We start from the raw sequence: 56,054 nt of genomic DNA on the forward strand, positions 1-56,054 counted from the left end.
TCCAGTTGTTCTTCGGTCAGGCCGACGCAGATTTTGCCGCCAATGATGGCGATGGTGGCCGGCACGGCGCCCGCATCCCGGATGATCTGCTCAACTTCACGCGCGGTCTGCACGTTCTGCGGGTAAGGCATGCCATGCGAAATGATGGTCGATTCCAGTGCGACGATCGGCTTGCCGGTGGCGCGGGCGTTGGCAACTTCAGGGGAAAAGGACAGGAATTGGTGCATGATTTACTCCTCGATATGCGCGGTGGCGAGCAGGTCGGCGCTCAGCTCGGGCGACACGGTGTGCGGGCTGGCGAGCGTGATGGAGGCGGCTTTCAGTCCGCGTTCGCAAGCCAGGGTCAGGTTTTCGGGGTCTTGCAGCAGCGACCAGCAGACGGCGGCCGAGAAGGCATCGCCGGCGCCGGTGACGTCGATCACCTTGGCGTCGTGCGCCGGCAGCCAGTGCAGCGCATTGCCCAGCGTGTGATAGACGCCGCTGGCGCCGCAGGTGACGATGATGTCGCGTACGCCGTCAGCTTGCAGCTCGTGGCAGGCTGCCTGCACGTCGGCTTCGGTCGGCAGGGCGCGGCCGGAGCGGGTTTCCAGTTCACCGCGATTCAGGATCAGCAGCGACAGGCCATGAAGGTTTTTCGGCAGGCGCGCCATTTTCGGCTGCGATACGGCGACTACTACCAGCGGCACGCCGGATACGCGGGCATCCGCCATCAGCATGGCGACCGATTCGACCGGCAGGTTCAGGTCCGCCACCACCATGCCGGCGGCATTGCGCTGCGGCTGGCGGCTGGCCACCCAGCCTGGGGTGAGCTGGTCGAAGATGGCCATGTCGGCCAGCGCGACCACCATCTCGCCGGAAGCATCCAGCACGGCGGTGTAGGTGCCGCTGCCAATGCCGTTGACCTGCAGGCTGCCTTCCATGCCGATGCCGAAGGCTTCCGCCTGGGCGCGCAGGGCGCGGCCGGAGGAATCGTCGCCGAGGGCGGTCAGCAGGGAGCAGGGCAGGCCGAGCTGGGCCAGGTTGGCGGCGATATTTCGTGCCACACCGCCAAAACTTTCCTCGGCGCAAGCTGGGTTGGAGGTGGCCATTTGCAATGGGGCGTGCGGTCGCAGCTTGCGGTCGAGGCAGGCGGCCCCGATACACAGCACAGTGCGCTCGTTGCGCAACACATAGGCCCGGCCCAGCAGCTTGCGCTCGCGGATCAGGCTGGCGATATGGCCGGCTACGGCGGAGCGCGACAGGGCGAGCTGCTCCGCCAGCTCTTGCTGGGAAATAAAGGGGTTGGCACGAATCAGCTCGTAAAGCTGTTCCTTGCGGGAGAGATCGGTCACGAAAAGCTCGCTATAAACATTTGTTTGCGATGCTAAACATTTGTCCGTTCCATGTCAAACGGAAGCTGCTCCTATAATAAACCCATATTTATAGCGCTTGCGTATAAATGGCAAAGAAAAATGGTATTTGCCATACATATAGACGATGATGCATAGTGTCGTGGTACGTTCAAAGGGCCTGTTCTGGCCAGCTCACCTAAAGATATAAAAACGAGGAACTCCATGTCTTCCAATACCCCATTCCAGGCAGCCGCCATCATCCGTGCTCGCATGCCGGCCAATTTCCAGCCACGCGTTGCAATGATCCTGGGCTCCGGCCTGGGCGTGCTGGCCGAACAGATGACCGATGCAGTGTCGATTTCCTTCGATGAACTGCCAGGTTTCCCGATCTCCACCGTGCATGGCCACGCGGGCCAGCTTGTACTGGGCACGCTGGCTGGCGTGCAGGTTGTCTGCCTGAAGGGCCGCGGCCACTTCTACGAAGGCTACGGCCCTGCGGTGATGACTTCCGCCGTGCGCACCATCAAGCTGCTGGGCTGCGAGATGCTGTTTGTGACCAATGCGGCGGGCTCGCTGCGCACCGAGGTGGACGCTGGTTCGCTGGTGGCGCTGAACGACCATATCAACTTCCTGCCTGGGACTCCGATGGTTGGCCCGAACGACGAGCGTTTCGGCCCACGCTTCTTCTCGATGGCCAATGCTTACGATGCTGACCTGCGCAAGCTGCTGCAGTCGACCGCTGCGGACAAGTCGATCACCCTGCATGAAGGCGTGTACATCGCGTACCCTGGCCCGAACTTTGAAACCCCTGCGGAAATCCGTGCGTTCAAGACGCTGGGTGCGGATGTTGTCGGCATGTCGGTGGTGCCGGAAGTGGTGTCGGCGCGTCACTGCGGGCTGAAGGTGGTTGGCGTTTCTGTTGTTACCAACCTGGCTGAAGGGCTGTCGCCGTTCCCGCTGTCGCACGAGCAGACGCTGAAGTATGCGGCTGTGGGCGCGGAATCGCTGATCAAGCTGATTCTGGCGTTCCTGGAGAATGTGGCCAAGGCTCCAAAGGCCTGAAACCGGTAACCCGGTGTCTGACCCGCAGGGTCAGACACCTTGGCCCGCGGCCGCCGCGTATCGGGTGTCTGACCCTGCGGGTCAGACACCGCTTTGATGGTTTTGAATAGAGAGGCAAAAATGTCCCGCGCCTTCATCCTGTTGTTAGACTCCTTCGGCCTCGGCGCAACGCCAGACGCTTCCAAGTACGGCGACCAGGCCTGCAACACCTTCGGCCACATCGCCAAATGGGCAGCCAACGAAGGCAAGCCAATGTCCCTGCCAACCATGGAAGGCCTCGGCCTGGCCGCCGCCGCGCATACCGCGTCGGGCGAGTGGGCTGCCGGTTTCACCAAGCGCGACGGTTTCACCGGCGCCTACGGCGCGGCACGCGAGCAATCCACCGGCAAGGACACCCAGTCCGGCCACTGGGAAATCGCCGGCGTGCCGGTGCTGTTCGACTGGGGCTACTTCCCGAAGGAAGTGCCGTCCTTCCCAAAAGAGCTGACCGACAAGCTGCAGGAACTGACCGGCGTGCCGGGCTTCCTGGGCAACTGCCACGCCTCCGGCACCACCATCATCAACGAGCTGGGCGACGAACATGTGGCGACCGGCAAGCCTATCCTGTACACCTCGGCCGACTCCGTGCTGCAGATCGCATGTCACGAAGAGCACTTCGGCCTGGAGCGCCTGTACGATATGTGCGAGAAGGCTTATGAGCTGGTCAAGCCGTACAACATCGGCCGCATCATCGCCCGTCCATTCGTAGGCGCCAACGGCGACTACAAGCGCACCGCCAACCGCCACGATTACGCCGTGCCGCCAAGCGCGCCAACTCTGCTGGACCACGTGAAGAATGAAGGCGGCGAGGTGATCGCACTGGGCAAGATCAGCGACATCTACGCCGCGCAAGGCGTGAGCCGCGTGTTGAAGGGCCCAGACAACATGGCGCTGTTCGACAAGCTGCTGGAAGCAGAGGCGGAGGCGGGCGACAAGTCGCTGACCTTCGTCAACTTCGTCGACTTCGACATGCACTTCGGCCACCGCCGCGATGTTGCCGGCTATTCGAACGCGCTGCATGAGCTGGATGCGCGCCTGCCGGAATTCATCTCCCGCTTGAAGGATGGCGACCTGTGCGTGATCACCGCCGACCACGGCTGCGATCCGACCGCGCCTGGCTCCGACCATACCCGTGAACATATTCCTGTGCTGTTCTTCGGCCCGAACGTGAAGCCACAATCGCTCGGCATTTCCGAGACCTTCTCCGACATCGGCCAGACCATCGCGCATCACCTGGGCGTGAAACCTCTTTCCAACGGAACCAACCTGCTATGACCATCATTGAAAACTTCAAGCGCAACGAGGCCATCGGCCTCGACCTGGGCTGGCTGAATCACATCCACGTGAACAAGGCCGCCGCGGACCGCCGCGCCGCATCGCTGGCGAACCGCCGCACCGTGAAGAAAGAGTACCAGGCCGCCTGGCTGGTGAAGGCGATCGAACTGATCGACCTGACCACGCTGGCCGGCGACGACACCCCGGGCCGAGTTGAGCGCCTGTGCATGAAAGCCATGCGCCCGCTGCGCCAGGACCTGGTGGAAGCGCTGGGCCTGCAGGAACGCAAGATCATGACCGGCGCCGTCTGCGTGTACCACGAAATGATCCAGCACGCCGACGCAGTGCTGAAAGGCCGCCTGCCAATCGCTGCGGTATCGACCGGCTTCCCGGCCGGCCTGACCAGCATGGAAACCAAGGTGCGCGAAGTTGAACTGTCGGTCACCGCCGGCGCCAAAGAGATCGACATCGTCATCACCCGCCAGCACGTCCTGACCGGCAATTGGCAAGCGCTGTACGATGAAATGCTGGCTTACCGCAAAGCTTGCGGCGAAGCCCACGTGAAGGCCATCCTGGCTACCGGCGACCTGGTGACGCTGGAAAACGTGGCGAAGGCATCGTGGGTCTGCATGATGGCAGGCGCGGACTTCATCAAGACCTCGACCGGCAAAGAAGGCGTCAACGCCACCATCCCTGTGTCGCTGGTGATGGTGCGCGCGATCCGCGAATACTACGAGCGCACTGGCTTCAAGGTGGGCTACAAGCCGGCAGGCGGCGTGGGCACCGCCAAGGCAGCGTTGCAATACATGACCGTGATGAAGGAGGAACTGGGCAATGAATGGCTGGAGCCGCACCTGTTCCGTATCGGTGCTTCGTCCCTGCTGACCGACATCGAGCGCCAGCTGGAGCACCATGTGACCGGCGCCTACTCCGCCGCCCATCGCCACGCGCAACCATAAGAAGACACCGCCATGCCAACTATTAACGAGATCCTCAACACCATGGACTACGGCCCTGCACCAGAAAGCCAGAAAGAAGCGCAAGCGTGGCTGGAGCAGCGCTCCCGCAAGTTCGGCCTGTTTATCGACAACCAGTGGACCGAGCCGGGCGAAACCTTCGCTTGCTACAACCCGGCCGATGGCTCGCAACTGGCTGAACTGACCCAGGCTACCGCGGTCGACGTAGCACGTGCAGTTACTGCAGCACGCAAGGCGCTGCCGGGCTGGCAGGCACTGGGCGGCCATGGCCGCGCCAAGGTCATGTACGCGATCGCACGCCTGATGCAAAAGCATGCGCGCCTGTTCGCCGTGCTGGAAACCCTGGACAACGGTAAGACCATCCGCGAAACGCGCGACGCCGACCTGCCGCTGGTGGCCCGTCACTTCTACTACCACGCCGGCTGGGCGCAATTGCTGGACGAAGAATTCCCGGGCCATCGCGCCGTAGGCGTGGTCGGCCAGATCGTGCCTTGGAACTTCCCGCTGCTGATGCTGGCATGGAAAATCGCTCCTGCGCTGGCCGCCGGCAACACCATCGTCTTCAAGCCGGCTGAATTCACGCCGCTGACCGCGATGCTGTTCGCGGACATCTGCCAGCAAGCTGGCGTGCCTGCCGGTGTCGTGAACATCGTGACCGGCGACGGCCGCACCGGCGAAGCCATCGTCGGCCACCAGGGCATCGACAAGCTGGCCTTCACCGGCTCCACCGAAGTTGGCCGCCTCATCCGCGAAGCCACCGCCGGCACCGGCAAGAAGCTGTCCCTGGAGTTGGGCGGCAAGTCGCCGTTCATCGTCTTCGAAGACGCCGACCTGGACGCTGCGGTGGAAGGCCTGGTCGATTCGATCTGGTTCAACCAAGGCCAGGTCTGCTGCGCCGGTTCCCGCCTGCTGGTGCAGGAATCCGTGCAGGACCGCTTCCTGAAAAAACTGAAAGCGCGCATGGACAACCTGCGCCTGGGTTCCCCGCTGGACAAGTCGATGGACATCGGCGCCCTGGTCGACCCGATCCAGCGTCAGCGCATCGCCGGCCTGGTGGATTCCGCCCGTGCCGAAGGCTGCGAGGTGTACCAGCCGGCCGGCTGCGAACTGCCTGCCACCGGCTCGTGGTTCCCGCCAACCCTGATCACCGGCGCTTCCACTTCCGCCGCCGTGGCGCAAGCTGAAATCTTTGGCCCGGTGCTGGTGGCGATGAGCTTCCGTACTCCAGCCGAAGCTGTGCAACTGGCCAACAACACCGTGTATGGCCTGGCTTCCTGCGTGTGGACCGAGAACATCTCGCTGGCGCTGGACATGGCGCCGCAGATCAAGGCCGGCGTGGTGTGGATCAACACCGCCAACCAGTTCGACGCTGCGTGCGGCTTCGGCGGCTACAAGGAATCCGGCTACGGCCGTGAAGGCGGCCGCGAAGGCATGTTCGAATACCTGGTGCCTGTGTCGGAAGATGCACGTCCGGCCGCGCCTTCGTTCAAGAAGCCTGCCAAGCCTGAAACCGAGTTCACGCCATCGGCCGATCCATTTGCTGTGGATCGCACCGCCAAGCTGTACATCGGCGGCAAGCAGGCCCGCCCTGACGGCGCCTACTCGCGCGCCATCCACGGCGCCGACGGCAAGTTCCTGGGCGAAGTGGGCGAGGGTAACCGCAAGGACATCCGCAACGCCGTTGAAGCGGCGCACAAGGCAACCGGCTGGACCAAGGCTACTGCGCATAACCGCGCGCAAGTGCTGTACTACATCGCTGAAAACCTGGCTGCTCGTGGCGCTGAATTCGCAGAGCGTATCGCTGCGCAGACCGGCACCAAGAACGCCGAGAAGGAAGTGCAGGCTTCCATCGAGCGCCTGTTCTACTGGGCTGCCTGGGCCGACAAGTACGACGGCCTGGCACACCAGCCGCCTATGCACGGCATCACCGTGGCGCTGAACGAAGCGATCGGCGTGATCGGCATCGTGTGCCCGAACGAGAATCCGCTGCTGGGCTTTATTTCGCTGGTGGCTCCGGCTATCGCTGTTGGCAACCGTGTGGTGGCTGTGCCGTCCGAGGCGTATCCGCTGTCGGCGACCGATTTGTACCAAGTGTTCGATACTTCGGACCTGCCGGGCGGCGTGGTGAATATCGTGACCGGTTCGGCGGATGAACTGGCGCGCACGCTGGCGTCGCACGCGGACGTGGATGCTGTCTGGCGTCACGACGGGTCTGCTGCTGGTTGCGCGGAAGTGGAGAAGCTTTCGGCAGGTTCGCTGAAGCGTACCTGGACTGGCGGCGCGAAGGGCCGTGACTGGTTCTCGACCGCGCAGGCTGGCGGGCGCGTGGTGTTGGCGCATGCTTCGCAAGTGAAAAACATCTGGATTCCTTACGGCGTTTAAAACCGGTAAACCGGTGTCAGACCCATAGGGTCTGACACCGATACGCGGCAGCCGCTGGCCTGGTGTCTGACCCTGCGGGTCGGACACCGGGTTACCGGTTTGGAAGTAAAAAGAAAGAGATAAAAAAAATGTTCCTCCCCCAGGAAATCATCCGTAAAAAACGCGACGGCGGTGTGCTGAGCAAGGAAGAAATCCAATTCTTCGTCAAAGGCATCACCGACAACAGCGTCAGCGAAGGCCAGATCGCCGCGCTGGCGATGGCCGTCTTCTTCAACGACATGACCATGGACGAGCGCGTGGCGTTCACCCTGGCCATGCGCGATTCCGGCGAAGTGCTGGACTGGAAATCCCTGAACCTGCCAGGTCCGGTGATGGACAAGCATTCCACCGGCGGCGTTGGCGACGTCGTGTCCCTGATGCTCGGCCCGATGATCGCGGCCTGCGGCGGCTTCGTTCCAATGATCTCGGGCCGCGGCCTGGGCCACACCGGCGGCACGCTGGACAAGTTCGATTCCATCCCTGGCTACTCCACCGTCCCGACCAACGACAAGTTCCGCGAAGTGGTGAAGGACGTCGGCGTGGCCATCATCGGCCAGACCTCGTCGCTGGCGCCGTCGGACAAGCGTTTCTATTCGATCCGCGACGTCACCGCGACCGTGGAATCGGTGGCGATGATCACTGGCTCAATCCTGTCGAAGAAGCTGGCGGCAGGCCTGGACGTGCTGGCGATGGACGTGAAAGTCGGCTCCGGCGCCTTCATGCCTTCCTACGAGAAGTCGGTCGAATTGGCCGAATCCATCGTCAAGGTGGGCAATGGCGCGGGCACGCTGACCTCGGCCTTGCTGACCGATATGAATGAATCGCTGTCTCCATGGGCCGGCAATGCGCTGGAAGTACGCGGCGCAATCGACTACCTGACCGGCAAATTCCGTCCGGCGCGACTGCATGAGGTCACGATGTCGCTGTGCGCAGAGATGCTGGTGCTGGGCAAGCTGGCCGCCAACGAAGCCGATGCCCGCGCCAGGTTGCAGCATGCGCTGGATTCCGGCGAAGCGGCCGAGCGCTTCTCGCGCATGGTCAAGGCGCTGGGCGGCCCGGCCGACCTGGTGGAGAACATGGACAAGCACCTGGAAATGGCGCCAATCGTGGTGCCCGTGCCGGCGCCGCGTGCGGGTTACGCTGCTTCGACCGTTTGCCGCGATATCGGGCTGGCGGTGGTGTCCCTGGGTGGCGGCCGTCGCCGTCCGACCGATGCGATCGACTTTGCCGTGGGGCTGACCGACCTGGCCGAACTGGGGCAGCCGCTGCAAGTGGGCCAGCCTATGGCCATGGTGCACGCGCGCACGCAAGCTGCTGCTGAACAGGCGGTGCGTGAAGTGCAGGCGGCATACACGATTGCGGATGCGGCGCCGGCGGCGAATCCGATCGTTTATCGCACGATCCGCCCTTAAACCGGAAAAGCAGTGCCTGACGCGTGCCTGGTGTCTGACCCTGCGGGTCAGACACCGGTTTACCGGTTTGGAGAATAAATGAACAACGAAACACTGATCGAAGAGGCCAAGGCAGCACGCCTGAAAGCCTACACGCCGTACTCCAACTTCAAGGTCGGCGCAGCGCTGCTGACGAAAGACGGCAAGATCTTCCACGGCTGCAACGTGGAAAACGCCAGCTACGGCCTGTGCAACTGCGCCGAGCGTACTGCCTTCTTCAGCGCAGTCGCGCAAGGCTACCAGCCGGGCGATTTCGACAAGCTGGCAGTCGTCGGCGAAACGGACAATCCGATCGCTCCATGCGGCGCCTGCCGCCAGGTTACGCTCGAACTGGGCGGCAATCAGTTGCCGGTCGTGCTGGCCAACCTGAAAGGCGACGTCCGCGAAACCACTGCCGCCGAGCTGCTTCCGGAAGCCTTTGGCGGCTGGGACTTGAAGAAGTAAGCAAGCGTGAAGAAGGCCATCGACGTCCAGACAGCGGTCGCCATCGCGGCATCCGAAGCTATTGCGGCAAAGACCCAGGGCACCTTTGGCGTGGGCGGCGTGATGCTCGACGCCAGCGGTACTGTGCTCAAGGCGCTGCATAACAACGTCATCAAGCATGGCCTGATCTACGACCCGACCGCGCACAGTGAGCGCCAGCTGATCGACTGGTACTTCGCCGAACGTGCCAAAGGCCACGAGCTGCCGCCGCCCGAAGAAATCACCATCGTGACTTCGCTCGACCCGTGCTGCATGTGCACGGGCGCCATCCTGGCGGCCGGTTTCAATGTCGTCGTCGCAGCGCCTGACAGCAAGGCCGGCATCAACTACAACGGTTCCGCCTTCTATCCCTCGCTGCCGGTTGCTTTGCGCCCGCAGGCCGAGCGGACTTTCGCCTATCCGGCCGTGCTGGGCACCTCGTCGTATGCACGGCGCGGGGCAGGGGCTACGCCGAAACCTTTCTTCATCGGCAAAACCATCGCCGAACCGACGCAAGCCTTATGCTCGCTGGTGTTCGAGGCGACCTCGGCCAATGTGATGGATTTGTTCAACATCGATCCGCCGCAAGCGGAGCTGAAAGATCCGGCCACGCTGCCGGAAGACCATTTCATCGTGCGTGCCCTGAAGCGCGCGTTCCCCGATGCCCTGACTTACCGCTGCGAGCCGCGCACGCCGGATGCGGGCTTGGCGCCCTATCTGCAGCAAGCCATGGCGCGCGACAAGGCGCAAGGCGGCAAGGGTGATGCGGTGGCGCTGCTGGATTCCTTCGGCAACTTGCTGTTATGCAGCCACGGCCGCCTCCAGACCTCCACCATCCGTACCGCTTTCATGGAATGCACGCGGGCTTACGCGCAACTGCGCTACAAGCTGATGGAAGGCGCCGACGCGGTGATGCAAGCCGAAGTCCGGCACTACCTGGGCCACCCGAAAGACGGCACTTTCGTGTTTGCAGTCGGGCCGGATGAAAGTGCGTTGAGCTTCATGGGGCTGGGCGCTTACGGATCGACGATGGAAGGCGCGCTGCCGCACAACAACCCGGTCCAGTTCCAGTACGTGCGCCCGGCGATGCCGGAACAGGCGCTGCACGAATTGTGCAGCCACCTGCCTCCGCTCTACCGTAGCCTGATCAAGATCCGCCCGACGCAGGTGGCAGACGCCGCCCTGGTGGCTGCCATCAACTGAGCATATTCGCGTCGCGCGCCAGCTGCCACTGGCCGGCAGCGTTCTTGCGGTACACCGACAACACATTGCCTTCCTTGCGCATGGCCTCGCCACCAGCCAGTGGCGTAATCGCCACGCGCAGATGCGTCGTGCACCAGGCCAGGTTGCCGCTGACTTCCACCTGCTGCACGTCGGCGTGCGATTCGACGCGATGCGATGCCAGCACGGCACGCACACTTTTCTCGAAGGCGGCACGGCCGCGCATGATGGGCTGGCCGGGCACGTAGAATTCGACGTCCTCCGTCATCAGCGGCAGGATGCGGTCGACTTCGGCGGCGAGGGTGGCACGGGTCCATTCCGCGACCAGGTCGCGGATTGCCTGTTCGTCGCTCATTCAGGCTCCCTCGAAAGATGCGCTGGCATCGTTCTGCATCATGCCGAAGATGTTGCCGTCTGGGTCCTTGGCGTAGGCCAGCCAGCCCACGCCCGGAACGGGCATCCTTGGCACGGCGACTGTGCCTTTGAGTTCTTTCAGCTGGGCCAATGATTTGTCGAGGTCTTCCACGTCGACGGTACAGACAAAGGCATTGACGGAGGCGCCTTCCTCCGGCCGCGGGCCCCGGCGCGGCAGCAAGCCGCCGTTAATGCCGGGCGCGCCGACTTCGCCGGTGCCGACCAGCCAGTATTCGCCGCCTTCCCATTTGGAAAAGCTCCAGTCGAACATCTTGCCATAAAAATCGATCAGGGCTTGCGGTTCGCTGGCCTGGATTTCAAAGTGAACAGTGCGTCCCATCAGTGCTCCCAAGGGTCATAAGTGCCTATGCTCCACACATGCCCTTCAGGATCTCGACAGGTAAATCCACGGCCGCCGTAATCTTCGTCCTGCAAGGGCATCTCGATTGGCGCCCCGGCTTGCACGCAGCGCGCGTGCACCTCGTCGGCGTCGTTGACGACCAGGTAGGCGGTTTGGGTGACAGCTGATCCGATCTGGGCGGGCTGTTTCAGCAAACGGCCGTACTCGGTGTCAAAGATGGAGCTTAGCATGATCATGCCGTTGCCATAGGAAAGCTGGGCGTGGGCGATGGTGCCGTCTTCGTTGGGGACCACAAGCGCGGCCTTGAAACCCAAGGTTTTACACAACCAATCGATAGCGGCGGGCGCGTCGCGGTAACGCAGGCAAGGCATGATGGTCGCGCGCGTGGCCTTTGGAATCGTCATCGTTCTCTCCCTGAAAACGCAGCTTAGTCAGGACAATATAGACTAGCACCGTACAGGGGGCAAGCGAGCGCGGGCGACCTACATTTGCTGGAATAAATGGGTGTTGCCGCGGCTGACTTCGAGTTCTTCGCTGGAGTTGCGCACGCGGACCATCTGCCGGCCGCGCAAGTCGCGCGTCACCTCGGCAATCGCATCCACACGCACGAGGGTAGAGCGGTGGATGCGCCAGAATTCATTCGGGTCCAGTTCATCTTCCAGTTCCTTCAGGGTCTTGCGGATCAGGAATTCGCCCTGTGCTGTTTGCACGCGCGTATATTTTTCGTCGGCGCGAAAGAACAACACTTCCTTGGTCGAGATCATGCGCAGGCTGTTGCCAACCTGGGCCTGGATCCAGTGCAGGTACTCGGGTTGTGTCGCGCTGCCGGCCGGGCTGCGGCCAGTCTGCTGCAAGAGCTGGCTCAGTTGGCGTTCGATATTGTTGGGCGTTTTGCCGAGGCGCGCTTGCAGGCGTTCGCAAGCTGTTTTCAGACGCTCCAGGTTGACGGGCTTGAGCAGGTAGTCCAGCGCGCCCTGTTCGAAGGCCTCGATTGCATATTGATCGTAGGCAGTGATGAAGACGATGTGGCAACGATTGAACAGCATGCGCGCCGCCTCGATGCCGGTCAGGCCCGGCATGCGGATGTCGAGGAAGACGATGTCCGGCTGGTACTGGCCGGCCAGCGCGATGGCTTCGATGCCATTGGCCGCTTCGGCCACGATCTCCAGTTCGGGCCAGGCTTCGTGCAGGCGCTTGCGCAGCATGTCGCGCATTGGTTCTTCATCGTCTGCGATGATGGCGGTGGCTTTTGGCTGCATGCTCATGGTTTGGCAAAAATGTCTGGTGCAAAGGGGATGCAGATCGTGGCACGGCAGCCGCCATCCATCGGCTGCTCAATCAGCAACTGTGCGCGGGTGCCGTACATCAGCTTCAGGCGTTCACGTACATTGGTCAGGCCGACGCCATCGCCGGCGTAGGCATTGAACCCGACACCGTCGTCCTGCACGTCGACTTGCAGCACGCTGCCGTTGACGCTGGCACGGATGTCGATGCGGCCGCCTTCCACTTTCGGTTCGAGGCCGTGCTTGATCGAATTCTCGATCAGGATCTGCAGCATCATCGGCGGGAAGGTGGCGCTTTCAAGCTCCTGCGGCACGTCGATCGAGACGGACAGGCGCGACTTCATGCGGGCCTGCATGATGGCCAGATAAGAGCGCGCCATCTGGATCTGGCGGCCCAGCGTACCGTTGCCGCGTGAACGCATCTGGGGCAGGGTGGCGCGCAGGTATTCGATCAGGTGGGTGTGGATCTTGGCCGCTTCCGGCGGGTCGGTCTCGATCAACTGGCCGATCAGGGCCAGGGTATTGAACAGGAAGTGCGGTTCGACTTGCGCCTGCAGGGCCGACATCTGGGCTTCCACCAGGCGGCGTTCCAGGCTTTCGGTGCCGGCTTGCGCCGCCGCCTTGCGCGCTTCGATTTCCGCCTTGCGCTTGCCGCCGGCCAGGATCTTCAGCCCGGCCGAGCCGACAATGAAGAAAGCTACCTGTTTCGGATGCAGCACGGGCGTCAGTCCCAGCAGGAAGGCGAGCATCCACGTTACCACCAGCTGGCGCAAGGGCACTTGCGCCAGCCAGTCGAAGAAGTCCCACCACAGGCTGCTGGCTGTGTCGCCAATCTCCCCGACAAAGGAGAGCACGCTGCGGGTCCGGTTACCCATGTTGTTTCTTGGCTCCAAAGGCGTTGATGGCCAGCTTGGCGATCAGCACGCCGATGAACAGGGTGATGGCCAGCGGCAGGATGGTCAGGAACAGCGCGATCACGATGCACATGCCGACGATGGCAGGCCAGGACATGTGGTCCAGCGTCCGGACGAAGTGGCGGCCGATGCCGACAAAGGCTTGCCACACTTCTTTCACGGTTTCCTTGGCGCTTTTGTTAATCGTTTTCATCATTTCCTCCTTGCGTTTCGATGATGCAACTGTACCGCTGCGCCTGGCAACAGTGGAGCGGCATCCGACAGACTGCGCTGTGGGGCGGATGATTTGCTCTGTCGCGCGATGAACGGCTAGCGTGCCGCCAGCCAATCGGAACGCAGCAGGCCGAAAAAGTCCGTATCGCAGATCTCGCCATTGATGATCCAGCGTTCGCGCATATGGCCCTCATGCACAAAGTGCAAGCTCTTCAGCAGCTTGGCGGAGGCGGTGTTGCGCGGATCGATGTCGGCTTCGATGCGGTGCAGGCTCAGCACCCGGAAGGCGTAGTCGATCAAGGTGGCCATGGCTTCCTGCATATAGCCCTTGCCCCAGAATGCGCGGTCCAGCATGTAGCCGATGTCGCAACGGCGGTTCTGGCGGCTGAAGCTGTACAGGTTGATGATGCCTGCCAGTTCGCCGCCGACCTCCACGCCCATGCGCAGCAGGTCGCCGCTTTCGTAGCCTGCTTGCGCCGCGGCGAAATAGGTTTCGGCTTGCTGCATGCTGTCCCAGGGCGCGCTGCTCCAGTAGCGCATGGCCTCGCTATCGGAATACATCCGATAAAGGGCCGGCGCGTCGGCAGCGGTCAGGAAGCGCAATTGCAGGCGCTGGGCGTTCAGGGTGAATGGGGCGAATGCTGGCATGGAATGCTGACTCTAGGAAATTTTTGCATTTTAACAAGGAGGAACAGTAAAATTGATTTTAACTTTTTGTTATCACCTTTCACTAATGGAGTAGTTCATGCGTATTTTGTTAGCCGGTGCTTTCGTTTTATCCCTGGCTGCCCCACTGGCGCAAGCTCAAATGTCGAACGGGAATGGCGGTGCAGCGTTCAACGGCATGGAGCGCGCTAACGATCCAACCAAGGAAATGATGGTGCGCTTTATCGATGCCAGCCGGATGACCTTGACCGGCAACCAGCAACTGCTGGCTGCCCTCGGACAGTCGCAGGAGGCCGCCGCAATGGGCGAACGTGCCGGCCAGCTGTCCGAATCAATGACACGCCGTGCGGTTGAAGAAACCCTGGAGACCCAGTTGCGCGGCGTAACGGCGTCCACCAAGGCACTGACTGCAGGCGGCCCGGCGCCGGTTGCCCAGCTCGAGCAAGGGCTGGCATCGCTGGCCCAGGCCGTAGCGCAGTACGAGCAGTTGATGAAGGACCTGCCGGAAGCAAAGGCCGCGATGAACACCATCCGCCAGGTGACCAAGGCCGATACCCCGACCTTCTTCATGCTGCGCAGCCTGTCGTCCAGCACGGCCAGCCTGAAAAAGGAAATCCGCGCTGTGGCGCAAGCGGCCAAGCGAGCGGGCGCTAACGTGCCGGAGGCCTTGCTGGCAATGTGAGCCGATGTTAGATTGGCATGGTCCAAGCGAGCGGAGGAATTCGGCATGCAACTCGGCGTATTTTCCCTTAGCCTGAACGTCCAGGACATCCGTGCCTCGCGCGAGTTCTACGCGAAGTTCGGCTTCCAGGACTTTGGCGGCAACATCGAGCAGAACTGGCTGATCATGAAGAACGGTGAACAGGTCATCGGCCTGTTCCAGGGCATGATCGAGAAAAATACGCTGACCTTCAATCCCGGCTGGGACAGCAATGCCCAGCTCGTGCCGGGCTACACCGACGTGCGCCAGCTGCAACGCCAGCTTGAGGAAAACGGCATTGCGCTGGCTGTCCGCACCGATGAATCGAGCACCGGCCCGGCCTATATCATCGCCATCGACCCCGATGGCAATCCGATCCTGATTGACCAACATATTTGATCGTTGCATTACCTTGAAATTCCTCGACCGTCTCAGCCTTGATGCGTCTGCGAATTCGCGAACGATTCGCCGGGCCTATGCTCGAGAACTGAAACTCATAGACCAGGAAGCAGAACCGGCAGCGTTCCAGGCTTTACGCGAGGCCTACGAGGCGGCATTGCGTTGGGCCGAGAGTGGCGCAACCGAGCTTCCTGAGCCAGATCAGCACGAAATGCCACATGAGGGAGCGCTGGCGCAACTGAACGATCTTAAGTCGCTGGAGCAGGCTCGGCAAATTTTGCAATCGTTGCGTCCATTGAATCTGGAGGACTCCGAAGTATTCGAAGCGTCTGTGGCACGACTGCTGGAATCCGGGTGGCGGCCAGGACATGAATATCTCTTCCCGGCCGCCTGTGAAATATTCTATTGGGACGGCCGCCAGCTTCCTTCCTACATGGATGATTTTGACGCGCTGGCTGGAGCCCTCTCGGACCTGAAGTTCCTGCGCATGCAGCCGGAGGAAACACGCGAGCAGCATACGCAAGTCATTAATCGCTTGCGCGAGACCGGGGTTCCGTCTCTTGCAGACCTGGCGCGCGATATCCTGGTTGCGGAAATCGTATTTACCAAGTATCCGGACTTGATGTATCTGACCTGTGCACCGCGCAAGGTTGAGGTTTGGCGCAAGCATATGTCGCACTTGATCAAGCAGGTAAAAGCGCAAGAAACACACCGGGTAGCCAAAACTGAGTCGAGGTCACTTGAACGTGTGCGCTGGTTTGGACTTGCCTGGCTGGTCTTCTGGATTTACCTCGGCGCAACAGACTTCCGGCTCTTGCGCAAAGAGGAGCCGCTGCGCCAGCTGACCGTAATGGAAATGCAGTGGATCACAAAGAATGTCGAGCCGATCAGGGTTGATGGACCTGTTGAATATGAAGTCAGCCTGGACCAGGACGGCGACATCAGCAAGCTTGAACTTGTGGGAAGCCAGGAGGGCCGTAACGTCAGCAACATAGACCATGCAATCCGGATCGCTGCCCCTTATCCTGCGGAATATCCAAGGGTGTTCCGGGTCCGGTTTCCGATTTAACGGCAAAGACAACATTCGATAGGGTATCTCATGAAGATTCGCGTAACCATGATTGCCGCTGCGCTGGCGCTTGGCACAGTGAGCGCTTTCGCCGTGTCGCCATCCGAAGAACTTGCACGACAGGCCGACGCCTGGGACAAGGCCATTATCCGCAAGGACCGCGCAGCCATCGCTGACAACATGGCGGAAGACTTCCGCCAGATCAGTGCGCGCGGCGATGTGGCCGGCAAGGCGGCCTTCCTCGATGCGATCACGTCGCCTAAACTGGTGATCAATCCCTACGGCGTCGAAGACATGGATATCCGCTTCTACGGCGACGTGGCGCTGGTGAGCGGCCGCACGCGCATGACCGGAAGCTATGACGGCAAGCCGTTCGGCAGCCATTACCGTTATGTTGACGTCTACGTGCGCAAGGAAGGAAAGTGGCGCGTGGCCAGCGTGCAGATCACACCAGTTCAGGAGTAGGCGATGAGCGACCGGCTGGATCTTCCCCCATCGAAGCTCGTCGCAATCGTAGATGCCCAGCTTGAACTGGCGCGCCTTGGACCGGCCTTTGGCGCGGTGATGGATCTCGCCGCGGCAAAGGCCATGCAGCTGACCGGCGCGGACGGCGCCGTGATCGAACTGGTGGAAGGCAGCGAGGTGGTGTACCGCGCGGCACACGGACTGGCTGAAGCCCAGCTAGGCTTGCGCATGCAGATCAAAGGCAGCCTGTCGGGACTTGTGCTGACCTCGCGTCAGGCCGCCACTTGCACCGACTCCGAAATCGATGACCGTGTGAACCGCGAAGCATGCCGTCGCGTGGGCCTGCGCTCGATGGCAATCCTGCCGCTGTTGTTTGGCGCCCAGGCTGGTGGCGTGCTGAAGTTGGCGTGGCGTGAACCGCGTCCGTTCGATGAAGACGAAGTGCCGATTGGCCAGGCGATTGCCGACATGACCGCAGCATTGATGTTCCACGCTTCGCAGGAAGGTGCGCAGGTATTGCAGCGCAAAGTGACGCAGGATCCTGCAACGGGATTGCCCAACCGTTCTTCCTTCTACGAACAGCTGCGCGTGCGCGTCGATGATGCGATTGCGCGCAGCGGCCACGTGGGCGTGATGGTGGTTCGCGTGCGCCCGCAGCATCGCGACGTGATGGTGGAAATATCCCGGCGGCTCGGCAAGCAATGCCGTGAGGGAGATGTGCTGGCACGGCTGGGAGTCGATGAATTTGGCGTGATCCTGAGCGTGGCGGCGCGGCGCACCATTGTCCAGAGCCAGGTGCTGCGCTTCAAGCAGGCGGCTACTGCGGCTCCGTTGTTGCTGCCGGGTGGCGAGAAGGTCGAATTGGCGTTGCGCTTTGGCGGCGCGCTGTATCCGGAAGACGGCAGGGCGACTTCAGAGTTGCTGGCCGTTGCGCGCGAACAAGATTGACCCTGTTTGCCAGCAGGGTGGGGCAAGACGAAACGCATCACCTCCGTGAACCGGGCCGGGGGGCACGGCAATTGCCGCTAGCCGCTGGCTTTCGCTGGCATCAGGGCGGCGATCACCAGCCTGGTGATGGTTTCCTCTGCATCGGCAAAATCGGCGCCGGTCAATTGTCCGGCGCCAAGCACCAGCTGCATTTGCGCGGCGAAGTCGGCGTAGGACTGCGTCATGGCCCAGATGGCAAATAACAGGTGGGTGGCGTTGACGGGGGCGATCCGGCCCTCGGCGATCCAGCGCTCGAACACCTCGATATCCTTGCGCACCAGCGGCACCACGCGTTCGCGAATCTGCTCGCCATACAGGGGCGCGCCGCTGATCACTTCCATCGCATACACGCGCGATCCCCACGGATGCTCGCGCGAAAAGTCCAGCTTGGCCTTGATGTAGGCACGCAATACTTCGGCCGGCTGGCCGTCCGGCTCGGCGATATTGGCCATGCGCGCCAGCCATTCGTCGAGGACGTCGTCCAGCACACGCTGGTAGAGCGCCTGTTTGGTGGGGAAGTAGTACATCAGGTTCTGCTTCGACAGGCCGACGTTTTCCGCGATGGTGGCGACCGAGGCGCCTTCGTAGCCGCATTCGGCAAATACACGCACCGCCTCCGTGGCGATGTCCGCTTCCAGCCGGTCGCGGTTGATGACGCGGCGCAGTTTAGCTGATGCCATATTCCCTCCTCATGGACTGCAGGAAGTTCCGCAGTTGTGGGCTGTCCGAATAAGCGACGTTGAAGCGGAACCAGATCGATGCCGGTTGCCGCAACTGGAAGAACTCTCCCGGTGCGAGCAGGATGCCGGACTTCAGTGCCTGGTCGGCAAGCAGCTTGCCGTTGCATTCAGGCGACGGCGCCTGTTGCCACCCGGCGCTGACGAACATGCCGCCGCGCGGCCTGGCGATCGGCGCCATGCCGGCCAGGGCCAGCAGGTCGATAGTGCGTTCGCGGCCCTCGGCCAGTTGTGCCACCAGCTTTTCCACCATGCGCTTGTAGGGGCGCGCAGTGATGGCGTGGTAGGCGGCGCGTTCGTTCACTTCCGATGTGGTGAGGCCGGCCAGCATCTTCACGCGCACCAGCTCCGGCAGCAGTGAGGCAGAGGCGCAAATCGAACCGACGCGCAGCACTGGCGACAGCGTCTTGGAAAAACTGCCGACGCGGATCACGCGCCGCAAGCCGTCCATCGCGGCCAGCGAGGCTTCGCCGCGCGCGGTGAGCTCGCGGTAGATGTCGTCTTCCACCAGCCAGAAGTCGAATTGCTCGGCAAAGCCCAGCAGCCGATGCGCCTGCGCCTGCGTCAGGCTGGTGCCGAGCGGGTTTTGCAGCACGGTGTTGACGAACATGAGCTTGGGCTGGGTCTCGCGCGCCTGCGCGGCGAGAAAATCCATGTCGAGGCCATGCTCGTCGCGCGGAATGCCGATGGCATGGCAGCCGTGGTGGCGGATCAGCGACAGCAGGTTGCTGTACACCGGGTCTTCCACGAAGACGGTGTCGCCCGGCTTGGTCAGCGTGCGCAGGATCAGGTCGAAGGCATGGGTAGCGCCATGCGTGAGCAGGATCTGCTCGGCTTCCACGGCAAACAGTTCGTCGCTTAGTGTTGACGCCATGTACTGGCGCAGGCCGGGGAAGCCGAGCGGGTGGCCATAGCCGCGCAAGCGGTTGGCGGGGATGCGCATGGCGTGGCGTACGGCGTCGAGGATGGTGTCTTCGCCATACCATTCGGGCGGTAGCCAGCCGGCGCCGACCGGCAGCGCTTCGGAAGCGCCGGAATACAGTTCGGGTGTCAGCGCGTCGACGGCAGCCGGCGTGGCGAACATGGCCGCTGGCGGCAGCAGGGCGGGGACGTCGTGGCGAGCAACAAAATAGCCGGAACCGCGGCGCGATGACAACAGTCCGAGCGTGACCAGGCGGTCGTAGGCCTCGACAACTGTAAAGGTGCTGATGCCATTACACTTCGCGAATTGCCTGACTGAAGGCATCTTTGTGCCAACGCGCAGCTCGCGGCTTGCCACCATCGCGCTGATGGCGTCCACGATCTTTTCAACCAGGCTGCCCTTCTTCGCGCGCTCGATGGAAAGCACGGGCCATGCGGAGTTGGGAGTTGCGCTGTCGTCCATTCGGGCCTCTAAAACTGTACTGTTTTTGCTACCTGTACGGTTGGAGCGTTTCCGCTTGTGTGTATATGTGCCATAGTTAACTTGCTGTCTATTATTGCATCATGATTTTGCCAACTGGTAAAGTTTTTTGAGCATCGTAAAAAAACCCACCAAGGGAGATAGCAAATGAACGAAGCCCGGCCGCAGTCCCTGGCGTCCTTCTGGATGCCGTTCACGAACAACCGCGACTTCAAGGCCAATCCGCGCCTGCTGGTCTCGGCCGAAGGCGTCTACTACAAGGACGTCGACGGCAACCAGGTGCTCGATGGCACCGCCGGCCTGTGGTGTGTCCCCTGCGGCCACCGCCAGCCGAAGATCGTGGCGGCAGTCAGCGAAATGGTCGGCCAGCTCGATTTCGCGCCGACCTTCCAGATGGGCCACCCGGCCGCCTTCGACCTCGCCGAAAAGCTGATGGAATATACCAACCATCGCTTCGGCCACGTGTTCTATACGAACTCCGGTTCCGAGGCAGTGGACACGGCACTGAAAATCGCGCTGGCCTACCATAAGGCGCGCGGCGAAGCTTCCCGGACCCGCCTGATCGGCCGCGAGCGGGCTTACCATGGCGTCGGCTTCGGCGGCATCTCCGTCGGCGGCATCGCCGGCAACCGCAAGCCGTACGGCACATTGCTGCCGGGTGTAGACCACTTGCCGCACACTCACAATATTGAGAAGAACGCCTTCACGCGCGGCGAGCCGGAGTACGGCGCCCACCTGGCCGATGAACTGGAACGCATCGTCGCGCTGCACGACGCATCCACTATCGCAGCCGTGATCGTGGAGCCGGTGGCGGGTTCCACCGGCGTGCTGGTGCCGCCGAAAGGCTACCTGAAACGCCTGCGCGAGCTGTGCACCAAGCACGGCATCCTGCTGATCTTCGACGAGGTGATCACCGGCTTTGGCCGCCTGACCACGCCGTTCGCCACCGATTTCTTCGATGTCGAGCCGGACATGATGACCACGGCCAAGGGCCTGACCAACGGCACCATCCCGATGGGCGCGGTGTTCAGCAAAAAATTCATCCACGATGCCTTCATGGAGGCGCCGGCCGGCATTGAGCTGTTCCACGGCTACACCTACACCGGCCACCCGGTGGCCTGCGCCGCCTCGCTGGCGACGCTGGAAGTGTTCAAGGAGCAGAAGCTGCTGGACCACGCCAAGGAAATCCAGCCGTACTGGGAAGATGCGGTGCACTCGCTGAAAGGCCTGCCACATGTGATCGACATCCGCACCATTGGCCTGGTAGCCGGCATCGAGCTGGCACCGCGTGAAGGTGCGCCCGGAACGCGTGCATACGCCGCGTTCAAGAAAGCTTTCGCGGATGGGCTGTTGATCCGCACCACCGGCGACATCATCGCGCTGTCGCCACCACTCACCTTTGAGAAGAAGCATATCGACGAATTATTCGGGAAGCTCGGAAAGGTGTTGAAGACGCTTGATTAAAACCGGTAAACCTGGGTCCGACCCATAGGGTCAGACCCAGTCAGATCGACGGCCTGGGGTTCTGGTTCGAGGCCTTTGATTTTTGACGAAGATCAAAGGCGCATAACCAACACCAACAGCAGGCGAGCAGACAGGGTCCGACCCTATGGGTCGTACCCTGGTTTACCGGTTTTAAGTAAAACAACCAAAGGAGACGAACCATGTTGGTAGGCGTACCGAAGGAAATCAAGAATCAGGAATCGCGCGTTGGCCTTACCCCGGCCAGCGTAAAGGAACTGACACTCCGCGGGCACCAGGTCCTGGTGCAACACAACGCGGGCGCTGCAATCGGTCTGACCGACGAAATGTATGTGGGCTCCGGCGCCACGATCATCCCGACCGCGGAGGAAATCTTCGCCAAGGCCGAAATGATCGTCAAAGTGAAGGAACCGCAGCCACAGGAATGCGCGATGCTGCGCGAGAACCAGATTCTTTACACCTACCTGCACCTGGCTCCCGACCCGGAGCAGACCAGGGCGCTGGTGAAATCCGGCGCGGTCTGCATTGCGTATGAAACCATCACCGGTCCAAACGGCGGCTTGCCGCTGCTGGCGCCGATGAGCGAAGTGGCGGGGCGCATGTCGATCCAGGCTGGCGCCGCGCATCTTGAAAAATCCAAAGGCGGCATGGGCCTGTTGCTGGGCGGCGTGCCAGGCGTAGCCCCCGGCAACGTGGCGATTATCGGCGCCGGCGTGGTCGGCACCAATGCGCTGCAGATCGCTGTCGGCATGGGCGCCCGCGTGACGGTGCTGGACAAAAACGTCGACCGCCTGCGCCAGCTTGACCTGGTGTTCGGCAACCGCATCCAGACCATGTTCTCCAACGCCCATACCATCGACGACGCGGTGACCGATGCCGACCTGGTGATCGGCGGCGTGCTGGTGCCCGGCGCTGCAGCGCCCAAGCTGGTCACGCGCAATATGGTGTCGCGCATGAAGCAAGGCTCGGTGGTGGTCGACGTGGCGATCGACCAGGGAGGCTGCTTTGAAACCTCGCATGCGACCACGCACGAGAACCCTACCTTCGTGGTCGACGGCGTGGTGCACTACTGCGTCGCCAATATGCCGGGTGCAGTCGCCCGTACCTCCACCTTTGCGCTGAACAACGCCACCATCGGCCATGCCGTTGCGCTGGCCGACAAGGGCTGGGCCAAGGCCATGAAGGCCAACCCGCACCTGCGCAACGGACTCAATGTCTGCCAAGGCCACGTCACTTATGAAGCGGTGGCGCACGACCTTGGCTATACCTACGTGCCGGCGGAATCGCTGCTGGCCTAATCCTCAGGGCTTGAAATGAGCAATCTCGATACCATTACCCACTTTATCAACGGCGCCAAGGTCGATACGGCCAGCGGCCGTTATGGCGACGTATTCAACCCCGCATTGGGTGAACCGGTGGCGCGCGTGGCGCTCGGCACGGCCGAGGAAGTCGATGCCGCCGTGTGCGCCGCGGAAGCGGCTTTCCCGGCCTGGTCCAACACGCCGCCGCTGACGCGTGCACGGGTGCTGTTCAAGTACCTCGAACTGTGCCACCAGCACACCGAGGAATTCGCCGCCATGCTGACCCGCGAACACGGCAAGACCTTCGCGGACGCCAAAGGGGAAGTGGCGCGTGGTATCGAGATGGTGGAATTCGCTGTCGGCATCCCGCAGATGATGAAGGGCGAGTACACCGACCAGATTGCGCGCGGCATCGATGCATGGTCGATGCGCATGCCGCTTGGGGTGGTGGCCGGCATCACGCCGTTCAACTTCCCGGTGATGGTGCCGATGTGGATGTTCCCGATCGCTATTGCCTGCGGCAACACCTTCATCCTCAAGCCTTCCGAGCGCGACCCGTCGCCATCGCTGCTGCATGCGCGCCTGCTGAAGGAAGCCGGCCTGCCGGACGGCGTGTTCAATGTCGTGCAAGGCGATAAGGTGGCGGTCGACGCGCTGCTCGATCACCCGGCGATCCAGGCGGTGAGTTTCGTGGGCTCGACGCCGATTGCGGAATATATCTACTCGCGCGGTTCGCAGCACGGCAAGCGCGTGCAGGCGCTGGGCGGTGCCAAGAACCATATGGTGGTGATGCCGGACGCCGACATGGACATGGCGGTCGATGCGCTGATGGGCGCCGCCTTTGGTTCGGCGGGCGAGCGCTGCATGGCGATTTCGGTGGTTGCGGCGGTGGGCGATGCCGCCGACAAGCTGCTGGGTGCACTGAAAGAGCGCACCGCTGCACTGAAAGTGCGCGATGGCATGGCATCGGAGGCCGAAATGGGACCGGTCGTGACCTCGGCAGCCAAGCAGCGCATTGAGCGCCTGATTGGCGAGGGCGTGGAGCAGGGCGCAACCCTGGTAGTCGACGGCCGCAACTACCAGGTTGCCGACCGTCCGAACGGCTTCTTCATCGGCGGCACGCTGTTCGACCACGTCACGCCGGACATGACCATCTACAAGGAAGAGATCTTCGGCCCCGTGCTGTGCATGGTGCGCCTGCCTGACGTGGCGTCGGCGGTAGAGCTGATCAACAAGAATGAATACGGCAACGGTGTCGCGGTCTTCACGCGCGACGGCGGGGTGGCGCGCGAATTCGTGCGCCAGATCCAGGTCGGCATGGTGGGCGTCAACGTGCCGCTGCCGGTGCCGATGGCATTCAACAGTTTCGGCGGGTGGAAGCGCAGCCTGTTTGGCGACCACCACGCTTATGGTCCGGAGGGCGTGCGTTTCTACACCCGCCACAAGGCCGTGATGGAGCGCTGGCCAAATACCGCAAGTGCTGGCGCGCAGTTTGCTTTCCCACAGATGAAGTGAGGATGGAACCAATGATCGAGTCACTCAAATACATACCGCAGCCAAAAGCCACGAACGAAGAGCTGGCCGGTCATTTCACCGACCTGGCGCCGCCCTTGAACGCGCGCCAGGCTGCGATTGAAAGTTCGCGCTGCCTGTATTGCTACGACGCGCCGTGCACGCGCATCTGCCCGACCGGCATCGATGTCGCGAGCTTCATCCGCAATATCCATGACGGGAACGTGAACGGCGCCGCGGTCACCATCCTGCAGCAGAACATCCTCGGCGGCAGCTGCTCGCGCGTCTGCCCGACCGAAATCCTGTGCGAAGACGCCTGCGTGCGCAACCATGACGCGGAAGGCCAGCCGGTGAAGATCGGCCTCCTGCAGCGCTTTGCACTTGATAATGCCACGCTGGACGGCCATCCATTCAAGCGCGCACCCTCGACCGGCAAGAAGATCGCAGTAGTAGGCGCCGGGCCCGCAGGCTTGTCCTGCGCCCACCGCCTGGCCATGCTTGGCAACGACGTGGTGATCTTCGAGGCGCATGAGAAATCCGGTGGCCTGAATGAATACGGCATCGCCAAATACAAGCTGACCGACAATTTCGCGCAGAAGGAAGTGGACTTCCTATTGGGGATCGGCGGCATCGAAGTGCGCCACGGGCAGAAGCTGGGCGCCAACCTGCACCTCAAAGAGCTCCATGCGCAATACGATGCGGTATTCCTCGGACTCGGCCTGGGCGCCAGCCGCGCGCTTGGCCTGACCGGCGAGGATGCTCCCGGCCTGATGGCAGCAGTCGATTACATCGCCGAACTGCGCCAGGCGGACGACCTGGCGAGGTTACCGGTGCCGCGCCGTGCCATCGTGATCGGCGCAGGCAATACTGCTATCGACATGGCGGTGCAGATCCAGCGCCTGGGTGCGGAAGAGGTGACGATGGTCTATCGCCGCGGCTTCGACGCCATGAGCGCTACCCATCACGAGCAGGACATCGCCAAGGCCAACCAGGTGCGCATGCAGACCTGGGCGCAGCCGCAGCAGGTGCTGCTGGATGAGGCGGGCCGCGTGCGGGGCATGCGCTTCGAGCGCACGGCGATGGAAGGCTCGCGCATGATCGGCACGGGACTGACGTTTGAATTGCCGGCCGACGCGATCTTCAAGGCGATCGGCCAGGCGATGGATTCGTCCGCGCTGGCTGACCCGCTGGCAGCCATGCTGAAACGCGATGGCGACAAGATTCATGTGGACGACAGCTTCCGCACCATCCTGCCGGGTATCTATGCCGGCGGCGACTGTGTTTCGCTGGGCCAGGACCTCACCGTGCAAGCGGTGGAGCACGGCAAGCGCGCCGCGATGGCGATCCATTCCGACATCCAATCGAAGAAGGGGGCAGCATAATGGCCGACCTGAGCGTCAATTTCTGCGGCATCAAGGCGCCGAATCCATTCTGGCTCGCCTCCGCACCGCCTACCGACAAGGCGTACAACGTGATCCGCGCCTTCGAAGCGGGGTGGGGCGGCGTGGTCTGGAAAACGCTGGGCGAAGATCCGCCTGCCGTGAACGTGTCTTCGCGCTACTCCGCCATCTACGGAAAGAATCGCGAAGTGCTTGGCTTCAACAACATCGAGCTGATTACCGACCGTTCGCTGGAATTGAACCTGCAGGAAATCACGGAGGTGAAGAAGGCGTGGCCTGACCGCGCCATCGTGGTTTCGCTGATGCTGCCTTGCGAGGAACATTACTGGGCCGCGATCCTGCCGAAAGTCGAAGCCACTGGCGCCGACGGCATCGAACTGAATTTTGGCTGCCCGCACGGCATGCCGGAGCGCGGCATGGGTTCCGCAGTCGGCCAGGTTCCGGAATACGTGGAGCAGGTGACGGCGTGGTGCAAGAAGCACACCAGGCTGCCGGTGATCGTGAAGCTGACGCCGAACATCACCGACATCCGCCGCCCGGCACGTGCGGCCAAGGCCGGTGGCGCCGATGCTGTTTCGCTGATCAACACCATCAACTCCATTACCTCGCTGGACCTGGACAAGATGGTGGCCTTCCCCAACGTGGGCGGCGCCAGCACCCACGGCGGCTACTGCGGCCCGGCAGTCAAGCCGATTGCGCTGAACATGGTGGCCGAGATCGCGCGTGATCCGGAAACGCGCGGCCTGCCGATTTCCGGCATTGGCGGGATTGGCAACTGGAAGGATGCGGCCGAATTCATCGCATTGGGCGCCGGGTGCGTGCAAGTCTGCACGGCTGCGATGCTGCACGGCTTCCGCATCGTGCAGGAAATGAAGGACGGCCTGGCGCGCTGGATGGACTCCAAGGGCTACCAGACGCTGGACGACTTCATGGGCAAGGCGGTGCCGAACACCACGGACTGGAAGTTCCTGGATATGAACTACAAGTCCATCGCCCATATCAACCAGGACGACTGTATCAAGTGCGGCCGCTGCTATGTGGCCTGCGAGGATACGTCGCACCAGTCCATCTTCCAGTTGATCGATGAGGCGACCGGCACGCGGACGTACAAGGTCAATGACGAGGAATGCGTTGGCTGCAACCTGTGCGAAATTACCTGTCCGGTGCAAGGTTGTATTACGATGGTCGCAGTCCCAACGGGCAAGCCTTACATGAACTGGACACAGGACCCGCGCAACCCGCGGGCCGAGATCAAGGAGACTGCATGAGCGACAATTCCCAGTTGTGGAACGAAGACCTGGCCCCGACCAATGAATCGCAGCGCACCTGGCGCTGGTATCACTTCGCTGCACTCTGGGTTGGGATGGTCATGTGCATCCCCGCCTACACGCTGGCGGCCAGCCTGATTGAAGGCGGCATGTCGGCGGGACAGGCTGTCCTCACCGTTTTCCTGGCCAATACCATTGTGCTGCTGCCGATGCTGCTGATCGGCCACGCCGGCACCAAGTACGGCATTCCGTACGCGGTGCTGGCGCGGGCCTCGTTCGGCACCTCCGGCGCGCGGCTGCCGGCGCTGATGCGCGCCATCGTGGCCTGCGGCTGGTATGGCATCCAGACCTGGTTCGGCGGGCAGATGATCTATACGCTGCTGGGCGTAATGATGGGCAGCGAGATCGGCGGTGCAAAGATCGGCGGCCTGGGCATCAATGGCGCCCAGCTGCTCTGCTTCATTGCCTTCTGGGCGATCCAGTTCTGGTACATCGTGCACGGCATGGATGCGATCCGCAAACTGGAAACCTATACCGCGCCGTTGAAGATCATCATCTGCTTCGTGCTGCTTGGCTGGGTGTACCAGAAGGCGGGCGGCTTCGGTACCTTGCTGGAGCAGCCTTCGCAATTCGTTGAAGGCGGCAAGAAGGCCGGCCAGTTCTGGCCGACGTTCTGGCCTTCGCTGACAGCGATGATCGGCTTCTGGGCTACGCTGGCTTTGAATATCCCGGACTTCACCCGCTTCGCGAAAACGCAGCGCGACCAGGTGCTGGGGCAGTCGGTCGGCCTGCCGGTGCCTATGGGCTTGCTGGCGGCGCTGGCGGTGATCGTTACGTCCGCCACGGTCGTCTTGTACGGCAAGGCGATCTGGGACCCGGTTGACCTGGCCAGCCGCATGACCGGCGTGGCGGTGCTGGTCGCGCTGGTGGTCCTGTTGATCGATACGATCTCGGTCAACCTCGCGGCCAACCTGGTTGGCCCCGCGTATGATTTTTCCGCCCTGGCGCCAAAGCATATTTCCTATCGCACTGGCGGCTACATCACGGCCGGCATCGCGCTGGCGATGATGCCATGGAAGCTGCTGGAAACCACGCAGGGCTATATCTTCACCTGGCTGATCGGCTATTCGGCCCTGCTTGGTCCAATCGCCGGCGTGCTGATCGTCGACTATTACCTGATTCGCAAGACGGAGCTGAACGTCGGCGCGCTGTACGTCGACAACGGCGAATACAGCTATACAAACGGCTGGAATTCCGCCGCGCTGCTGGCCTTCGCGTTTGGCGTCGCGCCCAACGTGCCGGGCTTCCTGAATGCCACCTTTCCGGCATCGTTCGGCGATGTCGGCGAGGGCTTCAAGCTGATTTATACCTATGCATGGTTCGTCGGCATCGCGATCGCGGCGCTGGTGTATGGCATCTTGATGAAGGGCAGGGCGGCCAAGGCCGTACCGCCACCCATTCCGGAGAAAGCATAAATGGCAACCTTGATTCGTGGCGGGACTGTAGTGAACGCGGACCGAGCCTTCCGCGCGGACGTGCTGTGCGAGGGGGACAAGATCGTCGCCGTTGGCCCCGCGCTCGAAGCGCCGGCCGGGGCGGAAGTGATTGATGCAGGCGGCCAGTACGTCATGCCGGGCGGGATCGACCCGCACACGCACATGAACCTGCCTTTCATGGGCACCGTTACCCAGGACGATTTCTTCACCGGCACCGCAGCCGGCCTTGCGGGCGGCAACACCACCATCATCGACTTCGTCATTCCCAACCCGCAGCAGCCGCTGCTCGAGGCTTACCACCAGTGGCGCGGCTGGGCCGAGAAGGCGGCCGGCGATTACACCTTCCACGTGGCGATCACCTGGTGGTCGGACAAGGTGCACGAGGAAATGGGCACGCTGGTGCGCAACCACGGCGTGAACAGTTTTAAGCACTTCATGGCGTACAAGAACGCCATCATGGCGGACGATGAAACGCTGGTGAAAAGCTTCCGCCGTGCGCTGGAATTGGGGGCAATCCCGACGGTGCATGCAGAGAACGGCGAGCTGGTTTACCAGTTGCAGCAGGACCTGCTGCGCCAAGGGATTACCGGCCCGCGTGCGCATCCGCTGTCGCGCCCTCCAGCCGTGGAGGCGGAAGCGGCCAACCGCGCCATTGCGATTGCCAATGTCTTGAACACCCCGCTGTACATCGTGCACGTGTCGTGCAAGGAATCGCTGGACGCGATCACCCGCGCCCGCGCCGCAGGCCAGCGCGTGTATGGCGAAGCGCTGGCCGGCCACCTGATCGTGGACGACAGCGTGTACGACCATCCGGATTTCGAGTTTGCGGCAGGTCACGTCATGAGCCCTCCGTTCCGCAGCCGCGAGCACCAGAAGGCGCTGTGGCAAGGCCTGCAGGGCGGCAACCTGCACACTACGGCGACGGACCACTGCACCTTCTGCGCCGAGCAGAAAGCGGCGGGGCGCAACGACTTCACCAAAATCCCCAACGGCTGCGGCGGGGTCGAAGACCGCATGGCGGTGATCTGGGACGAAGGCGTCAACAGCGGCAAGCTGACGCCGTCGGAGTTCGTGCGTATAACGTCCGCCAATGCGGCGCAGATCTTCAATATCTATCCGCGCAAGGGCCTGGTCGCCGCCGGCTCGGACGCGGATATCGTAGTGTGGGACCCGGAAGGCACCCGCACGATTTCGGCCAAGACCCAGTTCGCGAAGGGCGGCTTCAACGTCTTCGAGGGACGTACAGTCAAAGGGATTCCAAGCATCACCGTGGCGGCCGGCAAGGTCGTGTTCCATCGTGGAGATTTGCGGGCAGTCGAAGGCGCCGGGCGCCACGTTGACCGTCCCGCTTTTGCGCCCGTAACGGCGCGCTAGGGAGTGCATCATGAGCGATCTACGTATCAATAGCGAGCGCCTGTGGGATTCGCTGATGGAACTGGCCAAGATCGGCGCGACGCCGAAAGGCGGCGTCAAGCGCCTGACGCTGACGGATCTCGACAAGCAGGGGCGCGACCTGGTGACAAGCTGGGCGCGCGACGCCGGGCTGTCGATCACGGTCGACCAGATCGGCAACGTCTTCATGCGCCGCGATGGCGAAGACAACACGCTGCCGCCCATCATGACCGGCAGCCATATCGACACGCAGCCGACCGGCGGCAAGTTCGATGGCAACTATGGCGTGCTGGCGGGGCTGGAAGTGGTCCGTACCCTGAACGACAAGGGCATCAAGACGCGTGCACCGATCGAGGTCGCGTTCTGGACCAACGAGGAAGGCTCGCGCTTTGTACCCGTCATGATGGGCTCTGGCGTATTCTGTGGCGCCTTTACGCTGGAGCATGCATACGCCGCCAAAGACACTGAAGGCAAGACAGTAGGCGAGGAGCTGGAACGCATCGGCTACAAGGGCGACCAGGTGCCCGGCCAGCATCCAATCGGCGCATACTTCGAAACCCACATCGAGCAGGGACCTGTGCTGGAGGATGCCGATAAAATCATTGGCGTCGTGCCCGCCGTGATGGGCCTTTCGTGGTACGACTGCACGGTGACCGGGATGGAAGCCCATGCCGGCCCGACTCCAATGCATTTGCGCAAAGACGCGATGCAGGTGGCGGCACAGATCATCCCCGAGGTGGTGGCAATTGCCAACCGCTACCCGCCATACGGCCGCGGCACGGTCGGCATGATGCAGGTCTTCCCTAACAGCCGCAACGTGATTCCCGGCCAGGTCAAATTCAGCATCGACCTGCGCAATGTGAACGACGAGCTGCTGAACAAGATGCACGAAGACATGCTGGCCTTCATCGACAAGACTTCCGCTGAAACGGGCCTGCCGGTCAAGATTGAGCGCGTGTCGTACTATCCGCCATGCCCGTTCCATCCGGACTGCGTTGGTGCTGTCCGCAAGGCGACTGAGAAACTAGGCTATTCCACCATGGACGTCGTATCAGGCGCTGGCCACGATGCCATCTACGCCGCCCGCGTCGCCCCGGCGGGCATGATCTTCGTCCCCTGCAAGGACGGTATCAGTCACAACGAAATCGAAGACGCCAAGAAGGAGCACCTGGAGGCGGGCTGCAACGTTCTGCTCCACGCCATGCTGGAGCGCGCCGGTATCGCTTGAGTTACCTCAACAGCGCGGCGGTATCTACCTTGATATGTATCGGTGCCGGCATATAGTGAAGTTATGGCAGATACCGCAAAACTCTTCTTTACCGGGCGCAGCCAAGCTGTTCGGTTGCCCAAGGATTATCGCTTCGAGGGGACTGAAGTGTTCATTCGGCGCGACCCGGTGACAGGCGATGTGATTCTTTCCCCCCGGCCGAATACTTGGGACGGGCTGTTCGCACTTTACGAAACCACAGCTGTGCCAGCAGACTTCATGAGCGGAATTGAACGTGGTGCACAAGAAGGGCAGCGCGATCCATTCGATGAAAATTCATGAGACCGCATCTGCTCGACACCAATATCGCGAGTCACGCGATCAGAGGCGATAAACCTGGCGTCATTACCCGACTGGCGCTGTTGCCGTTGAGCTCAGCTTTCGTTTCGGTAATCACGGAAGCGGAACTGCGGTACGGCCTTGAGAAATGTGGGAATCCAGACGGCCTCGCTGTTCGCATCAATGCATTCCTGGTGCGTTCAACTATCTTGCCCTGGACCAGGGACGCGGCGAAGGCTTATGCGTATCTACAGGCCAAATATGAGCGCAATGGCCATCCATTGGCACGAATGGATATGTTAATTGCGGCCCATGCCTGTGCCATCGGAGCAATCCTGGTGACACGCGACAAGTCGTTCGCAATGCTGAGCGCCGATCTGGAGATTCAGGATTGGCCTGACTGATTCGTTACCTGCCGAAGGCGATACGGGTGATGGCGACCGTCGCTTCGTGCGCAAGGTCCTCCAGTTCTTTATGTTGCGGACGGGTCTCGGAGATGAACAGCATGGTACCCAGCATCTGCGCCACGATCAGCGTGCCGCGGATTTCGCATTGTTGCATCGACAGGGCTGGATCGATTTCGTGGATCAGGTTGCGCAGCGTCCGGCGGGCGCGGGTCATCATCGTGTCGAACAGCTTGGTGGCCACCGGGTGGCGGTTGGCCAAGGCGGCGATTTCGAAGAACAAACCGCTCGACACCTGGTCGCGCAGGTCGGCCAGGAAGTAGTCGATGATCGATTCAAACAATTCCACGCGCGGACCGGTACCGGCGGCGGCAACGCGTTCGTCGATGCCTGCTTGGTAGCGGGCGAAAGTCTGCTCCAGCAACGCTTCAATCAGCGCGTCCCGGCTCGGGTAGTAGTGCTGCACCGTCGACAGGCTGACGCCCACCTGCTGCGCCACGCTGCGCATGGCCAGCGCCGCGTATCCGTCGTGCGCCAACAACAACCGCGCTGCCTCCAGGATGGCGCTGGCGCGCTCAAACCCTTTGGTGGTGGTGTTGGACTCCTTTGCCTGCAGGGGCGTGTCTGACTTTTTCCTCATAAGACTCGAATTATCCCGTTGATTGACAAATAGGTCAACTGACCGATACTATTTCGGTCAACTGACCTATAACTTCCAACGGAGACCACGCCTGATGATCCCTCGCACCTTATTCACCGAAGAACACGATATGCTGCGCGAATCCGCGCGCCGCTTCATGGAAACCGAGATCGCCCCGCACCACGAGCGCTGGGAAGAGCAAGGCTATGTTGATCGCGATGCCTGGCTGAAGGCCGGCGCCGCAGGCTTCCTGTGTCCGACCATGCCGGAGCAGTACGGCGGCGTTGGCGTGGACCGCCGCTACAGCATGGTGCTGATCGAAGAACAGGCGCGCGTCGGTGCGTCCGGCCCCGGCTTCATGCTGCACTCGGAAATCGTGGCGCCCTACATCCTGCACTACGGCAGCGAGTACCTGAAGTCGCATTACATTCCCAAGCTGGCGACCGGCGAGATGATCGGCGCCATCGCGATGACCGAACCGGGCACCGGCTCCGACCTGCAGGGCGTGGCGACCACCGCGATCCGCGACGGCGACCACTACATCATGAACGGCTCCAAGACCTTTATCACCAATGGCTGGAATGCCGACGTGGTGATCGTGGTTGCCAAGACCGATCCGACTGCCGGCGCCAAGGGCATCAGCCTGTTCGTGGTCGACACTTCGATGGAGGGCTTCAGCAAGGGCAAGCGCCTGAAGAAGGCAGGCATGAAGGCGCAGGATACCTCCGAGCTGTTCTTCGAAAATGTGCGCGTGCCGGCGAAGAACCTGCTGGGCGAGGAAGGCGCGGGCTTCAAGTACCTGATGCAGGAACTGCCGTGGGAGCGCATGCAGATCGCCATCATGGCCGTGCAAGCTGCTGAATCGGGCCTGGAATGGACCGTGCAATACACGCGCGACCGCAAGGCCTTCAAGCGTCCGATCGCCGAGTTCCAGACCATCGCCCATACGCTGGCCGAGATCAAGACCGAGGTCCAGATGTGCCGCGTGTTCGTGGATCGCTGCATGGAGCTGCTGATCGAAGACAAGCTGGATGCCGCCACAGCATCCATGGCTAAATACTGGACCACCGAAATGCAATTCCGCGTTCTGGACAAGTGCGTGCAGCTGCACGGCGGCTATGGTTATATGTGGGAATACCCGATCACCCGCGCCTGGGCCGACGCACGCGTACAGCGCGTGTACGGCGGCACCAACGAAATCATGAAAGAACTGATCAGCCGCACGCTGTAAGGAGACCAGCTTGGAAGCTTACATCTTTGACGCCGTGCGCACGCCGCGCGGCAAAGGCAAGAAAGACGGCTCGCTGCACGGCGTAACGCCGCTGCGCCTGGCGGAGACTGCGCTGCGGGCGCTGGTCAGCCGCAACAACTTCGACAGCGCGCTCATCGACGACGTGGTGCTCGGTTGCGTGGAGCCGGTCGGCGAGCAGGGCGCCTGCATCGGCCGGGTTGCCGCGCTGGCTTCGGGCTACGCCGAATCGGTCGCGGGCGTGCAGATCAACCGCTTCTGCGCGTCCGGCCTGGAGGCCTGCAATATGGCGGCGGCGCAGGTGATGTCCGGCCAGTCCGACATGGTGGTCGGCGGCGGCGTGGAAGCGATGTCGCGCGTGCCGATGGGTTCTTCGGGCGGCGCCTGGCCGGTCGACCCGCAAAGCGCTTTCGATTCCTACTTCGTGCCGCAAGGAATTTCGGCGGACGCGATTGCGACCATCTGGGGCTACAGCCGCCGCGATGTCGACGCCTACGCCGTCGAATCGCAGCAGCGCGCGTATCGCGCCTGGCAGGAAGGCCGTTTTGCACGTTCCGTGGTGCCGGTGGTGGACCGCAATGGCCTGGCCATGCTGGCGCGCGATGAGCTGGTGCGTCCTGAAACTACCGTTGAATCGCTTGGCGCGCTGAAAGCATCGTTCGCCGACATGGGCGCCAACTTCGGCTTCGATTCGGTCATCACGCAACGCTATCCGCAGATCGAGCAGATGCAGCACGTGCACCATGCCGGCAACAGCTCCGGCATCGTGGACGGCGCCGCAGCGGTGCTGATCGGCACCCGCGAAGCCGGCGAACGTGCCGGCCTCAAGCCGCGCGCCCGCATCCGTTCCTTCGCGTCGATCGGCAGCGAGCCTTCCATCATGCTGACCGGGCCAAGCTACGCTGCCGAGAAAGCGCTGAAGCGCGCCGGCATGAAGGCTTCCGACATCGACCTGTACGAACTGAACGAGGCGTTCGCCTCCGTGGTGCTGCGTTTCATGGAAGTGATGAACGTGCCGCACGAGAAAATGAACGTCAACGGCGGCGCCATTGCCATGGGACACCCGCTGGGCGCAACTGGCGCCATGATCCTTGGCACACTGCTGGACGAGCTGGAACGCCGCAACCTGCAAACCGGCCTGGCCACGCTGTGCGTTGGTGCCGGCATGGGCACTGCCACCATCATCGAGCGCATTTAAGGGAGACAGACAATGATTGATTACAGCCTGGATTCCCACGGCATCGCGACCCTCAGCTGGAACATGCCGGGACGCAGCCAGAATGTGCTGAACGAAGAAAGCTGCAGCGCGCTGTGCGAACTGGTAGACCGCCTGGCTGCGGATGCTGCCGTCAAGGGCGTGCTGATGACGTCCGCCAAGCCGGACTTCATTGCTGGCGGCGACCTGGAGTGGCTGTTGTCCGCCAAGACCGCCGAGGTACTGTTCGAACGCGTCGTGCGCCTCGACCGGGCGCTGCGCAAGCTGGAGACTTGCGGCAAGCCGGTCGCGATGGCTCTGCCCGGAACCACGCTTGGCGGCGGCCTGGAGGTGGCCCTGTGCGGCCATTACCGCGTGGCGGCTGACAATCCGAAGGCCCGCTTCGGCCTGCCGGAAGTCACCCTTGGCCTGCTGCCGGGCGGCGGCGGAACGCAGCGCTTGCCACGCCTGGTCGGCATCCAGAAATCGCTGCCGCTGCTGTTGGAAGGCAAGCGCCTGACTGCCGGCGCTGCGCGTGAGCTGGGCATCCTGAATGAAGTAGTCCCCGCAGGTACCGAGCTGGTTGCCGCACGCGCATGGGTGGAAAGCGCGATCGCTGCGGGCGGCGTGCATCAGCCCTGGGATGCCAAAGGCTTCAAGATTCCGGGCGGCGCCGTGTCCTCGCCGGCGGTGCAGCAGGTCTTCATGGCGGCCAACGCCATGTTGCGCGCCAAGACCTATGGCAACTATCCGGCGCCGCGCAATATCCTGTCCTGCCTGTATGAAGGCCTGATCACGGACCTCGACACCGGCTTGATGACGGAAGCGCGCTATTTCGTGCAAACCGTGTTGTCGCCGGAAGCGAAGAACATGATCCGCACGCTGTTCTTCAGCATGAACGAGGCGAACAAGCTGGCTTCGCGTCCAAAGTATGTGCCGCAGCAGAAGTACACCAGGATCGGCGTGCTGGGGGCCGGCATGATGGGCGCGGGCATCGCCTACGTCGCCGCCAAGGCGGGTATCGAGGTAGTACTGGTCGATACCGCGCAGGCGGCCGCAGAACGCGGCAAAGCCTACTCGGCGGGACTGCTGGCGAAACAGCAGCAGCGCGGCCAGGTCAGCGCCGACAAGGCGGAAGCGCTGCTGGCGCGCATCACGCCGACCACCGACTTTGCGTTGCTGGCAGGCGCTGAACTGGTGGTGGAGGCAGTGTTCGAGGATCGCGGCATCAAGGCCGACGTGACGCGCCGTGCGGAAGCGGTACTCGGCGCCGACGCGATCTTCGCGTCCAACACTTCCACCTTGCCCATCACCGGCCTGGCAGAAGCGAGCGCGCGGCCGGCCAACTTCATCGGCCTGCACTTCTTCTCGCCGGTGGATCGCATGGCTATCGTTGAGATCATCGTCGGCAAGCAGACTTCCGATGCAACGCTGGCGCGCTCGATGGACCTGGTGCGCGCGCTGGGCATGACGCCGATCGTGGTCAACGACTCGCGCGGCTTCTACACCAGCCGCGTGTTCTCGACCTATGTGCTGGAAGGCCTGGCGCTGCTGGCGGAGGGCGTGGCGCCCGCGCTGATCGAAAACGCCGGCCTGCAGGCTGGCATGCCGGTCGGTCCGCTGGCGCTGACCGATGAAGTCTCGTCCGAATTGATCTGGAAGATCGACCGCCAGACCCGCCTTGACCTGGGCGATGCCTACAAGGCGCGTCCGGGCCACGAAGTCGCCGCACGCATGGTGGAGCTGGGCCGCATCGGCAAGAAGGCCGGCAAGGGTTTCTACGACTATCCGGAAGGCGGCAAAAAGGTCCTGTGGAGCGGTCTGGCGGAGCTTTTCCCCCGTGCCGAAGTCCAGCCCGACGTGAGCCAGGTGGTCGAACGCCTGACCGTGGTGCAGGCCGTCGAAACCGCGCGCTGCATGGACGAAGGCGTGCTGCGTTCTGCGCGCGACGCGGACGTCGGTGCTATTCTCGCATGGGGCTTCCCGCCATTCCGCGGCGGTCCATTGAGCATGATCGACCATGCCGGTTCGGCGGCCTTCGTGGCGCAGTGCGAACGCCTGGCGGCCGCCCACGGCGACCGCTTTGCGCCACCTGCGCAGTTGAAGGCGATGGCCGCTACGGGTGCGGCTTACTACACGGAGCGTTGAGATGGGTGTGCTGTCCGGCGTCAGGATTATCGAAATTGCGGGCATCGGCCCGGGTCCGTTTTGCGGCATGCTGCTGGCGGACCTGGGCGCGGACGTGATCGTCGTGGAGCGTCCCGGCCCGGCGGAGATTCCGACCGCCGGCATCCTGCGCCGTGGCAAGCGTTCGCTGGCGCTGGACCTCAAGGAACCCGGCGCGATCGACACCGTGCTGCAATTGATCGAAGACGCGGACGGCCTGATCGAAGGCATGCGGCCCGGTGCGATGGAGCGCCTTGGCCTGGGTCCTGAGGTATGCCTGGCGCGCAATCCTCGCCTGGCCTATGGCCGCATGACCGGTTGGGGCCAGGACGGCCCGCTCTCGCAGTCGGCCGGGCACGACAACAACTACATCGCGCTGTCCGGCGCGCTGCATTACGCGGGGAGCGGCGAAGCGCCGCCGGTCGCACCGCCAACGCTGGTAGGCGACCTTGGCGGCGGCGCGCTTTATCTTGCGCTGGGCATTGTCTCCGCTATCCTGCATGCACGCGGCGGCGGCAAGGGACAAGTGATTGATGCCGCCATCGTCGATGGCTCGGCGCACTTGATGAACCTCCTGCTTGATTTGTCCGGCGCGGGCCTGATGCGCGAGCAGCGCGGCACATCGGTGCTGGATGGCCCGCATTGGTTCAATACTTACCGTTGCAAGGACGGGCGCGACATCACGGTCGGTGCCCTGGAAGCCAAGTTCTATAGGCTGCTGCTGGAAAGACTCGGCCTGGCCGGAGATCGCCGCTTTGCGTCCCAGCACGCGGCGGGCCAATGGCCGCTTCAGCGCGCCGCGTTTGCGGAGTTGTTTGCTATGCGCACGCGCGACGAATGGTGTGCCCTGCTGGAGGGCAGCGACGCCTGCTTTGCTCCAGTGCTGGCGCCATCGGAAGCGGCGCAGCATCCGCACATGCAGGCGCGCGGCGTTTATTCCAGCGAAGGCGTATTGCAGGCGAACGCCGCGCCGCGGTTCTCCGCCACGCCGGCACCGGCGGTGCCAAATGCGATTCCCGCCATCGGCCAGCACAACGAGGAAATCTTGTCGCAGCTTCGCTGATGGCGCTAGAATCTCCTATTTCATGAAATTTAAACAACTCCTGCTGGCGCTGCCGCTTGCGTGTCTGATGCACCTCGCCTCCGATGCCATGGCCCAGCCCTCGCCTGAGTCGGCCCTGGTGCAGGCGCGCGCGGGATTCACCACCAAAATTATTCGCCAGGGCGAGAAGTTCCCAGCCCTCCCTGCGCCACCGGCAGGTGTCTTCGAACGCGTGCACTACAAGTCGCCGGCTGGCGCCCTGGCAGCTTATGTCACGCCGAAGCCGGACGGCAATGGCAAGTATCCCGCAATCATCTGGATCGCCGGCGGCGACAGCAGTTCGCTGGAAGAGATGTGGAAGCCGAGGCCGCGCGAAAACGACCAGAGCGCAGCGGCCTATCGCAAGCCCGGCCTCGTGCTGATGCTGCCAAGCCTGCGCGGCGGGAACGACAATCCGGGCCGGCGCGAAGGCTTCTACGGTGAAGTGGATGATGTGATCGCGGCCGCGGATTACCTGGCCAGTTTGCCGTATGTGGACCCGCAGCGTATCTACCTGGGCGGGCACAGTACGGGCGCAACCCTGGTGATGCTGGTCGCTGAAAGCACGAAACGGTTCCGCGGCGTCTTTGCTTTCGGGCCGGTAGCGGCGGCGCATTATTACGGCGAAGACTACAACTACTATGACATCAAGGACATGCAGGAAGCGAAGCGCCGCGCGCCGATCCTGTGGATGGATTCAGTCCGCAGTCCGCTGTTCGTACTGGAGGGGGCCGTTGGCGGCAATGTGCAGGACCTGCAGGAAATGCGACAGAAGAACAAGAACAAGGCCATCCGCTTCATGGAAGTGGCGAACAAGTCCCACTTCAGCATCCTTGCTCCCGCCAACGACATGATTGCGGCAAAAATTGTCTCCGCCGCGCGTAGTGGCGGCGAAGTCGATATCAGCCCGGCAGATATCAGCGAGCTGTCGCAGCGCCGCTAATGAAACTGCGGAGGAAGTCGAGCAGCACCTGCGCGGCGACTTCCGCATCGTCGGCCGTCATGGTCTCGAGCGGATTATGGCTGATGCCGCCGTTGCCGCAGCGAGTGAACAGCATGCACACGTCGGTGAGCGCGGCAATCGCCATGGCATCGTGGCCGGCACCGGACAGCAGGTCGAAGCGTGGCAGGCCGCTGCGCTGGACTGCATCGCCCAGCTGCTGCATCAGCCAAGGCGCACATGGGGCGGCCTTGGCTTCGACAATCTTCTCCACCTTGAATTCGATATTGCGCCGCGCGCAAATTGTCGCCAGGCCATCCAATACATCGCGCACCGCCGCCTCGCGCACTGCATCGTCGGCAGCGCGGATGTCGAGCGAGAGCTTGCAGGCGCCAGGAATGACGTTGACGGAACCGCCCGGCACCTGGAGCTGTCCGACCGTGCCGACCAATGCGTCGCCCTGCGCGCAGCGCTGCTCGACCAGCAACACGATCTCGGCTGCCGCCGCAGCTGCGTCTTTGCGCATATGCATCGGCGTGGTACCGGCATGGCTGGCCACGCCTTGCAGCTCGACCAGGAAGCGCGAACTTCCCGCGATGGCCGTTACAACACCGACTGGCAGGCCCCGTTCCAGCAATACCGGGCCTTGCTCGATGTGGACTTCGACATAGGCGGCGATATCCTCGCGCCGCCGCGCTATCGCAGGAATGGCTGCCGCGTCGTGGCCAGCGGCGGCCAGTGCGTCGCGCATCCTGATGCCGTCGGCGTCCACAGCATCCAGCAGGGACATGTCGAACTTGCCGGTGACCGCATTACTGCCGAGGAAGGTGCTGCGGAAGCGCACGCCTTCTTCTTCCGCGAAGCCGATCACCTCAAAATTGAACGGCAGCCGCTCGCCCTTGGCGTGCAGGTGGCGCACGATAGCGATCGGCAGCAGGATGCCAAGGCGGCCATCGTACTTGCCTCCGTTGCGCACCGTGTCGTAATGGGAGCCGGTAAGGATGGTTTTCGCACCCGGCGCTCCGGACAGATAGCGCCCAACGACGTTGCCGACAGCATCAATCTCGACCTGCATGCCGGCCTCGCGCATCCAGTTGGCCAACTGCGCGGCGGTGGCGCGGTGGGCATCGGTCATGTAGGCGCAGGTGAGGGCACCTGCCTCGTCGCTCCACTGCGCCAGGTCTTCCGACCATTGCATGATCTGCGGGCCGAACTCCAGCTCCACGCCCAGCAGGTCGTTCAAGCGTATTTCGGCAATGCGGTGAATCTGGCGCAGGCACTCCGCCATTTCATCGGCCCTCTGGTTTTTCAGGCGGCGCGCGAAGGTAGCGATGACGGTTTCACGCGTCAAGCCTTGCCCAGTCGGGCCTTTGACCGCCAGGATGAAGGGGAAGCCGAACTTCGCGTTGTAGTCGGCGTTCAGCTTGTGCAGGGTGGCGAATTCCTCCGCGCTGCACAGGTTCAAGCCGGACCTGGCCTGTTCGCTGGTTGATTCGGCTGTCAGTTCGCCTGCGATGGCCGCCTTGCCCGCCAGTTCCGGGTGCGCGCGGATCAGGCCAAGCTGCTCGCCTTCAGTCGCGCTGGTGACCACGCCTTGCAAGGCCTGTTTCAACGCCGCCAGCGTCGCAAATGGCCGCTGCGCCGCCGCCCGTTCCGGAATCCAAGGAGAATGCTCATAGATGCCGCGCAGGTGGTCGATAAAAGCAGCCGGCGGGCAGGAGTTCAGTTCAGGAAGAGTCGTGGTCATCGCATTTGTCCTATCTTGAACAATCGATCATACCCAGTCCCGAGCGCCCCGCCATAATCGCTCCTTTATACCTGCAATTATGAAAGTCGGGGTCAGGTCTGGCAATCCGCCACATTTTTCGCATAGCGAAAAATGTGGCGGATTGCCAGACCTGACCCCGACTTTCAATTAGAGCGCCTTGGCGGCAGCAGTGACCTGGTCGCGCAGCCATTTGTGCTCGGGGGCCTGGTGCACACGCTCGTGCCACAGCTGGTAGAAGCGCATCGGCGGGAACTTGACCGGGGGCGTAAAGACCTTGAGCGGCAGCGAGTTTTCGTAGAAGCGCAGGAACTGGCGGCCGGTGGTCAGCACCAGGTCGGTCTGCGCCAGCATGTACGGGATCAGGCTGAAATAGGCCGATTCCACCGCCACATTGCGACGCATGCCCTGGCGCTCCAGGAAGGAGTCGATCACGCCGCCGTAGCCGGGCACCATTTGCGATGGTGCGACGTGGGGCAGGGCGAGGTAGTCGTCCAGCGACATCGCATCGCTGGCGGTGCGCTTGGCATAGGGGCTGCCGGCGTGCATGGCGCAGATGATCGGGTCTTCGAACAGCTTGGAAATGTGCAGGTGCTGCGGCGGCTCGTCCCAGTTGGCGATGACCAGGTCCATGTCGCCGTCCGACAGCAGCCGCAGATAGTCTGTACCGGGACCGATTGAGTGGATCACCACGCGGCTCCTGGGCGAGCCTCGGCGTAACAAGGCCACCACGTTCGGCAGGAACTGGCTGTCCAGGTAGTCGGGTGCGGCGATATTGAAGGTGCGCGCTTCCTCCTGCGCCACGAAGGGCGTCTTCTTCACGAACAGCGATTCCGTTTCGTCCAGGATGCGCTTGGCCGGCTTGAGCAGGCTTTCGCCGTGCTGGGTCGGCACCATGCCGCGCGCGCCGCGCACCAGCAGCGGGTCGCCGGTCAGTTCGCGCAGCTTGCGCAAGGACGCCGAAATGGAGGGTTGCGGCTGGTTCAGCTTGAGCGCCACGCGCGATACGTTCTTCTCGACCAGCAGCAGGTAGAGAATGCGAATGAGGTGAATATCGAGGTGTTGCGGCAGGCCGGACATCTTGCGTACGTATATGAATTCGAATATCTTGAATATACGACATATTTCATGTTGTGGGGGCTCGAAAACGCGTATCTTCGATAGATTGCCACTTCTTCAACTCAAGGATTTACATGGATTACCTGCTGCCCTACGGCCTGGAATGGGCGAACCTGCTGGTACGCTGGCTGCACATCATCACGGGCATTGCCTGGATCGGCGCGTCGTTCTATTTCGTCTGGCTGGACAATTCGATCCGGCCGCCGGCGCCGGGCTCGGACCTGGCGAAGAAGGGCATCTCCGGCGAATTGTGGGCGGTGCACGGCGGCGGTTTCTACAACCCGCAGAAATACCTGGTGGCGCCGGCCGAACTGCCGAAGGAGCTGCACTGGTTCAAGTGGGAGGCTTACAGCACCTGGCTGTCGGGCATCGCGCTGCTGACCATCGCCTATTATTTCAACGCGCAGGCGATGATGGTGGACAAGCAGGTGGCCGATCTCTCCAGCCTGCAGGCTGTCGGCATTGGCATTGGCTTCCTGGTGGCAGGCTGGGTGGTGTACGATGCGCTGTGCCGCTCGCCGCTGGGCAAGAGCGAGAAGTGGCTTGGCCTGGTGGTATTCCTGCTGCTGGTTGCCGCAGCCTATGCGCTGACTCGCCTGCTGAGCGGGCGCGCTGCCTTCATCCACATCGGCGCCATGATCGGCACGATCATGGTGGCCAACGTGGCGATGCTGATCATTCCCGGCCAGCGTAAGATGGTGCAGGCGATGCAGGCGGGCAGCCTGCCGGATCCGATCCATGGCATCAAGGCCAAGCAGCGCAGCGTGCATAACAATTACTTCACGCTGCCGGTGCTGTTCATCATGATCAGCAACCACTACGCGATGACTTACCAGAACAAGAATGCCTGGCTGGTGCTCGGCTTCATCATGGCGGCGGGCGTCTTCATTCGCCATTTCTTCAACCTGCGCCACAAGGGCCGCATCGAATGGCGCTATCCTGTCATTGGCGTAGCGCTGCTGCTGGCGGTTGCCGTGGCGATTGCGCCGTCAAAGCCTGCCGCCGTGAAGCCAGCCGCCGACCCTGCTGCGCAATTCGCGAAAGTGAAAGCGATCGTCGATCAGCGCTGCTTGGCCTGCCATTCGGCCACACCGACGCAGCCTGGCTTTGCCACGGCGCCGGCTGGCGTGATGTTCGATACGGCCGACCAGGTGCACCAGCGTGCAGCCCAGATTCACAAGCGCGCCGTGGAGCAGAAGGACATGCCGATCGGTAACCTGACCAATATGACCGAAGCGGAACGCGCCGAGCTGGGCGCATGGTTCGCCGCAGGAGCGAAATAATGAACGACAAACTCACCCAGTGGATTGACGACCATTTCGACGAAGAAGTGGCCTTCCTGCAGCAGGTGCTGCGCGTGCCGACCGATACGCCGCCCGGCAACAACACGCCGCATGCGGAAACCGTGGCGGACATGGTAAAAGCCTATGGCTGGAACGCCGAGAAGCACGCCGTGCCGGAACAGGAAGTGCGGGACTACGGCATGGAGTCGATCACCAACCTGATCATCCGCCGCCCGTATGAAGCCGGCGGCCCGACGATCGCGCTGAATGCCCACGGCGACGTGGTGCCGCCGGGCGAGGGCTGGACCTATCCGCCCTACGGCGGGGTGATCGACGACGGCTATATCTACGGCCGCGCAGCAGCGGTATCGAAATGCGACTTCGCTACCTACATCTTCGCCGTGCGCGCGCTGGAAGCGCTGGGCGTCAAGCTGAAAGGCGGCGTGGAGCTGCATTTCACGTATGACGAGGAATTTGGCGGCCTGCTTGGCCCTGGCTTCCTGCTGCGCGAAAAGCTGACCAGGCCGGATTACGTGATCGCGGCAGGCTTCAGCTACAACATCGTTACCGCGCACAATGCCTGCCTCCAGCTTGAAATCACGGTGCACGGCAAGTCAGGCCATGGCGCCATGCCGGAAACCGGGCATGACGCGCTGCAGGCGGCAACGAAGATCCTGAATGCGGTCTACGGCCAGTTGCCTGAGCTGAAAAAGATCAAATCGAAGGTGCCAGGCATCGATTCACCGACCATGCTGGTGGGCCGCATCGACGGCGGCACCAATACCAATGTCGTGCCGGGCAAGGTCGTGATGAAGCTGGACCGCCGCATGATCCCGGAAGAGGACCCGGTGGCGGTGGAGGCGCAGGTGCGCAAGCTGATCGAAGAGGCAGTGCAGGGTGAACCCGGGATTCGTCTCGAGATCAAGCGCCTGTTGCTGTCGCACGCCTTGCGTCCGCTGCCGGCCGGCGAAAAGATGGTGGCCAGGCTGCAGAAGAACGCGCGCGAGGTGCTGGGCGAGGATATCCCGGCGGTCGGCACGCCGCTGTACGCCGATGCGCGACTGTACGGCGAACAAGGCATTCCCGCAGTACTATATGGCGCAGGGCCGCGCAGCGTGCCCGAATCGAATGCCAAGAAGGCAGATGAAAAACTGCTGCTGGAAGATTTGCGCAAGGCGACCAAGATCGTGGCCCTGACTTTGCTGGACTTCCTCGCAGCCGAGTAAGGGGGAGTGGCAATGTTTGAACGCAAGATGCTGGCCGGCTGGGGCGATATGGATTTCAACAGCCATATGGCCAACACGGCATACCTGAACAAGGCGGGCGATATCCGCATGATGTTCCTGGGCGAGAATGGGTTCCCGATGGCGGAATTCAAGCGCCTGAATATCGGCCCGGTCGTGATGAAGGACGATATCGCGTATTTCAAGGAAGTGCTGCTGATGGATACCATCACCGTCACGCTGGCGCTGGCCGGGATGTCTCAGGATGGCAGCCGCTGGATGCTGCGCAGCGACGTGTATCGCAGTGATGGCAAGCTGTCCGCCCGGATCAACAGCTCGGGCGGCTGGCTGGACCTGACGGCGCGCAAGCTGGTCACGCCGCCGCCGGCGCTGCTGGCAGCCTGGCACTCGCTGTATCAGACAGACGACTTCCAGGCGTTGCCAAGCAGCGTGGCGAAACCTACTTGAGGGTGCTCTCGAACAGCTTGTAGATGCGGCGGTACTGGTCGTACCAGCTCTCAGGCTGGACGTAGGCATGGCGTTCCATTGGATACGCCGCCAGTTCCCAGTTGTCCTTTTTCAGTTCGATGAAGCGCTGCGCCATGCGCACCGAATCCTGGAAGAACACATTGTCGTCCACCATGCCGTGGGCGATCAGCAGGTGGCCTTTCAGCTTGTCCGCGTACTCGATCGGCGAAGATTTGCGGTAAGCCTCCGGGTCGATGTCCGGCGTATTCAGGATGTTGGCGGTGTAGCCGTGGTTATAGGTGGTCCAGTCGGTCACCGGGCGCAGCGCGGCGCCGGCCTTGAACAGCTCCGGTTCGCGCAGCAGCGCCATGAAGGTCATGAAGCCGCCATAGCTGCCGCCGTAGATACCGACCTTGTCGATGTCGCCCTGGTGGTTCGCTGCCAGCCATTTGGCGCCGTCCACATAATCGTCCAGTTCAGGATGGCCCATCTGGCGATAGATCGCCGTGCGCCAGTCGCGTCCATAGCCCTTCGACGCGCGGTAATCCATGTCCAGCACGATGTAGCCCTTTTCAACCAGCAGGTTGTGGAACATCTGCTCGCGGAAGTAGTTCGGGAAGCGGTTGTGCGTGTTCTGCAGGTAGCCTGCGCCGTGCACGAACATCACGATCGGGTACTTCTTGCCCGGTTCCAGCGTGGCCGGGCGATACAGCTTGGACCAGATCGGCTGGCCAGCGCCGTGGGTCGACGGCACGGCCACCATCTGCGGCTGGATCCATTCGCGTGTCTTGTATTCGGCGCTGCGGGTATCGGTCAGCCTGGTTGCTGCGCCGCCGGTAGCAGGCACGGTAGCCAGTTGCGAAGGGACGTAGGCCGATGAATAGTGGACCAGCAGCTTGCGCTGGTCAGGCGACAGGTCGAACTGTTCGACGCCTCCATTGAGCTGGGTGACTTCGCGCACGGTGGCGTCCTTGGCTGAAGCGGAGCACACCTCGTATTCGCCGGGCGTGCGGCGGTTGCACAGCATATAGGCCAGGGTGCCGTCGGCGTTCCACTTCACGTTCGATGCTTCCCATTTGCCGCTGGTCAGGGCGCGCTGCTTGCCGTCGGCGCCGAGGGTGTACAGGTGGGCGTATCCGGTTTCCTCGGACATGAACCACAGCGTGTTGTTGTCCGGCAGCCAGCCGAAGTCGTTGTAGCTGTAGTTGATCCAGGCATTGTCGGTCAGGCGGTGCAGGGACTTCAGCTTGGCGCCTTCCAGGTCGATGCCGGCCAGCCAGCGGTCTTTATTGTCCACGGTGCGCAGCATGACGGCGACCTTGGCGCCGTTGTCGCTCCAGGCAATGCCGTCGCCTTCATCGGCTTCCAGGCGGGTGGCGCGGTTGCCCTTCAGGGCCGGCTGCTTGGCTGCTTCGCGCAGGCTGGCCAGCGGGTCGGTGGCGATGCCCGGCAGGGAATCGAAGGACAGGTCCTTGATGGCGCCGGTGCGCAGGTCCACCAGTTTGAGCGATTGCGCCAGCGGCAGGTTGCGGCCAACGCGAGCACGCTGGTCGTCGAATTCTTCGTAGCCCGACTCGGTCACGTAGCGCGGCATCTTGCCGACGCGGCCGTTCTCGCTGCTTTTCGGCGAAGTGGCGACCACCAGCCAGCGCCCATCTGGCGACAGAGATGAGGCATCGATGGATACCTTGTCGCCAAAGTAAAGCGGCACCGGCGCGCGGGTGGCGTCGGCAGCGCGTTCGGCTTTGGCGCGGGCGCGTGTCTCGTCGCGTTCATCCTTCTGGCGCTTGAGGGTGGTGATCAGGCGCAGCTGCAGGTCGCGCAAGTAGTCTTCATCCGGTGCGGCGGCCGGGTCCTTGGCGGCGCGCGGCAAGGCGACAGGGGAGAGCAGGCGCTCGGCGCGGCTCCAGCTGAACCAGTCGTTGCCGACCTTGAACTGCACGCTGCGGCCATCTGCCGAGTACTGGGGGGAGGAAGCGTTGGCAGTGCCGCGGCTGATCTGCACCAGGGCGCCGGATTTCAGGTCGCGTTCGAACAGGTCGCCGTTGCGCAGCACGATGGCGCGGGTGCGCTCGCGATTGAACACCATGTTCGGGCTGTCCTGGTTGGACAGCTCGGAGTCCGCCACCAGGCGCGGCTTGTCGCCGGCCTGGAAGGTGTCGCGCAGCGAGGAGCCGACGCGCTTTTGTTTATAGAAAATCTGCTTGCCGTCCCAGCTCCACCATGCCGCTTCAACTGGCGTGCCGATCCAGTCCGGGTGGGACATGGCCTGGTCGAGGGTGATGGGGGTTGGGCTAGTGGCAAATGCGGGGGCTGCCAGCAGGGCTGCCAGCAAGGGAAGTGCAAGTGGTCGCATGGTCTCGAAAGGGAAATGAAGAACTTCGAGGAAGGATTCTAACAGCCGCCCCCTGTACGAAAAGTATCAGGCTTGTAACAGGGTAGCGCCGGCGCCGCCGGGCCTCTAGAATGTCGGGCATTCAGCACATTCAGGAGACAAAATGGCAAAAAGCCATGTAGCGGCGCTGGTCCTGGCCTTGATGGCCGCCGGCGCGATGGCGCAGCAGCAGCCTGCCATGCAGTGGGAAACCGCGGCATTGGCGGGCTCTTATAAAGAAAACATCAGCGAGGATGAAAAGGTCGCCGGCCTGTCCAAGCTGTGGTCGGAAGTCAAATACAACTTCGTCGATACCGCCACCCTGGAAAAGCTGGACTGGGACAAGCTGTACCTGGAAGCCCTGCCGCGCGTGCGCGCAACGCGCAGTACTGAAGACTATTACCGCGTGCTGACGGAACTGGTGGCCAGGCTGAAAGATGGTCACACCAACGTGATGGTGCCAAACGAGCTGTCCGACCGCATGGGCGGCCTGCCGCTGCTGGTGACCCGGCCGGTCGAAGGCCGCGTCATCGTGACCGAAGTCCTGGACCCCGGCTTGCGCGCCAAGGGCATCATGCCCGGACTGGAAGTGGTGGCGGTGGATGGCGCCGAAGTGAAGGCTTACGTAGCCCGCGAGATCACGCCGTATGTGAGTGCCTCCTCGCCGCAGGACGAAGCACTACGCGCGTTCGGGACCCAGTTCCTGCGTGGCGCGGCCGGCTCGGCCGTGCGCGTGACCTTCCGCGATGCTGCTGGCAAGCAGTTCGATCAGCAGCTTGCGCGCGTGGGCCGGGAAGCCCGCAAGGCCGCTGTCGCCAACTCTCCCTCGTTTGAATTCAGCATGCTGCCGGGCGACGTTGCCTACGTTGCGTTGAACAGCTTCGATGACAACAGTGCGGCAGACGCCTGGATGGCCGCTTTCGCCGACATTGCCAAGTCTTCGGCGCTGGTGATTGATGTGCGCCGCAATGGCGGCGGCAATTCGGAAGTGGGCTACAAGATACTGTCGACGCTGGATGACAAGGCTTTCCTGACCAGCCGCTGGGCCACCCGCGACTACAAGCCGGCCTGGCGCGCCTGGGAAAAGGCGCAGCCGATGTACGCCGAAGCTTCCGATGTGGTGCAGCCCGACCCGCAGCGCCAGTACAAGAAACCGGTGCTGGTGCTGACCAGCGCTGCGACCTTCTCGGCGGCCGAGGACTTTGCCGTGGCCTTCGATGTCATGCAGCGCGGCACCCTGGTGGGCGAGCCAACCGGCGGCAGCACCGGCCAGCCGCTCTTCATCAAGCTGCCGGGCGGCGGCAGTGCGCGCATCTGCACGAAACAGGATAGTTATCCGGATGGCCGCGCCTTCGTTGGCGTGGGTGTGCAGCCACAGCACCTGGTCAAGCAGACGGTCGAAGGCGTACGGGCAGGCCGCGATGAAGTCCTGGAAGCAGCCCTGGCTTCACTGCAGCCCAAATAAAAAAAGCCGCCGGACCAGGTCCGGCGGCTCTCTGTGCGAAGCAACAGCTTAGAAGTGGTAAGCCACGCCAACGCTGATGTTCTGTGCGTCGCTGGTAGGACGCTGCCATTCAACACGGCCGCTGATTTCTTTGGTGAACTGGTAGCTCACGCCAACGCCGAACAGGGCTTTGTTGTCGTGATCTTTGTCGCCGTCTTCTTTCCACTCGACGCGGTTGTAGCCCAGGCGGCCGTACACGGCAACTTGGTCAGCTACTGGCAGGGAGCCGATGACGGACAAGGCATATTGGTTGACTTTCAGGTCGCCCCATTTGCCGCCGCGACGGAAGCCGGCTTCAACCGAGAAGTTCTCGTCGAAGGTGTAGCCGCCGAAAACGCCAGCGGAGGTCTTACGACCGTCCACGTCGTCGATCTTGGTCTTGCCTACGTCGCCACCGACGTAGAACGATGGTTCAGCTGCGGATGCAGCGAAGGATGCTACTGCCAGCAGGGTGGCAGCGGTGATTTGCTTGATCATTTTAAGTGTTCCTATTTCTAGTTAGGTTGCCTGCTCTTGATACAAGGCAACATACTATTCTATCAATGTTATTTTAATGTTGCAAGTTTACTGTGTGTTCATACAGTATAATCGTGCGCATGCCTGGTTTTATCCTCACCCGCGCCTGGCGCGACGCCCGCGACGGCACGGAAATCGAGTTCTGGCTCGCGACCGACGACGGCCCCCGCAAAATATTGCTGACAGCACAAGCTTCGGTGGCTTTCGCCGAGGCTTCGCTGCGCGAAACGATTGCGACCCTGGTGGCGGGCATGCCGGGCATCGACATTCGCGAAGTTGCACTCAAGACATTCCAGCGCGAGCCGGTGGTCGGCATCTACGCCAGCCATTACAAGCAGTTGCTGGCGCTGGAGCGCAAGCTGGGCGAGCGCGGCATCCGCCTGTACGAGGCGGACATCAAGCCGCCGGAACGCTACCTGATGGAACGCTTCATCACGGCCGGCGTGGACTTCGAGGGTGGCAAGCTGCGTCCCGCGCCGGCATACCGCCCGCACCTGCGCATGGTGTCGCTTGATATCGAAACCAGCGCTTTCGGCGACCTGTACTCGATCGCGCTGGAAGGCTGCGGCCAGCGCCAGGTCTACATGCTGGGCGAACAGCCGGCCGCGCCGCCCGCGGTGGATTTCGACCTCGAATACTGCCCGACCCCGCGTCGCGTGATCGAGAAACTCAACGAGTGGTTCCGCGTGCACGATCCGGACGCCATCATCGGCTGGAGCGTGGTGCAGTTCGACCTGCAAACGCTGCAAAAGAATGCCGAAAAATACAAGGTGCCGCTGCTGCTGGGCCGTGAAGGCCGTCCGGTCGAATGGCGTACCCACCAGGCGCGCGACGGCTACGTGTTCGCCACCATTCCTGGCCGCATCGCCATCGACGGCATCGAGGCCTTGCGCGCCGCGTCATGGAGTTTCCCTTCCTTCAGCCTGGAGAACGTGTCGCAAGCCTTGCTGGGGGAGGGCAAGGAAATCGGCAGCGACTACGACAAGATGGCCGAGATCGAGCGCCGCTTCCGTGAAGACAAGCCGGCCCTGGCCACCTACAACCTGAAAGACTGCGAGCTGGTGACGCGCATCTTCGAGAAGACGCGCGTGATGGACTTCATCCTGGAGCGCTCCCACGTGACGGGGCTGGTGCCCGACCATATGGGCGGTTCGATTGCCGCTTTCAGCCACCAGTACCTGCCGCGCATGCATCGCGAAGGCTATGTGGCGCCGAATGTCGGCGAAATTCCGGCCGTGGCGTCGCCCGGCGGCTTCGTGATGGATTCACGCCCCGGCCTGTACGACTCGGTGGTGGTGCTGGACTTCAAGAGCCTGTATCCGTCCATCATCCGCTCCTTCCTTGTCGACCCGGTCGGCATGGTCGAAGGCGAGGCGGAGGCGGAAGCCGGCGGCGATGCCGTACCCGGCATGCGCGGCGCCCAATTCTCGCGTACCCGCCACTGCCTTCCTGCCATCACCACCCAGCTCTGGCAGGGCCGCGATGCCGCCAAGCGCGAAAAGAACGATGCCCTGTCGACCGCGCTCAAGCTGCTGATGAATTCCTTCGTCGGCGTGCTCGGTTCCACCGACTGCCGCTTCTACCACCCGCAGCTGATTTCCTCCGTCACCTTGCGCGGCCACGAACTGCTCAAGCTCACGCGAGAGCTGGTGGAAAAGGAGGGCTATGAAGCGATCTACGGCGATACCGACTCCATCTTCATCTGGCTCAAGCGGCCGCATGAAACGGAGGAGGCGCTTGCCATTGCGCGCGCTCTGGTTGCCAAGATCAACAAATGGTGGAAGGATCGCTTGCACAGGAAATACAAGCTGCAGAGCTACCTGGAGATCGAGTTCGATACGTACTACCGGAAGTTTTTCATGCCGACGATCCGCGGTACCGACATGGGGAGCAAGAAGCGCTATGCGGGACTGACCAGCGACGGCGACATCATTTACCGAGGCCTGGAAGTGGCGCGCAGCGACTGGACCCCGCTGGCGCAGCAATTCCAGCAAGGCCTGTTTGCCCGCATTTTCCGCAACGAGCCTTACCAGGACTTCGTGCGCGAATATGCGCGCGATACGCTGTCCGGCGCCCACGATGAACTGCTGGTGTACCGCAAGCGCTTGCGCCATCGTCTCGACGAATACCAGGTCAACGTGCCGCCGCAGGTGCGCGCCGCGCGCCTGGCCGATGAATTCAACAAGGCACAAGGCCGGCCGCTGCGCTACCAGAACGGAGGCCGTATCAGCTATGTCGTCACCACCAGCGGACCGGAGCCGCTGGAAGTGCAGCGCTCACCGATCGATTACCAGCACTATCTCGACAAGCAACTGCAGCCGATCGCCGACGCCATCCTGCTGCCGCTGCACGACAGTTTCGCTGCCCTGACCACGGCGCAGCAGGCACTGTTTTAGTTGCGCGACATCGACAGGCGCATGACCCATTTGGTGAAGAACAGCAGCAAGACAGTGCCGGCCAGGTCGCCCAATGCCATCACGGCAAAGCCTTGCAGCAGGTGGCCGCGCCCCTCGTACAGGGCAAACCAGATGTGGTGCAGCAGGGGGCTGGCCACGGAATAGGCGACAGCGCACGCCAGCACCTGCCAGGCGGCCAGGCTGGCCAGCGAGCCTTGCAGGTCGAGCCAGCGCCTGGCGCCAAGGTAGACCAGGTAGGGCGCCGCGCTGGCCAGGATGCCGCCGGCAAAGGCACGCACAGGATCATGCGGGAAGAGGACGAGGAAGCAGTAAAGCCAGGAAACGGCCAGCAGGCCTATCGCGCCTGCTTCGGCAAAAAGCAGGGTGGCCAGCAAGCGCACGCCGGCCGGCAGGTAGATCCAGTTGATCCCTTCGGCGAACTCGAGTTGCTTGAACAGCAGTTCATTGATCAGCAGCGCGGCGCCGAACATGACCATTGTGGCGAGGATCATGGAAAGGTTCTGGCGGATGCTTGCCATGCTGGTCGCTTGTCGTGGACGAATCGCCAAATCTTACCGAAAATGCTTGGCCCGGCGCAATCAGCCGTCAAATGGCCATGACAAATTGCGCGCCCCCAGCAACAGAGCAGCGATCGTGCATCAATGCTGCATTGCGATGCACAAGCTGCCCGGCCGTCGCGCCGGGCGTGCGTCGCCGTCAGCTTGAGGCATTCCTCCCGTGGGCCAGCGCGCAGGTGGCCACGCCTGCCACAAGCAAGGCCATTGCAGCGGTCTCGATTGCGGTTGGCCAGCGCGCTTCCCAAAGGAAGCCATACAGCGCCGCAAACAGCGTCTCGAACACGATCATCTGGCCGGTCAGCGTCAGCGGCAAGGCACGGCTGGCATAGTTCCAGAAACCGTTGCCGATGATGGAACAGAGTATGGCAACGCTGGTCACGACCGCTGCGAAGTACAGCCATTCCGAATTGCTGTGCTGCGGCGCTGCGGACGACAGGGCCGGCACCGCCAGCAGCAGCGCTTCGGCGCCGGTGACCAGGCCGGTGAGCATGCTCCATTCATGCGGCGTGACGGTCCCGAGGCGCGCCAGCCAGCGGCTGTTGCCGACTGCGTAAGCCGTCCAGGAAGCGAGGGCGCCGCTGGCATACAGCACGCCAGCCAGCGATCCGGTTTGAAGGTGCTGCCAGCTGATGCAAAACAGGCCTGCGGTGCTGAGGGCAATCGAAGGCAGCAGGCTGCGCAAGGGGACGGCGCCGGCATCGCGGCTGCCGACCAGGGTGATCACCACCGGCAGCAGGCCGATCACGATCGAGGCCATGGCGATGCCGCCAGTCTGCACCGCCTGCGCCAGGAAAAAGTAGTAGACGATATTGCCCGAGAAACTGAGCCAGGCGAGCGCCTTCCACTCGCGCCAGGCCAGCCTGGCGAACAGGCAGCGCCACGAGCGCGATACCAGGATGGCTGCGATCAGGCCGTAAGCGACGTAGCGCCCAGCCGAGAGCTGGATCGGCGTGAAGCCGCGCGTCAGTTCGGGCGCGAGAAAAACCAGTCCCCAGAATGCACCGGCGATGATGCCGGCAATAATGCCAAGTGAAATATTCAACGTCCATCTCCCAAATGGGACATGGTGGACGTCGCGCACTGCATGGTCTTGGCGCGGCCTACTGGATTTTTGTCGCAGGCTCCCGTCCCTGGCGACGATACGCCGCCGGCGTGGTGTCGAGCCGGCTGCGCATGGCGCGGGTGAGGGCGCTCTGGTCGCCGAAACCGCTATTCAATGCAATGTCCGCAATCGGCAGGCCGGTATGGCGCAGCAGTTCGCAGGCGCGATTGAGGCGCATGGAGAGAAGCCAGGCGCGTGGGCTGGTATTCAGCTGGTCCTGGAACAAGGCGTGCAGGCGGCTTACGCTCATGCACGCAAACTGCGCCATCGACTCGGTCGTCCAGGGCAGTGCAAGATTGGCTTCAGTATGCGCCAGCAGGGCGGCCAGGCGCGATTGCAGGCGTGGCGGCTCAAGCATGAGCGTATCCAGCATCAGCGGAACCCAGCCCTGGAGCAGCGATGGCGGCGCGGCGTGCGCTGCGACGGAAAGCTGCATGAACTCGACCAGTTTGCGCGCCGCAGGGCTGATGTCGGCAAATGGCCGCTGCGCGATGCGCTCCCAGATCGGGTGCACCATGGTGGCTTGGTCGACGTCGACGATCAGGGAGTGATTCGCCACGGCGCTCTGCTGCGAATGCCATGCACCCGCCACGACGACAGCACCTTTCAAGGGATTCAGGAGCGCGCCTTTGCCTTCGATGTCGAGCTCCACCTCGCCGGACAGTGGCAGCACCAGCTGGGCAAACGCGTGCTGGTCCGCCGCCCACCGCTCGCCGTAGCTGCGGATGTCGATAGCGGAGGAAGGCGGATGGATGATAGGCACTGCGACACCTGAAATGCTGGATTGATGGCTCCAGTTTACTAAAGTTCGCTAAAGTGTGGCCAGAATGTGCGGAGCCTGTTGAACAGGTCTTGTCTCCTTGCTATAACTTTTGCCGAGACATGGAGGGACACCTGGATGAAGGAAGTTGTGACAGCATTCGCGGCCCTGCTGGCCGCCGCCATTCCTGCCGTGGCCGCGGATTCCTCGCCGCTTGCCTATGAATGCCTGCGGGCTGCGAGCCCGATCATTATTGACGGAAGGCTGGACGACCCTGCATGGAAAAATGCGCCATGGACTTCCGATTTTGTCGACATCGAAGGCGAGCGCAGGCCCAAGCCGAAATTCCGCACCCGCGTGAGAATGCTGTGGGACGACCAATACCTGTATATCGCGGCCGAACTCGAAGAGCCGGAGGTGAAGGCGACGCTGACCCAGCGCGACTCGGTCATTTTCAAGGACAACGATTTCGAGGTCTTCATCAAGCCGCTGCCTGCCACCAAAAGCTATTTTGAATTCGAGATCAACGCCCTCAACACGGGCTGGGACCTGCACCTGCCCAAGCCTTACAACGAAGGCGGACAAGCGGATAACAGCTGGGACATCAAGGGACTGAAGACGGCCACCGCCGTGTACGGAACCCTGAACCGGTCCGGCGACAAGGACCGGGGCTGGAGCGTGGAAATCGCCTATCCGCTGGATGCCTTCGCCTCGCGCCAGGCAGTGCCGCATCCCCGCCCTGGCACCACCTGGCGCATCAATTTCAGCCGAGTGGAATGGACCGCGGGCCAGCCAAAGGAGGACAACTGGGTATGGGCGCCGCAAGGCGTGATCGACATGCACGTGCCCGGCCGCTGGGGCTACCTGCGCTTTTCCGAAAATATTTCCACACTAAACAAATAGTCGCAAATCCGCCGCACTCTTGTTTACTAATCAAAACTAAACTTCATTCATTCTCTGAAAGTTTGTTGAAGTGCCATAGCCTCCTTTGTAAGAATTCTCCTTGAGTGGACGCGATCCCATCGATGTGCAGACGGCATCATCGTCGTTTAGTAAATCGAGGATCCGAGGCTTGCTACCGCGATATAAAGCCCGCAAGAGGGCATAACCAGGAGACCCGCATGACGTTCAGAACCCATCTCGCATCACGGCAGCGCGGCTGCCGCGCGACGCCCATCGCCATGGCGGTGAGCGTGGCACTGCTTTCCCTTGCAAGCGCCCAGGCGCAGACCGCGTCCACCGGGCAGGCGTCCGAGCAAAAGGCCGACCCGAATACCGTGGTCGTTACCGGTTACCGCTATGCGATCGAGAAGAGCCTTGACCAGAAGCGAGACGCCAATTCGATCGTTGAAGTGATCACCGCCGAAGATATCGGCAAGTTCCCGGACAAGAACGTGGCCGACGCGCTGCAGCGCGTGCCGGGCGTGGTGGTGACCCGCAGCGGCGGCGAGGGCAAGAACGTCAGCGTGCGCGGCCTGTCGTCGGAACTGACCCTGACCCAATTGAATGGCAACTATATCGCCACCGCAGAATCGAATGGCGATCCATCGCGCTCGTTCAATTACACGCTGCTGCCATCGAATATGCTGTCCAGCGCGGAACTGTTCAAGACCCCGGAAGCGCGCATCGATGAAGGCGGAGTTGGCGGTACCGTGATCTTGCATACCCGCCGTCCGCTGGAAGTAAAGTCCGGTTCCGGCTTCGTTTCCGCCGAGGGCACCTGGGCCGACACCACCAGGAAGACCGACGGCCAGTTCTCCGGCCAGTACGCCTGGCACGACGAGGACAACCGCTTCGGCATCCTGGTCGGCCTGACCAGCCAGAAGCGCACCACCCGCACCATGGGCGCCAGTACTGAGAACTGGCAATGGTATGGCGACGATTACGACGCCCACCCTGCCACCGACGTCAATGGCAAGCCTTCGGACCTGAGCTCTTACTGGTGGGGCCAGTCGGGCTTCTACGACCAGGGCGGCAAGTACTACGCCAACTTCATGATGCCGACTTCGGTCAACCTGAGCGTGAAGAACGAGGAGCGTGAACGC

At 62.4% G+C, this 56,054-nt stretch carries 53 protein-coding genes (2 of these 53 only partly in view); 34 read left to right on the forward strand and 19 right to left on the reverse strand.

The window, feature by feature from the left end; genetic code table 11:
• Both ACN9MW_RS07895 and ACN9MW_RS07900 read right to left on the reverse strand, forming a co-directional pair.
• Positions 1-227 carry the 5' end (the start) of a pseudouridine-5'-phosphate glycosidase gene (locus ACN9MW_RS07895; protein WP_426169478.1) on the reverse strand. The gene continues 700 nt to the left of window position 1, outside the view, so the window shows 227 of its 927 coding nt (coding positions 1-227); it begins with the start codon at positions 225-227; its stop codon lies beyond the left edge, outside the window.
• Positions 228-230: 3 nt separating this feature from the next.
• Positions 231-1,331: a carbohydrate kinase gene (locus ACN9MW_RS07900; RefSeq protein ID WP_426169481.1), complete on the reverse strand. Its 1,101-nt coding sequence runs from the start codon at positions 1,329-1,331 to the stop codon at positions 231-233.
• 222 nt (positions 1,332-1,553) lie between these two features.
• On the opposite strand from ACN9MW_RS07900, the gene xapA reads away from it, so the two are divergent.
• From xapA to ACN9MW_RS07935, 7 genes are all read left to right on the forward strand, one after another.
• A complete protein-coding gene (gene xapA / locus ACN9MW_RS07905; RefSeq protein ID WP_057261862.1) occupies positions 1,554-2,393 on the forward strand; it encodes a xanthosine phosphorylase in 840 nt (279 codons plus the stop codon).
• A gap of 120 nt (positions 2,394-2,513) precedes the next feature.
• Positions 2,514-3,707, forward strand: a complete 1,194-nt coding sequence (locus ACN9MW_RS07910) for a phosphopentomutase (protein ID WP_426169484.1) — start codon at positions 2,514-2,516, stop codon at positions 3,705-3,707.
• Positions 3,704-4,666 carry a deoxyribose-phosphate aldolase gene (deoC, locus tag ACN9MW_RS07915; RefSeq protein WP_426169487.1) on the forward strand — a complete coding sequence of 321 codons (963 nt, stop codon included), beginning with the start codon at positions 3,704-3,706 and terminating at the stop codon, positions 4,664-4,666. Before ACN9MW_RS07910 ends, deoC begins: the two co-directional genes overlap by 4 nt.
• A gap of 12 nt (positions 4,667-4,678) precedes the next feature.
• Positions 4,679-7,066 carry an aldehyde dehydrogenase family protein gene (locus ACN9MW_RS07920; RefSeq protein ID WP_426169489.1) on the forward strand — a complete coding sequence of 796 codons (2,388 nt, stop codon included), beginning with the start codon at positions 4,679-4,681 and terminating at the stop codon, positions 7,064-7,066.
• 128 nt (positions 7,067-7,194) lie between these two features.
• Positions 7,195-8,517, forward strand: coding sequence for a thymidine phosphorylase (gene deoA / locus ACN9MW_RS07925; protein WP_426169491.1), 1,323 nt, complete (start codon positions 7,195-7,197; stop codon positions 8,515-8,517).
• A 78-nt stretch (positions 8,518-8,595) separates the two neighbouring features.
• Positions 8,596-9,000, forward strand: coding sequence for a cytidine deaminase (locus tag ACN9MW_RS07930; protein WP_426169494.1), 405 nt, complete (start codon positions 8,596-8,598; stop codon positions 8,998-9,000).
• Between the two features lie 6 nt (positions 9,001-9,006).
• Positions 9,007-10,221: a nucleoside deaminase gene (locus ACN9MW_RS07935; protein WP_426169497.1), complete on the forward strand. Its 1,215-nt coding sequence runs from the start codon at positions 9,007-9,009 to the stop codon at positions 10,219-10,221.
• Here the strand turns inward: ACN9MW_RS07935 and ACN9MW_RS07940 are convergent.
• The 7 genes from ACN9MW_RS07940 to ACN9MW_RS07970 all read right to left on the reverse strand — a co-directional run bounded on the left by ACN9MW_RS07940 (position 10,214) and on the right by ACN9MW_RS07970 (position 14,072).
• Positions 10,214-10,594, reverse strand: coding sequence for a YybH family protein (locus ACN9MW_RS07940; protein WP_426169499.1), 381 nt, complete (start codon positions 10,592-10,594; stop codon positions 10,214-10,216). The two genes, ACN9MW_RS07935 and ACN9MW_RS07940, sit on opposite strands and share 8 nt — an antisense overlap.
• Positions 10,595-10,993: a VOC family protein gene (locus tag ACN9MW_RS07945; protein ID WP_426169502.1), complete on the reverse strand. Its 399-nt coding sequence runs from the start codon at positions 10,991-10,993 to the stop codon at positions 10,595-10,597. It abuts the gene before it with no gap.
• On the reverse strand, positions 10,993-11,418 hold the full coding sequence (locus tag ACN9MW_RS07950) for a VOC family protein (protein ID WP_426169504.1): 426 nt from the start codon (positions 11,416-11,418) through the stop codon (positions 10,993-10,995). Before ACN9MW_RS07950 ends, ACN9MW_RS07945 begins: the two co-directional genes overlap by 1 nt.
• Positions 11,419-11,496: 78 nt before the next feature.
• Positions 11,497-12,273, reverse strand: a complete 777-nt coding sequence (locus ACN9MW_RS07955) for a LytR/AlgR family response regulator transcription factor (protein WP_426169506.1) — start codon at positions 12,271-12,273, stop codon at positions 11,497-11,499.
• Positions 12,274-12,275: 2 nt separating this feature from the next.
• Positions 12,276-13,172, reverse strand: a complete 897-nt coding sequence (locus tag ACN9MW_RS07960; protein ID WP_426169508.1) for a sensor histidine kinase — start codon at positions 13,170-13,172, stop codon at positions 12,276-12,278.
• Entirely contained in the window at positions 13,165-13,407 is a 243-nt protein-coding gene (locus tag ACN9MW_RS07965) for a hypothetical protein (protein WP_426169510.1), read from the reverse strand. The genes ACN9MW_RS07960 and ACN9MW_RS07965 overlap by 8 nt, the downstream gene beginning before the upstream one ends.
• Before the next feature lie 113 nt (positions 13,408-13,520).
• On the reverse strand, positions 13,521-14,072 hold the full coding sequence (locus ACN9MW_RS07970; RefSeq protein WP_426169513.1) for a GNAT family N-acetyltransferase: 552 nt from the start codon (positions 14,070-14,072) through the stop codon (positions 13,521-13,523).
• Between the two features lie 97 nt (positions 14,073-14,169).
• Here ACN9MW_RS07970 and ACN9MW_RS07975 point away from each other — a divergent pair, with 97 nt between their 5' ends.
• Genes ACN9MW_RS07975 through ACN9MW_RS07995 form a run of 5 tightly spaced genes read left to right on the forward strand, consistent with a single transcriptional unit; the run spans position 14,170 to position 17,671 of the window.
• On the forward strand, positions 14,170-14,772 hold the full coding sequence (locus ACN9MW_RS07975) for a hypothetical protein (RefSeq protein WP_426169516.1): 603 nt from the start codon (positions 14,170-14,172) through the stop codon (positions 14,770-14,772).
• Positions 14,773-14,817: 45 nt separating this feature from the next.
• Positions 14,818-15,189, forward strand: a complete 372-nt coding sequence (locus tag ACN9MW_RS07980; RefSeq protein WP_426169519.1) for a VOC family protein — start codon at positions 14,818-14,820, stop codon at positions 15,187-15,189.
• 13 nt (positions 15,190-15,202) lie between these two features.
• The gene (locus ACN9MW_RS07985; protein ID WP_426169522.1) at positions 15,203-16,258 is read left to right on the forward strand and encodes a hypothetical protein; all 1,056 of its coding nucleotides are present in this window, start codon (positions 15,203-15,205) and stop codon (positions 16,256-16,258) included.
• A gap of 30 nt (positions 16,259-16,288) precedes the next feature.
• Entirely contained in the window at positions 16,289-16,723 is a 435-nt protein-coding gene (locus tag ACN9MW_RS07990) for a DUF4440 domain-containing protein (protein ID WP_426169525.1), read from the forward strand.
• A gap of 3 nt (positions 16,724-16,726) precedes the next feature.
• Positions 16,727-17,671 (forward strand): sensor domain-containing diguanylate cyclase, encoded by a 945-nt coding sequence (locus ACN9MW_RS07995; RefSeq protein ID WP_426169527.1) that lies wholly within the window; start codon positions 16,727-16,729, stop codon positions 17,669-17,671.
• Between the two features lie 77 nt (positions 17,672-17,748).
• Here the strand turns inward: ACN9MW_RS07995 and ACN9MW_RS08000 are convergent, their stop codons facing one another.
• A complete protein-coding gene (locus ACN9MW_RS08000; RefSeq protein WP_426169530.1) occupies positions 17,749-18,390 on the reverse strand; it encodes a TetR/AcrR family transcriptional regulator in 642 nt (213 codons plus the stop codon).
• On the reverse strand, positions 18,377-19,831 hold the full coding sequence (locus ACN9MW_RS08005) for a PLP-dependent aminotransferase family protein (protein WP_426169532.1): 1,455 nt from the start codon (positions 19,829-19,831) through the stop codon (positions 18,377-18,379). Before ACN9MW_RS08005 ends, ACN9MW_RS08000 begins: the two co-directional genes overlap by 14 nt.
• 165 nt (positions 19,832-19,996) lie before the next feature.
• Between ACN9MW_RS08005 and ACN9MW_RS08010 the strand changes: the two genes are divergently transcribed.
• The 10 genes from ACN9MW_RS08010 to ACN9MW_RS08055 all read left to right on the forward strand — a co-directional run bounded on the left by ACN9MW_RS08010 (position 19,997) and on the right by ACN9MW_RS08055 (position 31,650).
• On the forward strand, positions 19,997-21,313 hold the full coding sequence (locus ACN9MW_RS08010) for an aspartate aminotransferase family protein (protein WP_426169534.1): 1,317 nt from the start codon (positions 19,997-19,999) through the stop codon (positions 21,311-21,313).
• Positions 21,314-21,513: 200 nt separating this feature from the next.
• Positions 21,514-22,629 (forward strand): alanine dehydrogenase, encoded by a 1,116-nt coding sequence (gene ald / locus ACN9MW_RS08015; RefSeq protein ID WP_426169537.1) that lies wholly within the window; start codon positions 21,514-21,516, stop codon positions 22,627-22,629.
• 15 nt (positions 22,630-22,644) lie between these two features.
• Positions 22,645-24,147 carry a CoA-acylating methylmalonate-semialdehyde dehydrogenase gene (locus ACN9MW_RS08020; protein WP_426169539.1) on the forward strand — a complete coding sequence of 501 codons (1,503 nt, stop codon included), beginning with the start codon at positions 22,645-22,647 and terminating at the stop codon, positions 24,145-24,147.
• Between the two features lie 11 nt (positions 24,148-24,158).
• A complete protein-coding gene (locus ACN9MW_RS08025; protein WP_426169541.1) occupies positions 24,159-25,526 on the forward strand; it encodes an NAD(P)-dependent oxidoreductase in 1,368 nt (455 codons plus the stop codon).
• Positions 25,526-26,812: an NAD-dependent dihydropyrimidine dehydrogenase subunit PreA gene (gene preA / locus ACN9MW_RS08030; protein ID WP_426169544.1), complete on the forward strand. Its 1,287-nt coding sequence runs from the start codon at positions 25,526-25,528 to the stop codon at positions 26,810-26,812. The genes ACN9MW_RS08025 and preA overlap by 1 nt, the downstream gene beginning before the upstream one ends.
• Entirely contained in the window at positions 26,809-28,287 is a 1,479-nt protein-coding gene (locus ACN9MW_RS08035; RefSeq protein ID WP_426169547.1) for an NCS1 family nucleobase:cation symporter-1, read from the forward strand. Before preA ends, ACN9MW_RS08035 begins: the two co-directional genes overlap by 4 nt.
• Positions 28,288-29,682 carry a dihydropyrimidinase gene (gene hydA / locus ACN9MW_RS08040; protein WP_426169549.1) on the forward strand — a complete coding sequence of 465 codons (1,395 nt, stop codon included), beginning with the start codon at positions 28,288-28,290 and terminating at the stop codon, positions 29,680-29,682. It begins immediately after the preceding gene.
• Between the two features lie 10 nt (positions 29,683-29,692).
• Entirely contained in the window at positions 29,693-30,928 is a 1,236-nt protein-coding gene (locus ACN9MW_RS08045) for a Zn-dependent hydrolase (RefSeq protein ID WP_426169552.1), read from the forward strand.
• A gap of 63 nt (positions 30,929-30,991) precedes the next feature.
• Positions 30,992-31,249: an antitoxin gene (locus ACN9MW_RS08050; protein ID WP_426169554.1), complete on the forward strand. Its 258-nt coding sequence runs from the start codon at positions 30,992-30,994 to the stop codon at positions 31,247-31,249.
• Positions 31,246-31,650 carry a type II toxin-antitoxin system VapC family toxin gene (locus ACN9MW_RS08055; RefSeq protein ID WP_426169557.1) on the forward strand — a complete coding sequence of 135 codons (405 nt, stop codon included), beginning with the start codon at positions 31,246-31,248 and terminating at the stop codon, positions 31,648-31,650. Before ACN9MW_RS08050 ends, ACN9MW_RS08055 begins: the two co-directional genes overlap by 4 nt.
• 4 nt (positions 31,651-31,654) lie before the next feature.
• On the opposite strand, the gene ACN9MW_RS08060 is transcribed toward ACN9MW_RS08055, so the two are convergent.
• Positions 31,655-32,290, reverse strand: a complete 636-nt coding sequence (locus tag ACN9MW_RS08060) for a TetR/AcrR family transcriptional regulator (protein WP_426169560.1) — start codon at positions 32,288-32,290, stop codon at positions 31,655-31,657.
• A 94-nt stretch (positions 32,291-32,384) separates the two neighbouring features.
• Between ACN9MW_RS08060 and ACN9MW_RS08065 the strand changes: the two genes are divergently transcribed.
• The 5 genes from ACN9MW_RS08065 to ACN9MW_RS08085 are packed head-to-tail and all read left to right on the forward strand — an operon-like array spanning position 32,385 to position 38,924.
• On the forward strand, positions 32,385-33,521 hold the full coding sequence (locus tag ACN9MW_RS08065) for an acyl-CoA dehydrogenase family protein (protein WP_426169563.1): 1,137 nt from the start codon (positions 32,385-32,387) through the stop codon (positions 33,519-33,521).
• Positions 33,522-33,531: 10 nt separating this feature from the next.
• Positions 33,532-34,737, forward strand: coding sequence for an acetyl-CoA C-acetyltransferase (locus ACN9MW_RS08070; RefSeq protein ID WP_426169565.1), 1,206 nt, complete (start codon positions 33,532-33,534; stop codon positions 34,735-34,737).
• Between the two features lie 12 nt (positions 34,738-34,749).
• A complete protein-coding gene (locus ACN9MW_RS08075; protein ID WP_426169567.1) occupies positions 34,750-36,882 on the forward strand; it encodes a 3-hydroxyacyl-CoA dehydrogenase NAD-binding domain-containing protein in 2,133 nt (710 codons plus the stop codon).
• A 1-nt stretch (position 36,883) separates the two neighbouring features.
• Complete coding sequence (locus ACN9MW_RS08080; RefSeq protein WP_426169570.1) at positions 36,884-37,963, forward strand: CaiB/BaiF CoA transferase family protein; 1,080 nt, start codon at positions 36,884-36,886, stop codon at positions 37,961-37,963.
• A gap of 22 nt (positions 37,964-37,985) precedes the next feature.
• On the forward strand, positions 37,986-38,924 hold the full coding sequence (locus tag ACN9MW_RS08085) for an alpha/beta hydrolase family protein (protein WP_426169572.1): 939 nt from the start codon (positions 37,986-37,988) through the stop codon (positions 38,922-38,924).
• Here ACN9MW_RS08085 and ACN9MW_RS08090 read toward each other — a convergent pair.
• Complete coding sequence (locus ACN9MW_RS08090) at positions 38,899-40,668, reverse strand: allantoate amidohydrolase (RefSeq protein WP_426169575.1); 1,770 nt, start codon at positions 40,666-40,668, stop codon at positions 38,899-38,901. The two genes, ACN9MW_RS08085 and ACN9MW_RS08090, sit on opposite strands and share 26 nt — an antisense overlap.
• Positions 40,669-40,836: 168 nt before the next feature.
• Positions 40,837-41,766: a LysR family transcriptional regulator gene (locus ACN9MW_RS08095; protein ID WP_426169578.1), complete on the reverse strand. Its 930-nt coding sequence runs from the start codon at positions 41,764-41,766 to the stop codon at positions 40,837-40,839.
• 113 nt (positions 41,767-41,879) lie between these two features.
• Between ACN9MW_RS08095 and ACN9MW_RS08100 the strand changes: the two genes are divergently transcribed.
• The 3 genes from ACN9MW_RS08100 to ACN9MW_RS08110 are packed head-to-tail and all read left to right on the forward strand — an operon-like array spanning position 41,880 to position 44,779.
• The gene (locus ACN9MW_RS08100; protein ID WP_426169580.1) at positions 41,880-43,088 is read left to right on the forward strand and encodes a urate hydroxylase PuuD; all 1,209 of its coding nucleotides are present in this window, start codon (positions 41,880-41,882) and stop codon (positions 43,086-43,088) included.
• A complete protein-coding gene (locus tag ACN9MW_RS08105; RefSeq protein ID WP_426169583.1) occupies positions 43,088-44,314 on the forward strand; it encodes an ArgE/DapE family deacylase in 1,227 nt (408 codons plus the stop codon). Before ACN9MW_RS08100 ends, ACN9MW_RS08105 begins: the two co-directional genes overlap by 1 nt.
• Before the next feature lie 12 nt (positions 44,315-44,326).
• Positions 44,327-44,779: an acyl-CoA thioesterase gene (locus ACN9MW_RS08110; protein WP_426169586.1), complete on the forward strand. Its 453-nt coding sequence runs from the start codon at positions 44,327-44,329 to the stop codon at positions 44,777-44,779.
• On the opposite strand, the gene ACN9MW_RS08115 is transcribed toward ACN9MW_RS08110, so the two are convergent.
• Positions 44,772-47,135 (reverse strand): prolyl oligopeptidase family serine peptidase, encoded by a 2,364-nt coding sequence (locus ACN9MW_RS08115; RefSeq protein WP_426169588.1) that lies wholly within the window; start codon positions 47,133-47,135, stop codon positions 44,772-44,774. The two genes, ACN9MW_RS08110 and ACN9MW_RS08115, sit on opposite strands and share 8 nt — an antisense overlap.
• A 142-nt stretch (positions 47,136-47,277) precedes the next feature.
• Here ACN9MW_RS08115 and ACN9MW_RS08120 point away from each other — a divergent pair, with 142 nt between their 5' ends.
• Complete coding sequence (locus ACN9MW_RS08120) at positions 47,278-48,618, forward strand: S41 family peptidase (protein ID WP_426169591.1); 1,341 nt, start codon at positions 47,278-47,280, stop codon at positions 48,616-48,618.
• Between the two features lie 48 nt (positions 48,619-48,666).
• Here ACN9MW_RS08120 and ACN9MW_RS08125 read toward each other — a convergent pair whose 3' ends face one another.
• Positions 48,667-49,134 carry an outer membrane beta-barrel protein gene (locus ACN9MW_RS08125; protein WP_426169593.1) on the reverse strand — a complete coding sequence of 156 codons (468 nt, stop codon included), beginning with the start codon at positions 49,132-49,134 and terminating at the stop codon, positions 48,667-48,669.
• Positions 49,135-49,253: 119 nt separating this feature from the next.
• On the opposite strand from ACN9MW_RS08125, the gene ACN9MW_RS08130 reads away from it, so the two are divergent.
• Positions 49,254-51,569 (forward strand): DNA polymerase II, encoded by a 2,316-nt coding sequence (locus ACN9MW_RS08130; RefSeq protein WP_426169595.1) that lies wholly within the window; start codon positions 49,254-49,256, stop codon positions 51,567-51,569.
• Here the strand turns inward: ACN9MW_RS08130 and ACN9MW_RS08135 are convergent.
• The 3 genes from ACN9MW_RS08135 to ACN9MW_RS08145 all read right to left on the reverse strand — a co-directional run bounded on the left by ACN9MW_RS08135 (position 51,566) and on the right by ACN9MW_RS08145 (position 54,012).
• Positions 51,566-52,108, reverse strand: a complete 543-nt coding sequence (locus ACN9MW_RS08135; protein WP_426169598.1) for a hypothetical protein — start codon at positions 52,106-52,108, stop codon at positions 51,566-51,568. The two genes, ACN9MW_RS08130 and ACN9MW_RS08135, sit on opposite strands and share 4 nt — an antisense overlap.
• A gap of 178 nt (positions 52,109-52,286) precedes the next feature.
• Positions 52,287-53,189 (reverse strand): DMT family transporter, encoded by a 903-nt coding sequence (locus ACN9MW_RS08140; RefSeq protein WP_426169601.1) that lies wholly within the window; start codon positions 53,187-53,189, stop codon positions 52,287-52,289.
• A 58-nt stretch (positions 53,190-53,247) separates the two neighbouring features.
• Positions 53,248-54,012, reverse strand: coding sequence for a helix-turn-helix domain-containing protein (locus tag ACN9MW_RS08145; RefSeq protein ID WP_426169603.1), 765 nt, complete (start codon positions 54,010-54,012; stop codon positions 53,248-53,250).
• Positions 54,013-54,159: 147 nt separating this feature from the next.
• Between ACN9MW_RS08145 and ACN9MW_RS08150 the strand changes: the two genes are divergently transcribed.
• Entirely contained in the window at positions 54,160-54,912 is a 753-nt protein-coding gene (locus tag ACN9MW_RS08150) for a carbohydrate-binding family 9-like protein (protein WP_426169605.1), read from the forward strand.
• A 218-nt stretch (positions 54,913-55,130) separates the two neighbouring features.
• On the forward strand, positions 55,131-56,054 hold the beginning of the coding sequence (locus ACN9MW_RS08155) for a TonB-dependent receptor (protein ID WP_426169608.1). It continues 2,175 nt past the right edge of the window; the window shows 924 of its 3,099 coding nt (coding positions 1-924); it begins with the start codon at positions 55,131-55,133; its stop codon lies off the right edge, out of view.

The organism is Pseudoduganella sp. R-34 (genome assembly GCF_049904655.1).
GTDB lineage: Bacteria > Pseudomonadota > Gammaproteobacteria > Burkholderiales > Burkholderiaceae_D > Rugamonas.

What these genes read in the sequence shown, in the direction of transcription:
- ACN9MW_RS08010 (WP_426169534.1), top strand. Translation starts at nt 19,997, where the DNA reads ATGAACGAAGCCCGGCCGCAGTCCCTGGCGTCCTTCTGGATGCCGTTC.
- ACN9MW_RS07995 (WP_426169527.1), top strand. Translation starts at nt 16,727, where the DNA reads ATGAGCGACCGGCTGGATCTTCCCCCATCGAAGCTCGTCGCAATCGTA.
- ACN9MW_RS07980 (WP_426169519.1), top strand. Translation starts at nt 14,818, where the DNA reads ATGCAACTCGGCGTATTTTCCCTTAGCCTGAACGTCCAGGACATCCGT.
- ACN9MW_RS08100 (WP_426169580.1), top strand. Translation starts at nt 41,880, where the DNA reads ATGGATTACCTGCTGCCCTACGGCCTGGAATGGGCGAACCTGCTGGTA.
- ACN9MW_RS08000 (WP_426169530.1), bottom strand. Translation starts at nt 18,390, where the DNA reads ATGGCATCAGCTAAACTGCGCCGCGTCATCAACCGCGACCGGCTGGAA.
- deoA (WP_426169491.1), top strand. Translation starts at nt 7,195, where the DNA reads ATGTTCCTCCCCCAGGAAATCATCCGTAAAAAACGCGACGGCGGTGTG.
- ACN9MW_RS07930 (WP_426169494.1), top strand. Translation starts at nt 8,596, where the DNA reads ATGAACAACGAAACACTGATCGAAGAGGCCAAGGCAGCACGCCTGAAA.
- ACN9MW_RS08060 (WP_426169560.1), bottom strand. Translation starts at nt 32,290, where the DNA reads ATGAGGAAAAAGTCAGACACGCCCCTGCAGGCAAAGGAGTCCAACACC.
- deoC (WP_426169487.1), top strand. Translation starts at nt 3,704, where the DNA reads ATGACCATCATTGAAAACTTCAAGCGCAACGAGGCCATCGGCCTCGAC.
- ACN9MW_RS08050 (WP_426169554.1), top strand. Translation starts at nt 30,992, where the DNA reads ATGGCAGATACCGCAAAACTCTTCTTTACCGGGCGCAGCCAAGCTGTT.
- ACN9MW_RS08045 (WP_426169552.1), top strand. Translation starts at nt 29,693, where the DNA reads ATGAGCGATCTACGTATCAATAGCGAGCGCCTGTGGGATTCGCTGATG.
- preA (WP_426169544.1), top strand. Translation starts at nt 25,526, where the DNA reads ATGGCCGACCTGAGCGTCAATTTCTGCGGCATCAAGGCGCCGAATCCA.
- ACN9MW_RS08120 (WP_426169591.1), top strand. Translation starts at nt 47,278, where the DNA reads ATGGCAAAAAGCCATGTAGCGGCGCTGGTCCTGGCCTTGATGGCCGCC.
- ACN9MW_RS07975 (WP_426169516.1), top strand. Translation starts at nt 14,170, where the DNA reads ATGCGTATTTTGTTAGCCGGTGCTTTCGTTTTATCCCTGGCTGCCCCA.
- ACN9MW_RS08005 (WP_426169532.1), bottom strand. Translation starts at nt 19,831, where the DNA reads ATGGACGACAGCGCAACTCCCAACTCCGCATGGCCCGTGCTTTCCATC.
- ACN9MW_RS08055 (WP_426169557.1), top strand. Translation starts at nt 31,246, where the DNA reads ATGAGACCGCATCTGCTCGACACCAATATCGCGAGTCACGCGATCAGA.
- ACN9MW_RS07945 (WP_426169502.1), bottom strand. Translation starts at nt 10,993, where the DNA reads ATGGGACGCACTGTTCACTTTGAAATCCAGGCCAGCGAACCGCAAGCC.
- ACN9MW_RS08135 (WP_426169598.1), bottom strand. Translation starts at nt 52,108, where the DNA reads ATGGCAAGCATCCGCCAGAACCTTTCCATGATCCTCGCCACAATGGTC.
- ACN9MW_RS07990 (WP_426169525.1), top strand. Translation starts at nt 16,289, where the DNA reads ATGAAGATTCGCGTAACCATGATTGCCGCTGCGCTGGCGCTTGGCACA.
- ACN9MW_RS08085 (WP_426169572.1), top strand. Translation starts at nt 37,986, where the DNA reads ATGAAATTTAAACAACTCCTGCTGGCGCTGCCGCTTGCGTGTCTGATG.
- ACN9MW_RS07955 (WP_426169506.1), bottom strand. Translation starts at nt 12,273, where the DNA reads ATGCAGCCAAAAGCCACCGCCATCATCGCAGACGATGAAGAACCAATG.
- ACN9MW_RS08020 (WP_426169539.1), top strand. Translation starts at nt 22,645, where the DNA reads ATGAGCAATCTCGATACCATTACCCACTTTATCAACGGCGCCAAGGTC.
- ACN9MW_RS08065 (WP_426169563.1), top strand. Translation starts at nt 32,385, where the DNA reads ATGATCCCTCGCACCTTATTCACCGAAGAACACGATATGCTGCGCGAA.
- xapA (WP_057261862.1), top strand. Translation starts at nt 1,554, where the DNA reads ATGTCTTCCAATACCCCATTCCAGGCAGCCGCCATCATCCGTGCTCGC.
- ACN9MW_RS07920 (WP_426169489.1), top strand. Translation starts at nt 4,679, where the DNA reads ATGCCAACTATTAACGAGATCCTCAACACCATGGACTACGGCCCTGCA.
- ACN9MW_RS08105 (WP_426169583.1), top strand. Translation starts at nt 43,088, where the DNA reads ATGAACGACAAACTCACCCAGTGGATTGACGACCATTTCGACGAAGAA.
- ACN9MW_RS08095 (WP_426169578.1), bottom strand. Translation starts at nt 41,766, where the DNA reads ATGTCCGGCCTGCCGCAACACCTCGATATTCACCTCATTCGCATTCTC.
- ACN9MW_RS08090 (WP_426169575.1), bottom strand. Translation starts at nt 40,668, where the DNA reads ATGACCACGACTCTTCCTGAACTGAACTCCTGCCCGCCGGCTGCTTTT.
- ACN9MW_RS07965 (WP_426169510.1), bottom strand. Translation starts at nt 13,407, where the DNA reads ATGATGAAAACGATTAACAAAAGCGCCAAGGAAACCGTGAAAGAAGTG.
- ACN9MW_RS08075 (WP_426169567.1), top strand. Translation starts at nt 34,750, where the DNA reads ATGATTGATTACAGCCTGGATTCCCACGGCATCGCGACCCTCAGCTGG.
- ACN9MW_RS08080 (WP_426169570.1), top strand. Translation starts at nt 36,884, where the DNA reads ATGGGTGTGCTGTCCGGCGTCAGGATTATCGAAATTGCGGGCATCGGC.
- ACN9MW_RS08110 (WP_426169586.1), top strand. Translation starts at nt 44,327, where the DNA reads ATGTTTGAACGCAAGATGCTGGCCGGCTGGGGCGATATGGATTTCAAC.
- ACN9MW_RS07910 (WP_426169484.1), top strand. Translation starts at nt 2,514, where the DNA reads ATGTCCCGCGCCTTCATCCTGTTGTTAGACTCCTTCGGCCTCGGCGCA.
- ACN9MW_RS08125 (WP_426169593.1), bottom strand. Translation starts at nt 49,134, where the DNA reads ATGATCAAGCAAATCACCGCTGCCACCCTGCTGGCAGTAGCATCCTTC.
- hydA (WP_426169549.1), top strand. Translation starts at nt 28,288, where the DNA reads ATGGCAACCTTGATTCGTGGCGGGACTGTAGTGAACGCGGACCGAGCC.
- ACN9MW_RS07950 (WP_426169504.1), bottom strand. Translation starts at nt 11,418, where the DNA reads ATGACGATTCCAAAGGCCACGCGCGCGACCATCATGCCTTGCCTGCGT.
- ACN9MW_RS08025 (WP_426169541.1), top strand. Translation starts at nt 24,159, where the DNA reads ATGATCGAGTCACTCAAATACATACCGCAGCCAAAAGCCACGAACGAA.
- ACN9MW_RS07940 (WP_426169499.1), bottom strand. Translation starts at nt 10,594, where the DNA reads ATGAGCGACGAACAGGCAATCCGCGACCTGGTCGCGGAATGGACCCGT.
- ACN9MW_RS08115 (WP_426169588.1), bottom strand. Translation starts at nt 47,135, where the DNA reads ATGCGACCACTTGCACTTCCCTTGCTGGCAGCCCTGCTGGCAGCCCCC.
- ACN9MW_RS08130 (WP_426169595.1), top strand. Translation starts at nt 49,254, where the DNA reads ATGCCTGGTTTTATCCTCACCCGCGCCTGGCGCGACGCCCGCGACGGC.
- ACN9MW_RS07960 (WP_426169508.1), bottom strand. Translation starts at nt 13,172, where the DNA reads ATGGGTAACCGGACCCGCAGCGTGCTCTCCTTTGTCGGGGAGATTGGC.
- ACN9MW_RS07970 (WP_426169513.1), bottom strand. Translation starts at nt 14,072, where the DNA reads ATGCCAGCATTCGCCCCATTCACCCTGAACGCCCAGCGCCTGCAATTG.
- ACN9MW_RS08035 (WP_426169547.1), top strand. Translation starts at nt 26,809, where the DNA reads ATGAGCGACAATTCCCAGTTGTGGAACGAAGACCTGGCCCCGACCAAT.
- ald (WP_426169537.1), top strand. Translation starts at nt 21,514, where the DNA reads ATGTTGGTAGGCGTACCGAAGGAAATCAAGAATCAGGAATCGCGCGTT.